This window comes from Haladaptatus marinus, assembly GCF_051194195.1.
Genome location: NZ_JBLZNK010000003.1, coordinates 492,694 through 546,863 on the forward strand (window position 1 = coordinate 492,694; position 54,170 = coordinate 546,863).

Sequence of the window (54,170 nt, forward strand, 5' to 3'; positions counted from 1 at the left end):
CGCGATTTGCGTGTTTCTCTACGCTCGTAGCCAGCAGACGGATTGAAACGGCGGAATCGGCGGCGAAGTATGATGCGGGACGAAGTCACACACCCCCGAAAAACGGGCAGAAATCGGGAAATAAAGCGACCCCACAGTGGCACGACGTGTTGATAAATTATACTTTCGTATCGTGGCACCTCTACACCTGCGTGACCGATACAACGCATCAGGATTCACTCTGCATATTTGACATATGGGGTATTTATTAAAACTCGGCCAATAAAAGTATTAGTGCGAAATCCTGAGAAGTCGTCATGACGGGAACGATTGCCGAGGTGACGTTTCCCGCTGACGAATTCGCCCTGAATCAAACCGTTCAAACGCTCGAGACGATTCAGTTCGACATTGAGCAACTCGTCGCATACGACCGAAACTTGCTGACGCTATTCGTCTGGGTAGCGGCGAGCGACCGTGAGGCGGTCGAGTCCGCGTTCGATACCGACGAAAGCGTGGGCGAGTTCCAATTGATCGGCGACTTCGACACCAGATTTCTCTATCAGTTGGACTGGGTCGCCGACATCGACGCACTGGTTCACATTCTCGTCGAAGAACGAGGAGCGATTCTCGCCGCGACAGGGAGCGAAGAGCGGTGGTACCTCCAAGTTCTGTTCGCCGACCACGACGCCCTTGCACGCACCTACGACTACTGTGAAACGCGAGGAATCGACCTCGAAATCGAGAACATTCACGAGTTTTCGGGTGGGAAGAGTGGCCAGTTCGGGCTAACGCGAAATCAACACCGGACGCTCCGTCTCGCGTACGACCGAGGATACTACTCGGTTCCGCGAGAGACATCGGCGATGTCCCTCGCCGACGAACTCGGTGTGACACATCAATCGATATCGGAGCGACTTCGACGCGGACACGAAAATCTCGTGAAGAAATCGCTCATCATCGAAAACTAAACGAATTCGAAGGCAACGCCTGCGCGTTCCGCCGTCAGTTCGTCCCGAGGCGAGTCGCCGATGAAAACCGCATCGCCATCGACTCCCAGCGCCTGGAGGGTAGCACGCAGGGGTTCTGGATGCGGCTTTCGCGTCGCAACCGAGTCACGCCCGACGACAGCATCGACGTGCGCTGCGAGGTCGTGCGTTTCCAGGCTGACATGGCACGCCGCTTCGCAGTTCAGCGAACAGACGCCCACGGGTACGTCGCGGGAAAGCAGTTCGTCAGCGTGTGGGAGACGAGTCGAACGCCGCGCGCCGTCACATTCGTGTGCGCCGATAACGTCCTCTATCGCGTCGCGAGCGTTCGCCTTGTCAGCCAAATCGAGCATCTCCCAGAGGTCGGCGTCGCTCGCATCGACGCCGTGGGTCGCTAGCTCCGTCGTCACGTCGCGGGCCACCGTCTTCCAGTTCACGAGCAGTTGCACCAGCGTCCCATCGAGGTCGTAGACGACCGCCGAAACGTCATCAGTCACGGTCGTGCGTAGGGAGTTTGGAGGCAAAGGAACTTCGGTCGTCGAGTTAACTGCTCCATAAGTAAATCGGCTGGTGGACAGTATCCGATATGGGTGAACAGGGTCGTCGCTCCAACTGGTGGTATGGCGTGGCTATTCCTGCTGCGCTGGAGTTTGTGGGGTGGGCCGTCCTGAAACTGATGCAATCGTTTGCTGCTGGCCCCAGACAACTGGGAAGGCTCGACGCACTCGTCGCGCTATATGGTGGCGGCATCCCCGTTATACTGGGGTGGCTGTTGCTCCCCGTTTTTTCCGCCTCGCTGTTCATGGATGCTCGGCGACTTCGTGACGGTCAGTTTGGATGGAATCCGAACCCATACCTCTGGGCGAGCGTCGGACTGGTCGTTCCGATTATCGGCTTCGTACTGAACGTGTCGATGCTGAAAGTCCCGATTGCGGTGGCCTATCTGTACCGGAGATGGCGGTACGGAACGTACGTTCCGACAGTTCCGGACGAGTCCGCTGATGGTGACAACTACGGACAGGAGTACACCAACCGAAACGACCACGACGAAAACAATGGCGCAGAGACACCGCCCGCAACCGGTCGAATCACGCGATGATGGTACGCTGTGGCAATCCCGGCCGCAGTCTACCTCACCGGCCTCGTTGCAGTCACGACGATGACTATCCTACATAATAACCAACAAAATTTCGTCGGCACCCTCGCCGATAGTCTGTTGCTGGGTCACCTCTACCTGTTCGTAGGGTTCTACACCGTTTTCAGCCTCCTCTTCCATTTCTTGCTCATCCCGGTGTACTCCTACGGACTCTACAAGGATATGAGCGCAGTTCGGGATGCAAACGTCGAATGGACTCCTAATAGTCGTCTCTGGACGGGCATTGCCATCGTTCACCTGTTGGCGATATTCGTCGTTCCAGTGCTGTTCACCGTACCAGCAGGAATGGTGTACCTCTACAAGCGCCACCGATATCTCGGCACCCCGTAATCACTCGACCGCTTCCTCGACTGCTTCGACGAGCGCCGTCACGTCCGAACCGGGGTCGACGGTGAAAAATAATCCTTCCTCGTCGATGAGAACTCGAACGAGTATCACGTGTTGCATGTACGTTGCGAACGACCGCACCGCACCCGCATCGCGAAACACGTCCTCGAAGAGGTCTTTCTCCATAAAATCGACGTGGACGTAGGAGAGCACCTCTTCGAAATGGTCTACCATCTCTCGCTCACTGGCGTACAAATCGAGCGTCATCTGGTCGGAAAAGAGGGTGTTGAACTCCTCGGTGTCGTACTCCACGCAGAGGTGAACCGAATTGCTCGCTCGGTCTTTGAGAACAGCGACCGCTGCATCGGCGTCGAACGAGACGAGGGATGAATCGTTAGAGATGGTCATCGAATCTCGAAGATGCCTACCGAATCATGCATTCCGGCGATGTAGCATAAAGCTACTGGGGTTACCCGAGCAGGTTCCGGGCGATGACCTTCTTCTGAATCTCCGAGGTACCTTCGTAGATGGTCGTTATCTTCGAATCACGGTAGAGTCGCTCCACGTCGAAATCGGTCGTGTAGCCGTAGCCGCCGTGAATCTGCACGGCTTCGTTCGTGATCTCGACCGCGGACTCGCTGGCGAAATACTTCGCCATGCTCGCCGCCATCGAGTGGTCTTCGCCGGCGTCCGCGAGACGGGCCGCATCCCGAGTCAGCAGGCGTCCGGCTTGCAGTTTCGTCTGCATATCGGCGAACTTGTGCCGGATAGTCTGGATATCGGCGATCGGCTTGCCGAACTGCTCGCGCTCTCCCGCGTAGTCGATGGCTTGGTCGAGCGCCGCCTGCGACAGTCCGACTGCTTGACTGGCGATACCGATTCGGCCACCGGTGAGAATGTGGAAGGCCGCCGAAAGTCCACGACCCTCCTCAGTGAGGCGATACGCCGCTGGAATCCGCACGTTGTCGAAGATGAGGCTGGTCGTGTCGCTCGCACGCAGACCGAGTTTTTCCTCTTTTTTGCCGACTTCGACGCCCGCGTCCTTCGGCACGACGAACTGCGTGACGCTTTGCGGGTCGTCCCGGTCGGTTTTGGCGAACAGGATAATCACGTCGGCGCGCTTGCCGTTTGTAATCCACTGTTTCTTGCCGTTGATGACGTACTCGTCGCCCTCTTTGCGCGCTTCCGTGGACATCTCGGCGGGGTTCGACCCGGCCTCGGGTTCAGAGAGCGCGAACGCACCGACTGGACGACCCTCGGCCATCTCCGGCAGCCAGCGTTCCTTCTGCTCTTCATCGCTGAACTCGGCCAGACACGACGTGGCGAGACAATGCACCGACAGTGCCGTCGCCACCGACAGCGACCCGTAGGAAACCTGCTCGTTGGCGAGGCTGTACGTCATCTTGTCCACGTCGATGCCGCCGTACTTCTCGGGCACCGTCATACCCGTCAAATCGATTTCTGCGAGTCCGTCCCAGACGTCCTCGGGGAATTCCGCGGTCTCGTCACACTCCGCCGCAGTCGGCTGGATTTCCTCGACAGCGAACTCCCGAACCACGTCTCGAATGGCCCGTTGTTCCGGGGAGAGGTTCATACGCCTCCTTCGAGTGCTGGAGGAAAAAGATACCCGTTCCGCGTTTGCATCGTTCCGGATTTCGGAACCATCCCGCGACAGTCCGATAGCCGATTATCCGGTGTGTTGCCGCTTCCCAATATCTATTATCGATCTGTGCGAAATTTTTCATCATGGCAACGGATCCACCGCGAACCGAGAAACGCGACACCGTCGAAACGCTCCACGGCGAGGATATCTCCGACCCATACCGCTGGTTAGAGGGTGACGACGAGGGCGTCAAAGAATGGGTTACCGCACAGAACGAGTTCGCCGATTCTCATCTCAACACTGCGACCCGCGACGAACTTCAGCCCCGGTTCGAATCCCTCGCGAAAACTGCCGTGTATTTTCCGGTCACACCCACGTCCAGTGGCTATTTTCAGCGCGTGCTGTTTCCCGGTGACGACCTCCCAGTTCTGACGGTTCGGGACGAGTTCGACGGCGAGCGCCGCGTGCTCGCCGACCCGAACGATTGGAGCGACGACGGTACGCTGACGATAAACTGGTTCATCCCATCACCCGACGGCTCGCTCGTCGCCTACGGCGTCATGGAAGGTGGCACCGAACAGTACGACGTTCGCGTCATCGACGCCGAAACCGGCGACCTCGTGGACGAAATCCGGAACACGGGACGAACCGGCGAGTTCACAGTTGCGTGGGGCGACGATGGATTCTACTACGGTCGAACCGGGACGTTCGACGAAGGGGGACAACTCGACAAATCGGTGGCGTTCCACCGACTCGGCGATGACGAGAACGACGACCGAGAACTTCCGATCGAACTCGATGACCAGACGTGGGCAAGCCTCTACACCGATGATGACGGCGACCACGTCGTGGCCGCGCTCTTACGCGGGTGGGAACGTTCTGACGTGTACCACGAGCGAAACGGGGAGTTCGAACCGCTCATCGTCGGCGAAGACGCGATGTTCGTCCCCCACATCCACGACGACCGAGTCTTCTTCCGAACGAGTGCGGACGCGCAGAACTACCGTATTGGGGTCGCAAATATCGAGGAAGACGACCTGACCGCGAACGACCTCGAATCAGTCGTCCCGGAGCGAGAGGCCATCTTGAAGGACTTCACCGTCGCGGGCGACCACATCGTGGCGTTGTACGAACGGGATGCTGTCTCCGAACTCTCGGTATTCACACTCGACGGTGAACACGTCGAAGACGTTTCCCTGCCCGGAACCGGTTCGATAGACGGCTTGCGTGGGTCAAACGAAACCGACGATTGTTTCTTTCGCTTCCAGTCGTTCGACCAACCGCCGACAGTATACCGGTACGCGGTCGATGACGGCCTCACCGAAATCGACCGCCCGAAAGTCGCCATCGACGCCGACATCGAAGTCGAACAGGAGTGGTACGAATCGAAGGATGGAACCGAAATTCCGATGTTCGTCGTCCACGCTGGCGTCGAACTGGATGGGGACAATCCGACGGTTCTCTACGGCTACGGCGGGTTCGAAAACAGTCAGACGCCGACGTTCCGGCGCTACGCGATTCCGTTTCTCGAATGGGGTGGCGTCTTCGCCATCGCGAACCTTCGCGGCGGCGGCGAGTTCGGCGAAACGTGGCACCACGCAGCGCGAGAGGGGAACAAACAGAACACCTTCGACGATTTCATCGCGGCCGCGGAATACCTGACAGACCGAGGCTACACCCGACCCGAACGACTCGGAATCGAGGGGCGAAGCAACGGCGGCCTAACGGTCGGAGCGACGCTCACCCAGCGACCCGACCTGTTTTCCGCCTGCCTCTGTATCGTCCCGCTGCTCGATATGCTCCGGTACCACAAATTCCTGCTTGGCGCGTCGTGGACAGCGGAGTACGGGTCGCCTGACGACCCTGACGCGTTCGAGTACATCCACGACTATTCGCCGTATCACAACGTCGAAGCGCGGGAGTATCCCGCCGTCCTGTTCAAAACCGCCAAGGGAGACAGCCGAGTGCATCCGTTCCACGCCCGGAAGATGACCGCGCGAGTGCAGGAGCTGAACACGTCCGACCAGCCCATCCTGCTCCGCGAGGAACGAGACACGGGCCACGGGACGGGCAAGCCGACGGAAATGGTCGTCCGCGAGAAGTTGGACGAATGGACGTTCCTCTTCGACCGGTTAGGCGTCTGATTCGGCGTCGATGGTTCGCTTTTACTCGCGCAGAAACGCGACGATTTCGTCCGGTTCCGCCGATAGCCCACCACCCTGCGCGAAGGACGGACTGCCACCGCCGCCACCGCCGAACTCGGCGGTTACTTCGTCCACCACGTCACCCGCTCCGATTTCGCCATCCGCACCGACGACGAGGAACGTCGCACCGTCTTCGCCGGTGAGAACGACTACATCAGCCACGTCGCCCGCGAGTGTTCGAACACGGTCTGCGAGTTCGTTCGAGCCGATGCCGTCGATGGCACCGACCAACCATTCGGTACCGTTTCGGGACACCGTCTCGTCCGCGAGTTCCTCGATTTTCGCATCGACGACCCGCGATTTCGCATCTTGCAATTCAGATTCGAGAGTATCGAGTTCGTCAGTCAGTCGGGTGATTTCTTCGGACAAGTCCGCGACGCTCGTTCCCGCGACTCGCGCCGCATCGAGTGCGAACCGCTTTTGGTCGGTTTTGTGGCGGAGGGCTGCTGGACCGACTGCGAACTCGACGCGCGTCAGCCCTTCGCCCGGGTTCGAGCGTTCGAGCACGGTAACGGGGCCAATTTCCTGCGTGTTCCTGACGTGGGTTCCGCCACAGGCCGCCACGTCCCAGCCGTCGATTTCTACGACTCGAACCGTGTCCGAGTCGCTCAGCACGCCCTCCTCGGTTTTCGTGTTGAACGCGATATCTGCCCGTTTCATCGCGACTTCCTGTGGAACCTCCTCCCACGAAACGGGAAGCGAGTCCCAGACCGCGCGGTTGGTCAGACGCTCGAGTTCGACCAGCAACGCGTCGTCGATGTCCGTGGATGTCTCGAAATCGACGCGGATTTTCTCCGCACTGATGTCGAATCCGCCGTATCCGAGGTCGTCCAACAGTCGCCTACCTGCGCCGTAGAGGACGTGACTCGCCGTGTGTGCTCGCATGCAGTAGGTTCGGAACTCTTCATCGACGTGGGCGACGACAGCGTCGCCCGCTTCGAAATCCGGATTTGAGTCGGTGGCCGACTCGGCGTCGAGTCGATGAACTACCGCACCGTCACGCTTCTGTACGTCTTCGACACGAAATCCGCCGATGACACCTTTGTCGGCGGGTTGGCCACCACTCTCCGAGTAAAAGAACGTCTCGGAGAGCACCACGTCACGCCCGTCACGTCGTTCGACCGTCGTCTCGAAACTCGTCCGATAGGGTTCTGCAGGTGCGCGAGTCATACCCGTTCTCCGAAACGGGGAGACAAAAACGCTACGCCGATTCCGACAACGTCAGGTTGAGACGGTCTTCCAGCGCCTCGATAACCGACCCGCCGACGCCCGCACGGTTCGCGCGGTTCTGTTCGACAGCGAGGAGGTGTTTTTCCTGAATCCCGAGTTCGTCGGCGAGTTCTCCGCGTTGGAGGCCCGCATCCTGTCGCGCTTCGATCACGCTATCACCGTAGTTGGAGACGAGATATGGAAGTGGGTCGCTGTCGTAGTTCGTCCCTTCCTCTTCCCAGTGTCGTGCGTCGCCTTTGCGAGCGTCGTCCATCCTCGCCGTGCGCTGGGCAGCCCGGCGTTTCCGATCCTGTTCGCTCGGTTCCGTGGACTCGGTTTCAGTGCGCTTTGCCGCATCGTTGTGGCTTGCGCAGTTCCCACACACCTCTAATCGTGCGCCTGCGACGCTGACCTCTGTAAGCGAGTCGGTCGCTTTGCCGCAGAGTTCACAGGAACCGCCACCACCACTGCCGGAGGAGTTCCCGGTCGAGTACTTGGCCATGCACCTGTTAGGGAGGGGAAACATTTCAATATCGCGTTTGTACTCCGGAGCAAAGTGCGCGAACTCTCCGAACACGTCGAACGCCCCGAACGCTTATTCGCGGAGTCGTCGTGTTGCTGTCGGGGGAACTGGGATGCTTAGTGCGCGAAATCGATTGACAGGAGAGGTCGTAGAAGTCGAAACGGGCGACGTTACCGCCGAAGTTACGCTCGACGTAAACGATGAGACGATAACGGCGGTCATCACCCGTGAATCGGTCGAAAACCTCGAAATCGAGGAAGGAATGGAACTGACAGCAGTAATCAAGGCGACGGATGTGATGGTTCGGTCGGACTAGTGCGGTCGAGGGCGAACGCTTTTTTCGGCTCATCGTGTCGTTCCCGTTATGAGTGGTATCGTCTTCTTCGCCAGCGAACCCGTGAACCGACCGTCGAATTCTACACCGACCGCCTCGGTGCGGACGTATGGCTCGAACAGACCGACTGTACGATTCTGCAATACGACAACATGCTCTTCGGGTTTTGTGCGCGCGAGTCGGCGGATACCGACGAAATTCTCACCTTCGTCACCGACGACCGCAATGGTGTCGATTCGTTGTATGACGAACTGGAAGACTGCGCACGCGAGCAACCGGAGGCAAATCCGGCCTACGATATCTACCACTTCTTTGCGGACGACCCCGAGGGGCGAACCGTCGAAGTGCAGACGTTCGGCCACGAGGAGGGATAGGTTCCATCGCAAAAGCCTCACTGACCGTTCGTAACTTCCGGCCCGAATCGACAGACGGATTTATCGGCTTTCGACTACGGATTTTATGGACAATTTCGGCTACACCACCGAAGTCGAAACACGCTACCGCGATTTCGACACGATGGGACACGTCAACAACGCGGTGTACGCGACCTATCTCGAACAGGCGCGACTCAACTACTTTCGGGACGTCATTGGCGTTCAACTGGACGAAATCAGCGGCGTCGTCGCCCATCTCGAAATCGACTACCGGCGGTCGATAACCCCCGATGACGAGGTGACCGTCGCCATGCGCGTCCCGGAACTCGGCGACTCCAGCATCACGATGGAATATGAAATTCGGGCGGGGGACGACGTTGCCGCCACTGCCGAAGTCGTGCAGGTCGCCATCGACCCAGACACGGGCGAACCCACGGCGATCTCTTCAGAACTGCGAGACCGTATCGTAACGCACGAGCGTCTTTGACCGGAATCGCTTTGCCCACTGTATGCGACATTTTCGCATGAAAACCGTTTTCCACGTTTCGACGCCGGAGGTCGCCGAACGCGCCGTCTCGAAAGTCGAAAACCTCCTCGCGGACGAGACGCTCGAAATCGATACCGTCGCCGTCCTTTTCGACGCCGGGAGAGCAATCGCAACCCTCGAACGCGATTCGGATATCGCCGACGACGTTCGGAAACTGCTCGACTGGGGCGTCGAGTACAAGGCGTGCAGCAACGCGATTCGAAGTCCCGCGGTGGACGAATCGAACCTCGTCGCGGGCGTCGAAACCGTCTCATCAGGCGTCGGCGAACTAACTCGCCTCCAGACGCGAGAGTACGCCTACATTCGGCTGTGAAGGCCGTGAACCCAATTTTGGTATGAAAATAACACAGCAATCAGCGATTGCTGTGAGAGCCTGAAACGAGCCAGCCACTGCTGGTGAGTGTTGTTTCAGTAGGATTGTGCGTGGGTGATGTCCTCGAAGGAGATCACCTGCATCGTGTTCGGCGGTTACACCGCCTCACAGTTCGCGGCGAAGCCGCGCATGCGATGCGTGGGACCGGATTTGAACCGGCGGACCCCTACGGGACAGCGCCCTCAACGCTGCGCCGTTGGCCTAGCTTGGCTACCCACGCCCGCTGTGTCTTTCTGCACTCAATCGTAGATGGTGGCCTAATAAAAGGCCTTTCATTTGCATTGCCGACGAGAACAATTCGCACGGAAAGCGTGAAAGGAGCCACTACATTCATGATTACGGGATGCGATACAACGAAAGATGCCCCTCCAACGGCTCATCAACTGGTTTCGAAACACCCGAATCGACTATGTCTGTGCCGACTGCGGGCGAGCGTTCGACCTGCCGCTCGATTCCTGTCCATCCTGTGAGGCGGAACCACTCCATCGAATCGTGAAGTAACTGGTATGCCTCCAGAGTCCTAACGCGAGGATATGGAGTCTACGGTACGAAACAACGTTCCGGCGCTGACCGTGCTGTTGACATTCGTTTCGCTCGCGCTGGTGTTCGCCGCGGTGCTCGGCATCATTCCGAGGGGGTCGATTCCGCGCGCGCCCCATTCGTTTCTGGAAGCGATTCCACGCGTCAACGCCGTCATCAGCCTCATCGCAATCGGCGTCATCGGCACCGCGTGGCACGACATCCGCCGCGGAAACATCGCTCGACACCGCGCCGGAATGCTGACCGGCGTCGTGTTGTTCGTCGCCTTCCTTGGTCTCTATCTCTACCGCGTATCGCTGGAGGGGCCGACCGAGTTCGCAGGCCCGGAAACCGTCTACCAGTTCGTTTACCTGCCGGTGTTGGCGATTCATATGCTGTTGGCCATCGCCTGCATCCCGCTACTCTACTACGTGCTCCTGCTTGCGCTCTCGTATCCAGTCAGCGAACTTCCGAAGACGAACCATCCACGAGTCGGGCGCATCGCGGCGACGCTCTGGCTGATTTCCTTTTCTCTCGGCGTGGTCGTCTACGCTCTTCTCTACATCGTCTACTGAGAACCAAAATTTGATTTTCGCGTGCTACCTAGCCGCATGATATTTGCTTCGACGGCCCTTACGATACGTATGCCAATTCCGGGGTACGACGAGGACGACTTGGACGAGATGCTCGAAGAACGACTGGAAGAACACGATGAGCAGTTCCTAACGCCGAGCCAGCGCGAGGAGTACGAAAACGGCGGCAGCCTCCTCGACATCCTTAGTGAAGACGACATCCACCGACTTCTGGACAAAAAAAAGTGAATTGGGGAGGGAGTGCGAGGGTGGAAACGGCGTGACAGCAAACCGTCTTTCGATTTTTGTCGGAATCTGCGCGAATGACCTGCGGGACTCGGCGGATGAAGGGCGAGAACGGAGCGAGTGAAACGAGCGACGTTCGAGGGCTTCGTTTGAACCAGCTTCAGCCAGCGTCCCTGTAGTCGTGGCAGAATCCGAACCCGCTCCGAACGATACTGACTCGAACGGGATAACCACAATTGCTGGTTCAAACGAAGCCCTCAGTCACCTCGGAAGACTCACTTCGTTCGTCGTCCGTCGGCTCCTTCGCCCTTCATCCGCCGATGGAGTGTGAACGCGAAAATAGTGTTTTCTTGGTTGATTCTCTTGCCTATCGTTTGCGGACGACTCGCCTTCGCTCGTCGTCCTCGCTGTCGTTTCGAAAATCAGCCTTCTCAAAAATCCGTTCGTTTAGTCGCTGGCACCCTCAATAACCGGACGCGACACGTCGCGGTCGGTCTCCTCGTCCTCGATGTCGTAGGGATATTCGCCGGTTACACAGCCCAAACAAAGGTCTCCCTGCTGGACAGCGAGCGACTCCGCGATGGCCTCCTTCGAGAGGTAGGCGAGACTGTCTGCGGCGATGGCGTCCCGAATCTCCTCGACGGATTTGTCGGAGGCGATGAGTTCCTCGCGGGTAGCCATGTTGATGCCCATGTAACACGGCGCGACGATTGGCGGGGCACCGATTCGCATGTGGACTTCTTCCGCTCCACAGTCCTTGAGCAGTTGAACAAGTTGCGTCGAAGTCGTCCCGCGAACGATGCTGTCGTCGATGATGGTCACGGTGCGGCCCTCGACGGTCGATTTGATGGGGTTGAGTTTGAGACGTACCGCGCGCTCCCGTTCGTCCTGCGTCGGCATGATGAACGTCCGCCCGACGTAGCGATTTTTCATCATCCCTTCCGCGAACTCCACGTCCGAGCCGTCCTCCTGTGCCGCCTCAGCATAGCCCGACGCGAAGGCGCGACCCGAGTCCGGTACGGGCATTACGACATCGGATTCGATGCCGCTTTCCTCCCAGAGTTTTCGGCCGAGTTCTCGCCGCACTTCGTAGACGAGATTGCCGTCGATGACGCTGTCCGGCCGGGCGAAGTAGACGTGTTCGAAAAAGCAGTGGGCGGTTTGGTCGCGCTTCACGAGTTGATAGGTGTCGTATCCCTCGCCATCGGCTTGGAGGACGACGAGTTCGCCGGGGCGAACGTCGCGAACGAGTTCACCATCGATGGTGTCGATAGCCGAAGATTCGCTGGCGATGACGTAGCCGTCATCGACTTTGCCGATGACAAGTGGGCGATTACCCTCCGGGTCGCGCACGCCGAGGACTGTGTCGTCGTGCATGATGGCTAACGAGTACGACCCATGGATGCGGTTCATCGTTCGCTTGACCGCACGGATGAGATCTTCTTCCAGTAGGTTGCGCGCTAAATCGTGCGCGATAACTTCGGTGTCGCCGTCGGAGGTAAAGGCGTGACCCTTCCCGGCGAGTTCGTCCCGAATCTTGTCGGAGTTGACGAGGTTGCCGTTGTGCGAGAGCGCGAGCGACCCGCTCTTGAACGAGACGGTAAACGGTTGTGCACAACTCTTATCCACGCTTCCGGCGGTCGGATAGCGGACGTGCCCGATTCCGGCGCTCCCTTTGAGCCCGTTGATATCCTCCTCGTCGAAGGCGTCGCCGACGAGACCCATCGAAACGTGGTCGTGTTGTTGAAATCCGTCGTGCGTGACGATTCCCGCCGACTCCTGCCCGCGGTGTTGGAGGGCGTACAGCGAGTAGTACAGGGGGCGTGCCGCGTCTCGACCTGCGAGTGACGCGCCGACGACGCCGCATTTCTCCGTCGGCCCGCCGAGGTTCCCGTCCCGGCCAGTTGACATAGCTGACCATAGCACGGGCCAGTAGTAAAAACCCCCGTTATCGTGCCGTATTCAGTATCCCGACGGAACCAAATATACATATTTGTGTATATCTTGTGTCGATAGATACACCGACGGCTCACCGGTGAATGAGTAAGAGGAAAAATTCAACAGCAGACGCTTAGTTGTCGCCTGCTCGGCTCTGCCACTCGTAGCTTCGCTGCTTGCTCGACTTACCGAAACCGCACGACGAGCATTCTTTCTTTCGCGAGTGGTACGATTTCTCGCCACAGCGGCGGCACTTTACGTGAGTCGTCTTGTTCTTCTTGCCCTGGCTTGGGGTTCCTGCGCCAGTCATGGATTAATCGAAACGACGTTATCGCCGCGTATAATGGTTGTGTCTTCGTCTTCGATGACGAGATTCATGTGCTGGTCGTAGCCGGTAAGCGTGCCGGTGTACTCCTCGCCACCCTTCAACTGCACAGTCACAACAGAGTTCAGCGACGCTTCGAGAACGTCGAGTGGTCGTCCGCTCATATCAACAAACCCAGTGTTTGTGTTGATAAACGTACCGGAACGCAAGTCCAAACCTTCCGCTCGTACTGAATTTAGAGGTCGACGGAGAAGCCGTCCCGGTCGCTCGCCCGCACAGCGAACTCGGCGAGCAGGTCGGTCGACGCCTCCAAATCGTCGGTGTCGATGACTTCGACGGGGGTATGCATGTAGCGATTCGGCAGGCCGAGATTGAGCGACGGCGTTCCACCACGGGCAGTGAAAAAGGCGTCCGCGTCCGTTCCGGTTCGAATCCCCGCGGCTTGTAGTTGGACGGGGATGTCGGCTTCACGTGCCGCCTCGCGGACTGCAGAGACGACTTCGGGATGGTTCGTACTTCCACGGGCGACGACGGGGCCACCTCCGAGTTCGATATCGATGTCGCCGTATCGTTCTTCGCTGGTCACGTCGGGACTGTCCATCGCGTGCGTCACGTCTACGGCGACGATGGCGTCGGGGTCGAGGTCGAACCCGACCATCTTCGCCCCTTGCAGTCCGACTTCCTCCTGCACCGTGCTGACGGCGTACACCGTCGCATCGGTACCACGTTCCGCTGCGCGCCGAAGCGCCTCCGCGGCGACCCACGTCCCGACGCGGTTGTCGATACCCGGTCCGGCCAATCGTGAACCGTGCAGGTCTTCGATGGTCGGCGAGAAAACGATGGGGTCGCCCACGTCCACGAGTTCGTTGGCTTCGTCTTCTGACGTTGCGCCGATATCGACGTGCTGTTCGGCGATATCCTCGAACTCGTCGTCCGCCGTATCGCGCAGGTGAATCGCTCGTTGGCCGACGACGCCGGTGACGATGCCGTCGTCGGTGTGAATCTCGACGTGCTGGCCCTTCGTCACGGTTCTGTCCGACCCACCGATTTTATCGACGCGGACGAACCCGTCGTCGTCGATGCCAGCAACGATGAGACCGATTTGGTCAGCGTGGCCCGCGAAGGCGATTTCGGGGCCGTCGCCTTCGACAACAGCGACAGCGTTACCGTATTCGTCCGTTCGAACTTCGTCGGCGAATTCGGAAACGTATTCGACCCAGACGCGCTGTCCCGGAACCTCGAATCCCGATGGACTGGGCGTCGTCAGCAGTGTCTGTAAAAACGCACGACGGTCTTCGTTCATACTGATGAACGAGACCCGATGTATCTTCAACCCCTCGAACATCGCCATGAAATGAAATCTAGTGGACAACTATCCCGAACCGATAAGAGCAAGATAACCGAATGGAATGATATGGGGTTTTTCGAACTACACCTACACGAACCGAACCTCACGCTCAACGTGGGCGGCGAAAGGCCGGAACTCGACTGGGGTCGAACTGAAAGTGGACGAGACGAGGGGGGACAGGAACAGCCACCGATTACGGGGAAACTCGGGCCAGTTCTCATCCTTCTCGCAGTCATCGTCCTCGCCGTCGTACGGAATCGACGCCGAGGGTAGAAACGCGCGGACAGAAGGATTTTGTCCGCGCGAACCAAACGTAACCCCGTGAATCTATATCGTAGCGTCCGTGCCGTCACTGGCGCATCCGGAAACGGTCCCATCGACTGGGGTGCGGTTGCTGAAGCGGCGAAGTCAGCGACAGACCCCGGGTCTATCGACCTCTCCGCCGCGGAACAGACAGGATACGCGAGCGACGTTCGTGATGCCCGTGCTCGCGTCCGCGACGTTTCCGGTGTTTCGTTCGACGTGCCGGACACCATCGAAATTCAAAATCGACACCACTGGATAGACGCTAACATCACCACCTTCCGGCGCGTGATGGAACCCATCGAGGAACACGGCCCGGCAGTGCTCCCCGGCGTCGCCCGCGTTGTCAACACGGGAACCATGTCGTTCATGCTCGCTCTTCTCGGCAACAACGTTCTCGGCCAGTACGACCCGCTCTTGCTCGCGGACGGCGATGACGACGACCACGCCCTCTACTTCGTCCACCCGAACATCGAGCGTATCGCAGGGAAGTTAAATGTGGATTTCGACCGATTCCGCCGCTGGATCGCCTTCCACGAAGTGACCCACGCCGCGGAGTTCGGCGCGGCCCCGTGGCTCTCCGACCATCTCGAAGCACGGATGGAATCCGGCGTCGAAGCGCTGGCCCACGGCGAGGTCGACCGTGAAGCGTTCCGCGAACTCGACGCCGCGATGACATCCGTCGAAGGCTACGCCGAACTCCTCATGGACAAAGCGTTCGACGACGAGTACGAGGACTTGCGACGGAAAATCGAAGCCCGACGGAAAGGCATGAATCCCCTGTCGAAACTCGTCCGGCGGATGCTCGGGCTCGGTATGAAACGCAGGCAGTACGAGCGCGGCAAGGAGTTCTTCGAGTACGTCGTCGACGTCGAAAGCATCGAAACCGCGACGCGCGTGTGGGACGCGCCGGAGAACCTGCCGACCGATGACGAACTCGACCAGCCCGAGCAGTGGCTGGCGCGAATCGGAGCGTAATACCGAATATCGACTTTCAGCTTCGTACTAATTCACCGCGTAATCCACGTCAGATACCACGTCAAGAGCACGCCGAGGAGAAGACCACTTACCACGGCGGCCAGCACCCCGACCATATCCGCACCGCTCTGCAGTGCGATGAGGCCGCCGGACGCGCCGACCAACAGGACGATCACGATTTTCAACCGTGACATGGCGGCCGACCGGTCTTCACGAGTCATCGGCCCGACCATCATCGCACCCGATTTTGAGGAGTCGTCGCGGTGCCGAGTCGCTCTGCACGTCGTCTCAACGGTCGGGATAGCGTCTTCGTGTCGCACGCCAGGTTCACTGCTCCCATGCGAGAGAGGGAGAGTGGGAGGTTCTTAAACCCCGGCGAGACGCGCGTGAGTCAAATGCCCGCTCGTGTCCCCTGAGATAATTAGCGATGGGATGGATGTACCGACCGACACGAAATCCACCACCCTATCGACGATTGTTCATCGACGGAAAACGACGATCGTCATATCCGTCAACGGATAACGTTCGGAAAACGGTAGTCGCGTTTCCACTCGTGTTCTGCGTGCCTATCGACGATAACGTTCTGTCTCCTCGAACAACGCTTCGAAGGTCGGATTTTGTTGATATCGTATCATCCCCGTTCGTTCGTCGTAATCGACGAGATGTCCGTTCCGGAGTCGGGGAAGTACGACGTGATACAGCATCGATTCGGACAGCTCCGACACGGGGGGTGCCACCAGTTGCGGTATCGTCAACACTCCGTCTGGTTCGTACATCGCTCGCCGAAGGACGTACCGACACCGTTCGTCGGCCAGTACGTCGAGCCATTCGTCGAGGATTCCGGAGGGAACTGTCGTTTCGAAGGTCGTCGAATCGATTTCGCTAACAGTAGGGTACGTGACGTGTCATTGGAACCCGCGACCGACCTCGTCCTCGTCGATGAGGTCGTCCAGTTCCGAACTCAGCAGTTTTTCGCTCTCCTCGAACGTCTCCGAGAGGCTTCCGACGGATTCGGGGCGGTCGTATCCATCGAAGTCCATCGGGCCGAACGCCGGACTTTCGATCGTCTCCATCACGTCGTCGAAGAGATCAGCGCCCGATGTCGGCGCGTCGGCGTGTGCTTTGAGCACCTCCTCGAGATGTTTTGCACGCGCTTTTGCTTCCTCCTCGTCGGGTTTCTCCTCCGCCGGGTTTCGAACCGCGAACCGACCTGCGCGGGAATCCTTTTCCGGGAGGTAGCTCCCGATTTCATCATCCAGTTTCCGGGCGACTCGCGTGCCGACGCCGCGAACCTGATAGGGATTTTTCGCGTAGGTCTTCAGATGGTAAAGGCCCGCTTTCCGATGGCCGAGATACAAATCCTCGCCGACACCGCCTGCTCGCTTCCCCCCGGCGGCCCGCCAGCCTTCGGGGTCAACGTCGCGGTCGATAACGTCCTGTAGGATTTCCTCCCATTCTCGAACCCGCATGGGTACCCCGTGTCACGCCGAGGAGATTAACGTGTCGCTTCAGGGGGATAGGGTGCTTGGTTGAGTTACTGAAATATTCGTTTTGTTTCTGATTTGCTAGGTAGTGTCGTGGTACCAGTATGAATAACAGACAGTGGTATCGAGTTGCCGCCAGCTATTGCCGTCAACAGCTATCGTCACGATTATAGACACACTTCGTCGCTATAGACCAGTCTCATTTCTCCATCAAACTTGAGTCTCATATCCACGGCCAACCACAACCCTATGCCCAAATCGCCGTCGTAATCGATAGAATTTTTCGGCGAGGGACAATACAAAACCTCGTGAATATACGGGGGACTGTCACCGAACCGGGCGAGGTACGAACCGTGACCACCCGGTACGGCGAGCGCGAACTCGCGGAGGTGGTCGTGAAACCGGACGACGACGTGCCACGGACGGTGACGCTGTGGGGCAAATGGACCGAGAGCGCCGTACTCCTCGATGACGGAATGGATCTCCTAGTGACGGATGTCGAGGAATCCGAGTACGATGGCGAGACGAAATACGCGACGAGCAAGGAGTCTTACGTCGTGGTCGAACCCGACTTCCTCGTGAACGTGACCGACGTTCGCTCGTGGGTGCAGTGCCCCCGCATGTACTATCTGAACAAGCTGTCCGGAATTCCGCTAAACTACCCGGTCATCAAAGGAACCATCGTCCACGAGGTGTTCGGCGACCTGCTCCGGGGGCGCGAGTTGGACGATTCGATAGACGAGCGCGTCGAGGAGGCGGGGTTGGAACTCGGCCTCCTCGGACGCGAGGCGGAGGAAGTCGCAGGCGAGGTGCGCCAGAACGCCCGCGCAATCGAGGGCTGGCTCGAACAGGGCGTGCTGGACGACACCGACGACTGGCGAAGCGAGTATACGCTCATCAGCGAGCGATTCGGCATCAAAGGTCGGTGCGACGCGCTCCGACGTGGGATGCCGGTCGAACTGAAGACCGGGAAAAACACCAATCGCGACCCGCGATTTCAGGACAAAATTCAGGCGGCCTGTTACGCCCTCCTCCTGCAAGAACGCGACGTTCCGGCGGACACCGGAACCCTGCTGTACACGAAAAACTCCGCCTTAGACCGCACCGAGGAGACCGGTGACCTCTCACCCGCCAAGGAGTTCTCGATCGGGAAAGGTCTCCTCGAATTCGTCGTCCGCACTCGCAACGAAATCGCCGCAATGGAGTTCGAGATGGGCGTTCCGACGGGCTACGAGGCGAACGCAAAATGCGAATACTGTTTCGAGAAGGACACCTGTATGGTCGTCTCGGGGCGACTCGGACAGGAGTCGAAAGCCGGGCAGATCGGAACACCGATTCCCGAGGACGAACGCGAGTATTTCGACCGGAAGTATCGCGAAATCGAAGAGGAGCGGCGATCGACCCATCGGGAGTACGCCAAACTGTGGGAGCAGACGGCCGAGGAACGCGCGAACGACGACCGAGCCCTCATCGAGTTGGAACCTGTGGGCCAGCGGCAGATAGACGGCGAGCGCTGGGAACTCCGTGCCCGGCAAACTGACGATGCCGTCTCGAAGATTCGGGAGGGCGACGTGGTGCTCGCCAGCAACGGCCATCCCGTCAGTGGCCACGCGGAGCTGGCGCGAGTGAAGCAACTCGGCGACGAAATCGTCGTCACGACCGACGAACCGGTCGAACTCCGCCGACTCGACGTGTATCCCTCCGAACTGTCCGCGGATAGGATGCTCACCGCCCTGCACGACTGTTTGCTGAAGGGCGACCCGCGCCGGAAATCCGTCCTGTTCGGGCGGCAGAAACCCGAATTTGCGGACGGCCACGAACCGTACATCCCGAACAACGACTCCCAGAATGCAGCGGTCAACCTCGCCGTGAACGCCGAGGATTGCGCCCTCATCCACGGACCGCCCGGTACCGGGAAAACCTACACCATCGCGCGAACGATTCGGGCACTCGTCGAAGACGGCAACCGCGTCCTGCTTTCTGCCTTTACGAATCGCGCGGTGGACAACGCGCTCGAAGCGCTGCGGGAACAGGGCTTCGAAGATATCGTTCGCGTCGGCACCGAAAACGGCGTCCGCGAGGACATGCAGGATATCCGATTGGCGTACGGCGGCGACCCCGGAACACGCGCGGCGGAACTTAAAGGTGCGAGCGTCGTCGCGGCGACGACGGCTACCTGCGGTTCGCGTATCATGCGCGAACAGGCCTTCGATGTGGCGCTCGTGGACGAAGCCTCGCAGTTGACCGAACCCGCCACGCTCGCCGCCATCAATCTCGCGGAGCGGTTCGTTCTCGTCGGCGATCATCATCAACTGCCGCCGGTAGTACGTGCCGAAAACGACCTTGCTGAATCGTTGTTCGAACGGCTCGTGGAACGATATCCCGACGCCTCGGTCATGCTGGAACGCCAGTACCGGATGGCCCAACAGATTCAGGCGTTCTCGTCGCAGGAGTTTTACGACGGTGTGCTTCGGCCTGCAAGCGGCGAAGTCGCTGCCCAGCGACTCGTTGACCTGCCGAGTGTTTCCCCCTCAACGCTTCCATCGAACCTCCAGGAATGGGTTTCGTTCCTCGACTCCAGTGGGAAAACGGTCGGCAACACGAATCCAGCGGAAGCGGAGCGCGTCCGAGAACTCGTCTCACAGTTCACGAATGCGGGCGTCGAACGCGAAGATATCGGCGTCATCGCGCCTTTCCGAGCACAGGTCGCGGAGATTTCACGCCGGGTTGACGAGTCGGTTGCGGTCGATACGGTCGACCGCTTTCAGGGGTCGAGCAAGGAAGTCATCATCGTCTCGTTCGTCGCCACGGGCGATTTGGACAGTCCGATCTTCGACGACTACCGCCGGTTGAACGTCGCGCTGACCCGAGCGAAAAAATCCCTCGTACTCGTCGGCGACGAAACCGCACTCCGGTCGGAGCCGCTCTACGACCGGATGGTCGATTGGGCGATGTAAGCCAAAAACCGACACTCCGTCGCCGAAATCGATTCGTCCGACGTTACCAGAGAACCTGCGGCCAGACGAACTGGAAGAGCAACCAGATGAGTCCGGTGAGGATGACCGTCATCAGCAGGTTCAGAACCACGCCAGCGCGCATCATCTGGCTCTGTTTTAGATACCCGCTTCCGAACACGATGGCGTTCGGCGGCGTGGCCACCGGCAGCGCGAACGCGAAACTCGCCGCAATAGCTCCCGATACGGAGAGAAAGACTGCCGCGGCTACGTCCGTGAGACCGAGCGTAGCGGCGAAGACGCTCCCGATGCTGATGAGGATCGGAATGATTATGGTTGCGGTTGCGGTGTTGCTCGTCATTTCGGTGAGGAAGATGACGAGAAGCACCACCGCACCGACCACGAGCACGATGGGGGCACCCGTGAGCGAGGTAAAGACCGAGTCAGCAATCCACTTCGTCGCCCCGGTGGTCGCCAGCGCATCCGCGAGCGCGATACCACCACCAAACAGGAGGATGGTGCCCCAATCGATATCGACGAGGTCGTCCCATTCCATCGTGTCCGCCAGCACGAGCGACGGAATCGCCAATAATCCGACTACGACGTAGTAAAGTATCCCTTGGTGGCCGTCAATCCCGAAGACGCTCGTTCCGTCCCCACCGAAGAGCGTCACTTCCCACGTCGGTGGGAGGTACGGCCCGAGGAAGTCGCCTAATCCGCCGACGACCCAGAGCAACGCCGTCGCGGTGAAGATCGCAGCGACGCGTTTCCCTCGAGTGCTTAGTTCCCCTTCTTCGGCGAGATACCGGCGGGCCTGTTCCCGCGCGTCACTTACGTCCTCGACTTGTGGTGGATAGAGCACGTAGGTAAGAACGTACCAGACGACGGGGAGCGTGATGGCCACTATCGGAACGCCGATGATCAGCCACTGTGCGAAGCCAATTTCGTAGCCGAGAATTTCGTTGAGTTGGGACGCGAGAACAGCATTTGGCGGCGTTCCGATGAGCGTTCCGACGCCACCGACGCTGGCGGCGTACGCGGTTCCGAGGAGCATCGACACCTGGATGTTCGAGAACTCGTCCGCTGCCGCGATTCCGCCGTCGGTGGCGGTCACATCGGTGTCAGTCGTGGTCTCGCTCGCCGCTTCCACGTTCTCACGTCCGAGAACCTGTGAGAGGACGCCGAGCGCGATTGGCGTCATCATCGCGGCGGTTGCCGTGTTCGACACCCACATCGAGAGAAACGCCGTCGCCAGCATGACGGCGAGGACGAGTCTGCGCGGTGACGACCCCATCACCGACATCATCCAGAGTGCGATACGTCGGTCGATGTCGTACTTCTGGAGCGCGTTCGCTAGCATGAACCCGGCGATGAACAGGAAAATGAGGTGGTCCGCAAAACCGACCAGTGCCTCGTCCAAATCGGCGTAGACGCCGAACACGGTGAGGAGGATTGGTATCGAGAGTGCCGTCACAGCCAGCGGAAACGCTCCCGTGACCCACAATAATCCCGCGAAGAACATCGTCGCAAGCGCGAATTGCCCCCGAGTCGAGAGACCTGACGGACTCGGAGCGCCTGCGATGAGTGCGGTTCCGAACAGTGCGATGACGAAGATGAGGAGGCGACGGCGCGGATTCGATTGCCCTGCCATTGGTAACCACATTCAATTGAATGCGATTGGATTAGTCTTTTGGCCGACCACGGTGAATTTTAAGATGCATAACAACCATACCGCTGGTCGGACTCACGTTTTCGCTTTCAATCCGTTTCGACGCGTTCCTCACCATCTTCGATTTCGTCGAGTACTCGTTCGTGGAACTCCTGTAACACCGCATTTTCGTCCTCGGCGAGAACGATATCGCTCGCCATGAGGGTTGCGAGGCCGAACGCTCGCGGTGTCGGGGATTGCACTCGGTGCTGGACGATATCGATATCGTTCGCTTGCACCGCTTCGAGTACGTCTTCGACCGCCTCCAGTGCGAGTTTGTCCTCGATGATTTCGCGGTAGGTCTCCTCGATGACCGCGAAATCGTCCAACCCGTCGGCGAATCCCAGCAACATCTCGCTGGACACCTGCTGCTCGCTGGCGGATTTTTCGTATCCCTTGTAGCGTTTGAGTATCATCAGCGACCGCGTGGCGTTGATTCGGAAATAGCGCTGGAGAAGATCGGTTCCCGAGAGCGCAGCCCGCAAATCGTCGCGCAGTTCGTCCGGCGAAATATCGCGGAGTATACTCGCAACGTCCACCTTTCGATTCAGCGGCATCGAGACGGTAAATCCGTTGTCCGAGACTGCAACGGAGACGTTGGTGTTGGCCGATTGGGCGCACCGGTAGGCGACGACGCGCGAGAGGCCGTCGTTGAATCGTCGCCCGTAGTTCGAGTGGACGTAGTAGTGGCGCTTGTACTCGTCCCTGTCCATCTCGATTTCTACCGTTAGTCGGTCATCGGTACTGATGCTTTCGGCACCGGCGTATCGAACCTGTTCGTCGAACATCCGGACGACGGCGCGGACGCTGTTTTCGTCCAGCGGAAATTTCCGAAGCCACACGCGAACCGCGGATTTGCCGCGGTCGGTAAGTCGGGAGAGGAGTTCACCCTGAAACGCGGTGATTTCCCGCCCGAGGTCGTACGAAAGCGGCAGGCGTTCGGAAAACCACGAGGGAACCGTCGGACGAGCGTTGGTGCGGTCGACGTACACCTTCGACCCGCGCCGATAGCTGTACTCGAAATGCTGCCCGCCGAGGACGAACACGTCGCCCTTTTCGAGCGTGTCGAGGTAGTTTTCGTCCAAATCCCCGACCCACTCGTTGTCCGCTCGGGTGAACACGTCGCAGGAAAACGAATCGGGAATCGTTCCGATGTTCGTCATGTAAATGACGCGGGCGAGGCGGCCGCGCTTTCCCATCAACGTCTCGCCGACCGGGAACTCAGGATAATGATACTCGCCGTCCGGCGGATCGTTCCCGTCGCGCCACACCTTCGCGTAGACGTTTTTGTCCTCAAGTCCGTCGTAGTCCGCAGTGAGATAGCGCAGGAGCGATTTCCACGCTTCGTCGCCGTAGTTCCGGTAGGGATAGGCGCGCTGGAGCGTCGCTCGGATGTCCGCCTCCCGCCGAACGTCGTTGATCGCCATGCCGTAGACGTGTTGGGCCGCCACGTCCTGTGCCTCCTCAGGGACGAACACGCGGTCCACGAACCCCTCTTCTGCCTTCTTCAGCATTACAGCACACTCTATCAGTTCGTCCCTGTCGAGGGCGATAACCCGCCCGGTGACGGTCTGTCCGAGTTGATGGCCCGCACGTCCGACGCGCTGGAGCAAGGAGGCGACGCTTTTCGGTGAGCCGACCTGCACCACCAAATCCACGTGTGGCATGTCGATTCCGAGTTCGAGACTCGTGGAGGTCGTCACCACGTCCAAATCGCCCTCCTTCAGTCGTCCTTCGATTCGCTGGCGGGCCTCCTTCGAGAGGCTGCCGTGGTGACAACCGGAGTTGTCCTCGTCGTAGCCATCGAACTGTTCACGAAGATTTTGTAGCACGTGCTCCGCCCCGGAGCGTGTGTTCGTGAACACGAGCGTGTTCGTATGGTTTCGAATGAGCTCGTCCAACTGATGATAAAATCGGTGCTGCACCGACTCCCGTGGCGTGTTGATGAGGTCGTCCGTCGGACAGTGGAGTTCGAGGTCGAACTCGCGGACGAACCGCGTATCCACGATTTCATACTCCCGACTCTCCCCGCCGGGTGTCTCCCGGCCGACCAGAAACTCCGCGATGTCGGAAAGCGGTTCGACCGTCGCGGAACAGCCGATTCTCGTCGGCGAGGCGTCCGCGATGTTTTCGAGGCGTTCGAGACTGACCGACAGATGCGTTCCTCGTTTTCCATCCGCGAGGCTGTGGATTTCGTCCACGACGACGTATTCGACGGTACTGAGCTTTTCCTTGAACTTCGGCGAGTTGAGCAGGATGGCGAGCGTTTCCGGCGTCGTATTGAGGATATGCGGCGTCTCTTTCAGCATTTTCTGCCGTGCGGCGGAGTCCGTATCGCCGTGTCGAATCGCGTGTCGAACTTCGCTTACCGAACGTGCGGAATCGGTTGAGTCGGCAGCATCGTCGGCGCACGCCGACGATGCTGCGTCGTGCGGTTCCCCATCCGCCATTCTCTCGCGGATGCCCGACAACGGGACTTCGAGATTTCTGTGGATGTCGTTCGCCAGCGACTTCAGCGGGGAGACGTAGAGACAGTAGACCGAATTTTCGAGCCCCGATTCGCGCTCTCGACGGAACAGTTCGTTCAAAATCGCGGTAAAGGAGGCGAGCGTTTTTCCGCTCCCGGTTGGCGAGGCGATGAGGGCGTTCTCGCGGCCGTGAATCAGTGGTATCGCTTCGCGCTGTGGCGGCGTGAAAAATCCGCCGTTCTCCGGAACGAACTCGCCGAACGCTTCGACCCACCACTCCCTGACCGCCGGTTCGAGGAGGTCTAACACCTCCTCGTCCGCGAGTTCGACTGCATCCGGGTCGAACTCGAACCCTTCGCGGGCCAACAGCGTTCTCCCATCCATTTGTTCCGCGTTGGGAGTCAGCGACAAAGAGGGTTATGCCAGCGGAGTGAAAGTGAAATCGACGAGACTGGGACGTGACGACCATCCGATAGGCAAAACTGGTTCCGTCTTTGCTTATAAACCTTCGTCGGCGAGACGGGCGATTTTGCAGAGGGCGCGCTGGCAAATCGGGACGTATCCCGCCGCGGCGATCGGAAGTTCGAACACGACGCGACTGCCGCTTTGGTCGGTCAACCCCTCGACTCGGTGGCCCGTCGCGGGGATTCCGGCGACGTTCCACGTCCAGCGATAGCCGTCGCAGGAGGTGATTTCGAAGGGCAACCAGATGGCGAGTGGCGTTTTTACTCTGCCAGTCGAACCGGGTCGGATCGTTCCGTCAGCGCACTCGACCGCCTGCACCGATGGCCCCCAGTCTGGCCAATACGTCGTGTCGGTCAGCAGGTTCCAGACGGTTTCCGTCGAAGCGTCGACTTCGCGCGAAACCGCGAGATGGCTTCCGTCGGAACTTCGCTCGACGCGAACGTCGCCCCGCATACCGGAACTGACGATGCGGGGGAGCAAATCGTTGGTGGCGTGATGCCGGTTCCTGTTCGTGCTGGCACTGTTAACTACACCCGGTGTGAATGTCCACGTGACCATGCCACCAGAGGGAATTTTCGGAATACCGCACGGAATCCTGTCCTCGAGCGATGAACGAATCGCCTTCGGCATCGGCCTCGTCGCCCTCGCCGTGGCAGTGTTCTACGATGGCGAACTCGATTTGGCACCCCTCTCCGGTGCGGCCGTCGTCGGAATCACCGTTGCCCTTTTCGGGTCGTTCATCGCCCCACCTGCCATCGCAAACGAATGGCACATTCCCGCATTGGTGGCCTTGCTCGTCATCGGCGGCGTCGTCGCTGTCCACCGGCGGACATGACTCACACTACGGCCACAGTTACCTTCCACCACGGCTGAACCTTTTTCACCCTTCCGCACACCCGTCTATACATGCGAGTCACGTTCCTCGGCACGGGTAGCGCGATGCCGACCGGCGAACGATTTCAGACCGGAATCGTCGTCGAAAACGACGAGAATCGCCTCCTCGTGGACTGTGGCAGTGGCGTTCTTCACCGTCTCCAGCAGTCGGGAATCGGTTACGAAAACATCTCGACGGTCCTGCTCACCCATCACCATCTCGACCACATTTCCGACCTTCTCCCCCTCCTCAAAGCCCGTTGGCTTGCCGGGGAAGAACATCTCGAAGTCGTCGGACCGAAGGGAACCAAAGCCCTCCTCGACGGACTTCTCTCGGTCCACGACTATCTCGATGGAAAAGTCGAACTTCAGATCCGCGAAGTCGGCGAACAGGAGTTCTCCGTGGCTGGGTTCGACGTGGAAGGGTTCGAGACGCGGCACTCGATGCCGTGTCTGGCCTATCGGTTCGGCGATGATTTTACCTTCAGTGGCGACAGCGAGGCGTTTTCGGCACTCGCCAACTTCGCGGATGGCTGTTCCGTCCTCGTTCACGACTGTTCGTTCCCCGACGAAGTGGACGTGGCGAATCACCCGACGCCGACGCAGCTCGGCGAGGCGCTCTCCGGTGCGGATATCGGCCGCGTCTATCTCACACACCTCTACCCCCACACCGACGGGAAACACGAAGCCATGGTCTCCTCCGTTGCGGAACATTACGACGGTGACGTACGGTTCGCAGAAGACCTGTTTTCGGTCACGATTTAGCGCTCGGCCGCGGGTTGACGTTCCGTCTCTTTTTCACTTCCCGAGCCGATATGAACGGACTCCTCGGGGAGGGAGAAACTGGCGACGCCAAGGGGCAGTTCTCGACCGCGAACCGTAAAAATCCGACGCAGACGAAGTTCGCCATCGAGGTGGAGTTCGTCGTCGTCGATGCAGTGTTCGAGTCGGAGTGTTCCCGTTCCCTCGTTCTCTATCTTCGACAGGTCGATGTTTTTTGGAAGCGATTCGAAATCATCCGTCCAGACGAGGTTACAGACGGTCTCGCCGTCCGTCGAGTACCCCAGTCGAACACTCCCCCCGACGATTCGGGCGTCCAGTGTGCTGTCGTTGTCGAACTCGAGTTCGACGGCGACGGAACGGCCGAACCGCTCCCCCCGTGTTTCGACGACCGAAACGTCGTCGACCAGCGGGCCGAACAGTTCGTGTTCGTAGCGGTTGGAGAGTTTCAGACCGACGACCGGGATGAGCCTAACCAGGTAATACACTGCCACGATGGCCAATTTCCCGGCCAGATACAGGAACATCGTACCGAAATTTCGGCCAGGATTCGGTTAAGCGTTCTTGCCATCGGGAAGAAAAGAGGGTGCAACCGAACTGTCGGTCACTACTCCAATCGATAACGAAGCAGGGCAGCGATGCCGCCGAGATTCGACAACTGTTCGCCCGGTGCGAACTCGTGCGAGAACACCGTCACGTCGCCGCCTTTTCGCTCCACGTCGGTGATGACTTCGTTCACGTCGATGTCCCATTCGCCACCCTCCTCGTCCTCACCGAGCGCGCCGCGCTCCTTGCGGAGGCGTTCGTCCAGCACGAGCAGTCGTTCGACCGCCCCGAAGTCGGCGGCTTTCGCCACCTCCTCGATACCGTAGGCAGCCTTTGCTCCCTCGGCCATTCGTCTCGTGAGCTCGTCGATGAGTTCCGCTTCCTGGCCGATTCGTGTTTCCTCCTGAACGTCCGCCACGGCACCGCGTTTCAGCACCTCGTGAACCCCTCTATCGCCGACCGAACTCACGTCCACTTGCGTGATGAGTTCGGTCAGGTCGGGATAGTTGTCGGCGATATGGTCGTACGCGTCCTGCTTCGTGAATCCCGGTCCGGCGAGGATGATGGCGTCCACATCGAGATGACTCAACGCCGAACCCAACAGGTCGAACAGTTCGCTTCGGCCGCTGGCGTACTCGCCCTTTCCGGTCGTTCCGGTAAACGAGGTGTACTCGTCGGCACCGTACTGCGCGACGGTATGGATGTGCGCCGCGCCCTCCTCGACGGTGGCGATGGCAACGTCCGGGTTTTCGGTCGCTTCGACGGCGTCGTCGAGCCGGTCTAACTGGTCGCGCTTCCACTCCTTCTCGATGGAAATCTTGTCGCGTTCTTCGACGTTGAGCGTATGGTGAAGCCCCAACTGGTCTTCCCGTGAACAGTCGGTGATAACGCCGCCGACGCGGACGCGATTGGCGAATCGATGAAACTCCACGTCCTCCACGTCGAGCGTGATATGCATGTGTTCCCGTTCGCCGCCCGTATCGCGCATCTGGTCGTCAGCACGCTGAATTCGTCGCGTCGTATCGCCCGCGACGCTATCACCCGGTTCGAGGAGGTACGTGAGATGCCAGAGGTCGTCCACGCTCTCGGGAACGAGCGTGATTCGCTCGCGGTTCCCGTCGAGGGACGTTCGGTCGTGTATCTGCATGCCCGACACTGTGTCGTCCGGTGCTAAGTGCCCTGCTATTCTGACCGTTCGGCCGCAGTTCGAGGAACTATCAGACAAAATTAAATAACTCGCGTATGAGATGGTAATTGGTATGTTAGAAGACGCATTGTCGTATCCGACGAAAGACGACGACGGTCTCAAACGAATCCTCATCGGTGGCGGATTGTCGTTGCTTTTCATTTTCATCATCCCGATTCTCATGGCGATGGGCTACGTCATCGAGGCATTGGCCGCCGTTTCGCGCGGCGAGGAAGACCTGCCAGAGTTCGATGACTGGGGGAACCTGCTCGTGTTGGGCCTGAAATCGCTGGTCGTTAACATCGTCTACAGTATCGTTCCGGCCGTCATCGTGCTCGTATCCTTCATCATCGGAGTCGGTGGCATGAGTAGCACGGACACGAGCGGATTGGGTGCTGGTGTCGGTTTCGTCGGACTCCTCGGTGTGTTGATCGGAATGATACTCTCGCTGCCGATTGCCTACATCCTCCCTGCGGCCTACACGAACCTCGGGCGGACGGGCAAGATAGGTTCAGCGTTCGACTTCGAGACGATTAAGCCGATAGTGACGTCCAGGAAATACCTCTTCGCCGCTGTGCTGTCCTTTTTCATCGCCATGGCCGGCGGGGTTGCATTCTCCATCATTTCGATAGTCACGTTCGGCCTCGGATACGTGTTCTATCCGTTCTTCATGTTCTGGCTCTACCTCGTCGGGGGCTACATGTTCGGTTCAGCGTTCAACGAAACGACGCAACACCAGCGACCGCAGTCGCCGGAACCCAGCGCATCGACCCTCGACTGACGGTCATTCGTCGCTGTTCGAAAATCGAGACCGACTGTGGCGCTCTCGCCACTCGGCTGATTCTTCACCCCACTCGCTTTCACTGGCAGTGTCGTCCCTGATGGCCCCCCACTCGCCGTCTCGTGTCGTCCGTCGCTCGTCCCCGGTGTGCACTGGCCGGTACTGGTCGCTCACCGTCATCTGTCGGTCGGTCGCAGCGGCGTAGCCGCGATCGAAGCAGTAGGCGGCGGCCACTTGGCAGTAGAAACTGACCGCCGACCAGACGAGGGTGCCGACGACGCGGAGCCCACCGACAAGAACGGAACTACTCCCGCTATCGAGCATCGTTACCACCGCGAGGGTTCCGCCGAAGAGCGCGTACAAGACCTTCCCGATGCCAGCGAGACAGAAACCGACGAACCATCGGCCGAGGTATCGCCGATCGAGTGCGACCGTCCGAATCGTTTTCCAGTTGAAGGCTGCACCGAGTCGCCCCTCGTGGACGAAGTTCGTCATCAGCGCCGGAACGAAAAACCACACCGGCAGGGCCATCGCGACAAGAAAGAGTCCGAGAACGACGAAAAAGAGAATTCCAACGAGGGAACCACCGAAGCCAATGTGGCCGAGTACGAGCGAGAGCACACCGACCACGACCACCGCCGTCGCGCCGATGAAAGCATAACAGAGGACGACCACCGCGGTCATCATCCCACGAACGAACAGGTCGCCCCAATCATCGAACGTCGGAACTGATTCGCCACGCGAGCTCGATTCGAGAACTCGACTCATATACCCCATCACCGGCACTATCGGGAGCAACAACACGCTGAGCGTTCCCAGCACCATTCCGATAGCGACCGTCCTTCGTGGTTCATCGCCGGAAGCCGGATATCGAAGTGCCTCAGCTATCACGACCGATCATCTCTCTCCGAAAAATTCATCTACCAACTAATTAGTTGTTCTGGCTACAACAATTTGGATATCGTCCGTTCGAGCAAAAAGAACGGACGACTAGACTGCGGGTCTGGTGTCGTCCACTTCCGGCCCTTCACGCAGTCGGTGTTCGGTCGCTTCCGCGTACGACCGGGCGTAGATGTACGCCGCCGTCACTTGTGCGTAGAAGCCGAGGAACACCGCCGCGAGCCACCCGATGAGCGGAACGACCGCTATTGCGCTCGTAATCACACCTGCCACGACGAGGATTCCCAACGCCAGGAGCCACCCGGTCGCGTACTCCCGGTCGCGGACGATCGGCACGAGCGATTCGTATTCGAATCCCGACCCCATCGTCCCTTTCTCCGCGAATCTAACGAGCGCGGCAGGGACTACGTACAGGACCGCGAGTCCGACCACGAACGTCAACAGGCTCCCGAGCAGGGCGACGAATCCACCGATGAACGGGGCACGATCCATGAGTGCCACGCCGCCGCCGATGAATACCACCGCGAGGATGGCCGGGAGAAGCGAATAGACAAGCACGATGATGGCGGCTTTCAAGCCATCAATCGTGAGCTTCCCCCAATCGCTGAACACAGGGGCTTCGGTGTCACCGTCCGAAACGCGGCGCAGGACACGGATGGTGTACCCCTGAACGATGAGCGCCGGAATGATGAGGAACCCAAAAATCACAAGGATTCCCCCGATGAGTACCGTCTTCGCGGCGTCGTCACTGTCCTTCAGGTAGTTGATGCTGTCGTTGAACATTTTATCTCCCCCGAGTGCAGGCCCGCGAACTGAGCGCAAGGCCGTGACTCTGCTCTAGAAACGCTCGCTGACAGCTTAACCCTTCTCGGCGAAAATCGGACGTGTCAGTCCAGCATCCGACTCCCGCCCGCGGGGAGGAACTCCTGAATCAGGTCCGCGCTCGCGACTTTCCGTACGAACGACGTGTCTTCGAATCGCTCGCGGAACTCACGATACAGTCGCTTGGCGGCGTCGTTCTGGGCGTACTGTCCGGGTTCGACTTCGATGTACGTCTCCGCCTGTGACTCGATGGCCGACGGCGGGCCGCCGATGACTCGCGTGTTCGGTTCGACGGTGATACCGACCGCGACGCCGACCGGCGTGTCGTTGAAATAGGTTCGGTCGCCGCGGATGGCGAACGCACCTTTTTCCAGATATTCGCCGCTCTCGGGCGTCTTCGACACTTGTTCGGGCGAGACCATGTAGGCGTCTCCGGAAAACCGTCCGTCCTTCCAGACCGACGAGTAAGAGACCGCAAACTGGGCGGCCTCCTCTTTGCTCCGGTCGGGCACATCCACGTCCTTCGAAGGTTCGCTCGGGTCGGACGTTTTCAGGATGGTGATCGGGCCGCCGTGGGCCTGCGAGTGGAAGAACAGGTCGTTTCTGTCCATGTATTTCTTAACGAGTTCCTCGTTCTGGTCGGCGTTACGTCCGCCGATGACGAGGAATCCGTCCGAGGTTCGGAACCAACGGAATCGCTCGTACCATTGCTCTTGGTTCCGAATCGGGATGGATGCCCGCGACAACCAGTCGATGTCCTTCGGTTCGTCGTCGTCCCGTTCCTCCACCGGTTCCGCCTCCCAGTCTTCTTTTCGTTTCTTGACGGCTTCCAACTCTTCGCGGGTGTCCTCGATGGCGGCCTGTGCACCCGCTTTCTTCTCCTCGATGCGCTTCGCTTCCTGATACAGGCGGTCCGCGTTTTTCTCGACGCCGTCTTCTGGAAACAACGTGATTTCGGTGTCGTCGATTTCGACGGTAACGGTTCCTTCGCTTTCGTCGATTCCCTGCACCGCCTCCGCCGCCTCGATGCCGCGTTCCGCGCCTTCCTCGAATCGGGCTTCGATGTCCGCCCACGGGGTGTCTTCGGCACGGGCGTTTTGAACCGTCGAGAGGATTTCATCGACGAACCCGTAGTTGCCGTAGAGCAGTTCGGCCTTCTCGCGCTCGGCTTCCGCTTGCCGTTCGAAGCCTTCGATCGCGTCCTGCTGCTGGTCGATGATGCGCTGTTGTTTCTCGATTTGACCCTGGAAATCCGGCTTCTGCGGTTTCTGGGATTTCGCACTGTCGTCATCACCGCTCAAATCGAGATTGGTGAAGTAATCGTCCAGCGCGGCGTTGAACGAGTCGAACGCCTCTGCATCTCGCTCCTCGTACTCTTCGAGCGGGAATGGCGTCACATCGACGCGAGTATCGTCCTCGTAGTAGACGCGCGGGTCGAAATCACCCGTCTCCAGCGGTTCTTTCAGACGCTCGATGGCGGCGTACAGGCGTTCGTACTCCTCCTCGTCGGCATCGCTGATATCCTTCGCCTTTTCGACGTTCGCGCGGGTACAGACCTCTTCGGCGTACAGCCCACCGAAGTTGAGTTGCGTCGCCAGCGTTCGAACCACGTCGGTGTCCGAGTCGTTCATCCGATACTCGAACTCCTCGTAGTCAATTTCGAGCGGGTTCACCCGCGAACTGGGGAACTCGTACTGCGACCCGGGCGCGACGGTTCTGGATTTGAGTCGAACCGTGTCGAGACTGTCCACGACTTCGTTGTTCTCGTCCAGCACGGCGAGATTGCCCTGCCCGAACAGTTCCGCGACGATGGTGGTATCGCCGTCCTCGCGTTTGAAGTTGAACTGGAGGATGCGGTCGAACTCGAACTGCTCGACGCCCGCGAAGTCCGCCCCCGAAAGCCGATTTCGCAGCATCATGGCGAAGTTCGGCGGTCTGCCGGGCGCGGCCGGGACGTGCTCCGGTGCCGCGGTGTGGGCTCGTTTGGTTTCACCAACTTCGATGAGTAGTTCGAGCCGACCTCGGTCGAAATCCCGCATCTTGAGGCGCAGAAGGTCGTCGCCGTAGAGATACGCTTTGTCGACCTTCGCGCCCTCGTAGCTCGCGAGTTCGCGAACGACGGCGGCGAGGTCGATGCTCGAAAGCTCTCGCTTTCTGTCCATATCCGGCCTTTCTCGGGCGGGAGGAAAGGCGTGTCGTTCGGCAGGCGGTGTCGCCGTTCAGTGGGACACCCACGACACGATTCGTCGAACGCCTGCGCCGACGACGTACACAGGCACGCCGAAGACGAGCGCAACCGCAAGTCCCGTCAGGAGAGTCGTCCCAAGCGACGACGAGGGAGAGACGAGATTGAACAAACCGAGTGGAACAGAAAAACCCGAGTGCGGGGGCTGCGGCGAGCGCGAGGCAAACGAGGAAACCATCGTTCCAGTAGGCGGTTACGAGGGCCGGAACGACGACAAGGGTGGCGAGGACTCGAATGTCGAGTCCGAAAACGAACGTGATCGGAACCACCTCCGGCGGCGTATGTGCGAGAAAGGTTAAGACGAACACAGCGAGCGCGACCCCGAGCAAGCGCTTTGAGAGCGCGAGATTCCGACCGAACATGATGCCGCTGTGTTCGACCTCTGCTGAAGCCATGACTGAAGTAATTCAGTATCAACAATAATTCTTCAGGTCGAATTGGTTTTCGCTCGACCGAATCACACCGACAGTTCCATCCCGTCCCACCCGAACTGCAGATTCAATTCGTCGTATTCAGTTTCCAGTTCGCAGAAATCGTCGTAGCTTCGTTGAAACAGTTCGTCTATCTCGGTGAGGACGGTTCGCTCCGGATGAACGTCCCGCACTTGTTCGACTGTTTCCTCGAACGTGATTTCCAGTTCCGTCTCCGCTTCCCAGAGGTCGTCTCCGAAAATCGGGTTTCCGTCCGAGTCTGTTCGGAACAAACCACACTCTCGAATCCATAGGTCGAGGTCGCTCGGCAGACGGTCGGTGTCGAGGAACTTCGTCTCGTCGGGTGTGACGAGGGTTGTGGCGTCGTCGTCATCGAACTGGAAGCCGAAAATGAGGTTCTCACTGTCAGGTTCCATCTCCCACCCGTGGCAGGTCACTTCGACGCCGTTGCAGTCCATCGTCTCGCCGTCGTCCAGGAATTCGAACTCGGCAAAACCCCAGTCTTCGTAGTCGGCGATGATACCGTGTGCCCGTCGGAGCAGCTCGTAGGTGTTCTCGCTCACGACGATGGTTGGCGGGTCGGTCTTTTCCCACTCGTTCATCGGGAAGCCCTCCCGACAGAGCGCCTGCACGACACGGAGGCCGCGAACGTGGTCGCTGTGGTGATGCGAGACGAAGATGTACTCGACATCCGGAATTTCCTCTCGGTTCAGCATTCTCCAAATGGATTCGGGAGCGTCCACAAGCGCCGTCGCGTCGTGAACGAACGTCGCATTTCCCACCCGAGAATACGGGAGACCTTTTTGCCGGGCTTCGATACAAACCCGACAGTCGCAGGTCGGCATCGGAATCGGAAAGTTGCCTCCGGAACCGAGCAGTGTGACGTCCATACCGAAACGACGATTCGGTGAACGAAAGCAAAACCGGTCGTACAGACCGACCTGTAGTATTACTCTTCGTCGAAGTCCAGCGCAACGCTGTTGATGCAGTAGCGCTGTCCGGTCGGTTTCGGGCCGTCGTCGAAGACGTGGCCCAGATGGCTGCCGCAGTTCGAACAGACGACTTCGGTTCGCAACATTCCGTGGCTCCTGTCCTCTCGCGTCTCGACGTTCCCCTCGGGCACGTCGTAGAAACTCGGCCAGCCGCAGTGTGAATCGTATTTCGTGTCCGAGTCGAACAGTTCCGCGCCGCATCCGGCACAGACGTACGTTCCGTCGTCTTTCCTATCGAGATGTTCACCGGTGCCTGGACGTTCAGTACCTTGCTCGCGCAGGACGTGGTACTCCTCGTCCGAGAGGCGTTCGCGCCATTCGTCTTCGTTCTTGGGGAGGTCGGAACTCTGTTCGTTCATGACTTCATCTAGCGCTCCCCGAAAGATAAACTCCCTGCAAGGTGGGCCAGCAAATTCATGCCGGGAGCAACGAAACGTCCAGACGAGATGAGTTTGACGACCCAGCAGAGCGTCATTGGACGCCTCGAAGGTGAGGATTGTCAGTGGTGCCACGACGGAACGTTAGAACACGGCACCTACAAAGGAAACGACGCGGTCGTCTGTGACACCTGCGAGACGCCCGCCGCACAGCTTTGGTAACGAAACCCCACTGCCCTCCTACTTTTAGCCGAATGCATCCCGCCGACGGACGAACTGTCTCTTCTGACCAGACGATCCGCTGGGCGTCCGCTCCAGAAGTGAGGGAATCGAATTCGTCGCGTTCGGACTGCTGTCCGTCGCAATCGCCGCAAGAATCGTCGTCGTCGTCGGTCGCTCCGAGTTTGGAACGTGGTCGTCCTCGCCGTGTCCGGGTCGATGGTGGGTGTGTTCAGGGTTCTGTTTCTATACCTCGCCTCCGATTACCGAACCTGATTCGTCAATTCGTCGTAAGACCCCGTCTCGCTCGCACGATGAACGTTTTCGGCGACGATGTCTGCGAGTCGGGAGAAGTACTCCGGCGTGTGGCCCGCCATGTGGGGCGTGATGAGCACGTTTTCGAAGTTCCACAGCGGATGGTCTTCCGGCAGGGGTTCCGGGTCGGTCACGTCCAGCACCGCCCCGCGAATCTGATTCCCGCGGATGGCCGAAAGGAGTGCATCGGTCTCCACGACTCGCCCGCGAGCGACGTTCACTAGCACGGCATTCGGCGGGAGCGTATCGAACGCAGTATCGTCGAGCAGGCCTCTCGTCTCGTCAGTCAGGGGACAGGCCAGTACGAGGTACTCGGTTCGAGCGAGTGCGTCGTGCAGGTCGTCGAATCCCAGCACTTCGTCCGTCGGACCGCCCTTTTCGGGCGAGTATCGAACGCCGATAGTTTCGACGCCGAATCCTTCCATTCGCTCGACCACGCTCTCCCCGATCGCACCCAATCCGACGACCGTGACGGTGCTTCCCTGCAACTCTTCCGCCTGATAATGTCGCCATTCCCGACGTGACTGTTGTCGCCGTGCGCGGAGGAAATCGCGGGTGAAGCTCAAAATCGCCCCGAGAACGTGCTCGCCGATGTTCGGCCCGTGAACGCCGGAAGCGTTCGTCACCGCCACTCCGTTCGATTCGAGCGCGTCGAGCGGGAGATGGCCCGTTCCGGCGTAGGCACAGGCGAACAGACGCAGGTTTTCGGCGTGGCTCAGCAGTTCCTCGTCGATGGTCATCCCCGTCACGATGTCGGCGTCGGCGATGTGCTCGCGTTCTTCGTCCGGCGTTCGCGCGTGTCGGATATCGTGGTTCGGAAGACGGTCGCGGAGTTCCCCGACATAGTCGGAGACGGGCATTCCGTGGGTACCTCTACGGAGGACGAGAATCGTAGGCGAGTCGGGGTCTGCGTCGGCTTTGGAATCGGTCATAGTCCGCGAATTTCTCGCGCAACGAAATAGAACTGGCTGTCGCGGAAATCAAGGCGTCGAAACAGGGCTGGTTACGGGGTGGACGACGACTCCAGTTCGGCTCGAACCCTGTCTTTCAGAAAATCTATCGCGGACAGTGACACAGGAACTGAGACACAGAATCCGCCCAACAGCGCCCAATCGCGGAGCGTCAGCGCGACGCCCAGCACCGCCATCGCCATGACGAAGGTCAGCACTGCCCCGGCGACCATCACGACGAACCGTACTGCCCGCCGAAGCCGGAATCGCTTCGTCGGCCGAAAGACCAGATTTTCCGCCGTGACTGCGAGACCGATCCCCTCTACCATCCCGAGGAAGGCGTACAGTGCAACGGGAAGCTCCGGGAGCGGGTTCGGAAGGGCGACGACGCCGACGACGGTGAGAACGCCGAGAATGCCGACAGCCGGATGTTTCAGCACAGCGAGCAGTCGGGCCGTCGGGTAGGTGGTGTCCCGAAATCCGAGGTCGGCAAGGTCGGACGTCATGTGATCGTCTGAGAGGGAGTTCGTTATCAATCTTCTACAGGAGACGTCGGGAACGAACCGATTTCTTAGCTCGACTCAGTGCGTTGAGCACAAACACTGAGACGACTTGTCCGTGCTTTTGTCACCGAAATTTCCAAGACTGTTTCTCAGGGAGTGTTTCCCGAACGCCTCTAACGGGAATTCACCAGGCGTACTCCTCGCGCGGGTCGCGGTCGTCGCGGTCGGAATCGTAGGCGTGGTGGCCGTCCACGAAGACGTGCTGGGCATCGGCGGCGATGTCGAACGGTTGGCCGTCCCACACGACCACGTCGGCGTCGGTTCCCTCTTCCAGCGTCCCGACACGGTCTTCGATACCCAAAATTTCGGCCGGGTTGCGCGTGACAGTTGCCAACGCGACGTCTTTCGGCAATCCCTCTCGAATCGCCAGTCCGACACACACGTCCAGATGCTCCTGCGGAAGCACCGGTGCGTCGGTCTGAATGGCGACTTTCACGCCCGCCTCGTGGAGGATGCCCGCCGTCTCGAAGGTGATGTTCGAGAGTTCGTACTTCGCGCCGGAGTAGAGCGAGGGGCCGACGATGGCAGGCACGTCGCGTTTCACGAACTCGTCGGCGAGGACGTGCCCCTCCGTCGCGTGCTCGATGGAGAGATCCTCGATGCCGAACTCGTCGGCAATTCGGAACACGGTGGCGATGTCGTCCGCACGGTGGGCGTGAACGCGAAGCGGCAGGTCGCCCTCGACCACGCGAGCGAGATTTTCCAGCCCCAAATCGCGGTCAAAGGGGTCGCCCTCTTCGTCGGCCTTGTCGCGCCGGGAGACGTAATCCTCGGCGTCCATGAGAGCCTGCCGGAGGGTTGCGGCGATTCCGGGCCGGGTCGTCGGTTCGCGCCCGTTCTGGTCGCCGTGGACGCGCTTCGGATTTTCGCCCATCGCGGCCTTCATACCGTCCTCCTGAATCAGCATCTCGTCCGCGATGTCGCCGTAGGTTTTCATCGAGCAGATGATTCCGCCGACGACGTTCGCGCTTCCCATTCGGGCGCTGACGGTCGTCACGCCGCCCTGATAGGCGTGTTTCAGTTCTTCGTCGCGGGGGTGAAAGCCGTCGAGCGCGTTGACGTGCGGCGTGACGGGGTCGGTGAGTTCGTTAATATCGCCATCTTCGGGTTCGCCCCACTCGCCCATCCCGGCGTGGCTGTGGGCCTCTACGAGACCGGGCGTGACCGGTTTTCCGCCAGCGTCGATGACTTCGGCATCTTCGGGTACGTCCGTATCCGCGCCGACCGCAACGATTTTCCCGTCCTCGAACAGGACGGTTCCGTTTTCGACTACACCCGCCTTAGAAACCGTGTGAATCTCTCCATTGACAATTGCCTGCATTGCACAACCCTTCGTAAGGAGGAGGATTAGTATTTCGGTTCGAAATGTACTGTGTCGGCGTTGTGAGGTGAATCTATCGACCTTCGAACTCCGGTTCGTCCTCTCCGAAAAAGGCGGCCAATCCACGTTCGTAGTCCCTGGTTTCGGCCATCCGAGCGATGGTGTCGGTTTCGCTCGCCATCTGTGCCGGGAGGTCACGCCCCAATCCGCGAGTGAGCAGGTGTTTCGTTGCCCCGTAGGCACGGGTTGGGCCGTCCGCGAGGTCTGCGGCGAGTTCGGCGAGTCGCGCGTCGAAGTCATCCGCGACTTCCGTGACGAGGCCCATCTCGACTGCTTCCTCGGGTGCAATCGGTTCGTCCAACAGGGCGATTTCTTTCGCCCGCCGCAGTCCGACGAGATGCGGCAGGAAGTATGTCGAACCGCCGTCTCCCGTCAGACCGATTCGTGGATAGGCAAACTCCAGTCGCGCATCGACCGAGAGAACGACGATATCCCCCGAAAGCGCCAGTCCGAACCCGCCGCCCGCCGCGATGCCGTTCACACCGGTCACGACGGGTTTCGGTGTACGAACTAGATTCTCGATTGCTCGGTGGAGGTTCGACGCGATTTTTCGAAGGGTACGAGCGTCGTCCGGGCCACCGGAGAGCACCGACAGGTCGGCACCAGTGTTGAAAATGTCCTCCGTTCCGGTAAGGACGATACAGCGCGAATCGTCGTCGTACAGGTTCATCGTGAGGGTTCGCAGTTCGCTCGCCATCGCGCGATTCATCGAATTGTGTGTTTCGGGCCGGTTCATCGTGATGCGGGCCACGTCTCCGACGCGTTCGACATCGAGATGTTCGAACTCTGCCATACCGACTCCTGCGAGGGGAGGCATGAAAACCGTACCGTCGTGAAAACCCATCGTGAGCGAACGAAAATCCATTCGCCGAACAGAAGGTTAAGAATTTAGTACCCCATGTTGAGTACCGTAGCCGTATGGAGCGATTTGACGTTGCTGTCGTGGGTGGTGGCCCCGCCGGAATGTCGGCCGGCGACCACGCCGCGAAGCACGGTGCGAGCGCCGTCGTCTTGGAACAGGGCGTCCCCCGCGCTGACCGAGAGTTCCTCGGCCCGGATTCCACCGACGCCGCCGGAATGCTCGACTACTGGGTGGACATCATGGACGAGAACTATCGGGAGATTCCCGACCATATCATCCTCCAAGAACTTGACCGCGTGGACTTCTTCGGCCCGAACGAACGTGCAGTTCTCCGACGGACGGGTATCGACGCCTCATACCCGAAGATGGGGTTCACCTTCAATCGAACGCGGATGGATGACTGGCTCAGGGAGCGCGCCGAGGACGCCGGAGCGGAGTATCGCGTTGGCGTCGGCGTCAAGCGCGCCGAAACCGACCTCGACGACGAATACCGACACACCCTCCATCTCGCTGACGGCGAGAATATCGCGGCGAAATATCTGGTTCTCGCCGACGGGCCACAGCGTCGCGTCACGCTTGACGTGTTAGACCAGTTCATGCCCGAAGGACGGTCGGTCAGCGACCACCTCAGCCCGCCGAAAGCGAACCACATCGCCTATCAGGAGTATCGGGAGTTCCCCGAGGAACTGTTCGAAGCCTCCGCACTCAAATTCTGGTGGGGCTACATCCCCGGCGAAACCGCCTATCCGTGGGTGTTCCCGAACGACGGCACGGTGGCCCGCGTCGGCCTCACGATGCCAATCGGGATGAATATCGAAAACGTCGAGAATCCCGAATCGTACGTCCTCCTGAACGAGGACGACGAAAGTCTGCCTCGTGCCGGAGAATACATCCGGAGACTCCTCGAACACGAGTACGGCGACGAGTACGACATCGAATCCGACTTCCCGTTAGTCGAAGACCGCGGAAAAACCGGCGGTACCGAGACTTACCCGATTTCCTCGACCAAACCGATCGAATCGCCCGTCAAGGCCGGAATCGCCGTCGCAGGGGGCGCGATGGGGACGACCAGCGCGTTCCACGAAGGCGGCTACCACGTCGCGGTTCGAACCGGGAAGATCGCCGGAAAACTCGCGGCAACCGATTCCCTCGAATCGTACAACGACGAGTGGAAAGCCGCAATCGGCGACGAACTCCTACGGAACGTCTCGTTTGCCGACATCGTCGCCGACTACGAACCGGATGACTGGGACAAGACCTTCTCGATGGGTGACAAGCTTCTCAAGGATGAGGGGAAAGGGCTCCTCAAATCGAAGTTCGGCTCCGGCGTCCGCGCCGCGCGACTCGCGGCGAAATACAAGAAAACGAAGTTCGGGTACCGTGACGGCGGCTACGTCCAGTTGACGGAATCAGAATACACGATTTGAATTCGGACGAGGAACCACGATTCTATCGTATTCATAATACTGTCTAGTAGAAGACAACCCGAAAGCCCTTATCAGGTTCGTCACCTACCTATTCTGTGCGTACCTCAGTCCCCGCCGGAGTAATCCCACTTCGGGAGCGATGACCGAGCGGAGAACCCAGGTACGCGACAGTTCAGTGAGTTCGGTGATTTCTCCAAAATCACCCTCTGAGCCGGTGGAACCGGCTCGAACGTGGCGGTTCTCAAATCGCCCGCTGGGATAGTAACTGTATCTCGGCGCTTCGTGGTTCATCCACGCGCCCGGCACGAGGGTTTGCCAGCCGACGCGGCACGCCGCCTCGGGATGAGGCTGGAAGTTAGTGTTCCGGGCGACATTCTACGATTCGTGAGTGATACGTCCGTTCCACGAAAGCAACATCAACTGCTTGAAAGACGCCCACGGTAGCGGCTGCCGAGCAATAAACCGGTACCGTGGGACGATATTTACATATTATCCTTTATTATATTTTGTTTGAGATCATTGATACGAAAGGACACCACATGAAACTCGATAGACGAACACTCCTGCAGTCGGTCGGCGGAACGGTCGCAACGACGAGCATCCTCGGAAGCGTGGGAACGGCGACGGCGGCGGGGTCATACACGAATCACTACTACAGCGGGTTCGACTACTGGAAATACGTCCCCGATTCGGCGGGGGCGGGGTCACCACTGGTCGTGATGCTCCACGGCTGCACCCAAGATGCGGACGAGTTCCGCGTCGAGACGGGCATGAACGAAGTCGCAGACGAAGAGGGGTTCGTCGTCATCTATCCCGATCAGTATAACGCACGCAACAGCGAGCAGTGTTGGAACTGGTTCTACGACGCCAATACGACACGCGGAAACGGCGAGGCCGCGGTCATCGCTGGCATGACACAGGAGACGATTGACGCACACAGCCTCGATACGGAACGCGTGTACGTCGCGGGACTTTCGGCGGGTGCGGCTATGGTACCAAACCTGCTCGCCGAGTACGCGGACATCTACGCGGCGGGCGGCATCCACTCGGGGCTGGAGTACGACGTTGCGGACACCGTGAGTTGCGGCACGACGGCGATGAGTTACGGCGGATCGGATCCGTACGCGAAAGGCATCGACGCCTACGACGCGATGGAATACTTCGGCATCACGAGTTTGGTTCCGACCATCGTCTTCCACGGAACGGCAGACGATACGGTTGCGCCGATAAACGGCGACCAAGCGACGGTGCAGGCGATTCAGACCAACGACCTCGCCTCCGACGGTGCGAACGACGACAACGTCGAGACGACGCCGGATTCCGTGACGAACGGCCAATCCGATTCGTTCAGCTACACGGTTTCGGAGTACCATGACGACTCCGAAAATTCGCTCGTGGAGTACTGGGAAGTGGACGGTATGGGGCACGCCTGGTCAGGTGGCACGGCGGGCGGGGAGTACACCGCCCCCGGCGGCCCCGACGCAAGCCAGCACATGTGGGACTTCTTCGCCGCCCATCCTCGTGGCGGTTCCGACGGTGGCGATGGCGACAACGGTACCCCGACCGCATCCGTCAGCGCGACACCGAGTTCCCCTGCAGTCGGCGAATCCATCACGTTCGACGGGAACGGGTCGAGCGATTCCGACGGGTCGATTATGAGTTACGATTGGCAATTCGGCGACGGCGCTACTGGAGCCGGTTCGACCGTGAGCCACAGTTACGGGTCGGCAGGCGAGTACACCGTTACGTTGACCGTTACCGACGACGCCGGAGCGACCGACGCGGATTCCGAGGTCGTAACGGTCGGAAACGGGTTTTCCGGTTACTGCGGTTCGGCTACCAACTTCGACCATGGCACTGCTGACCGGGCGTATCAGGATTCCTCGACCGGGGTCTACTACGCCGTGGGTTCGGACGACTACCTTGGCTTCCCAGCCTACACGAGTACGCTGAAGGAGAACTCCGCAGGGTACTTCGGGAAAGTCAGTTCTTGCTAGTGACTTGCTTTTTTGCGTTTTGTGAATGTCCGTTTGATTTCGGGAGGCTGTGAGAATCGGCACAGAAACCTACGGTCTTCTGCGGTGCTGTTCGCTGCTCCCGTCTCGGGATACCGCGATTTCGACCGAATTTCTGTACAACACGGAATCATCTCGAACCAGTCGATTACGATTACCGACTCCAAACTAACCGCCTCCGCCCACACCCTCCTCAACCGATTGCCAGTCAGACTTCGGCAGTGAACGCCTCGTGTCTGTACCAATTCACGAAATTCGATTTTGCCATGTGGCGCGTGCTGACGAGGCGACGAGGACATCACGTCCGAGACGCCGAGTCGTAGCCGCGCGAGGGATGACCGAAACGAGCGTTAGCGAGTTGAGAGAATCGGTTGGGGAGGATGTGGTCGTCGCGGAGTGGTGGCGGTATGTGTTGTCGTGATTCGCTTCTTCTCCCCAAACAATCCTCAATCACACGGTGGCGGTGTCTGTTGTCGGTGACAGCTAGTACACTACACAGTTCCGATAGCTGATGATGAATTTCACCAACGCCCTCGTCATGCGGATTGAACACACCCTCGCAGTTCGAAAAGCAATCCCAGTCCGAGAGCGCAAACCGTTTTTCACACCCCCACCAACACCACGCCATGAACACGAAGGAAATCGCAGACCTCGGGCCGGACGAGCGCCGCGCGCTATTCGACCGGGACGCCGGAATCGAGAGCGTCCGGAGCGACGTACGCGACATCATCAAGCGAGTTCGCGACGAAGGCGACGTGGCCGTTCGGGAGTTCAGCCGCGAGTTCGACGACGTGGAAGTCGGGAACATCGACATCACCGACAAGGCGGAACGCGCCTACGAGGAAATCGATGCGGACGTGCGCGAGGCAATCGAGGACGCCGCGGAAAACATCCGCGAGTTTCACGAAGCCCAGATGCCGGACGACTGGCGCGAGGACTTCGGCGGGCGCGAACTCGGACGCCGATTCCGACCCATCGAGCGCGTCGGCGTGTACGCGCCCGGCGGCACCGCGGCTTACCCCTCCAGCGCGCTGATGGGCGTCATTCCCGCGAAAGTGGCCGGAGTGGAGCAGGTTTCGGTGGCCACGCCACCGGGCGAACCGCAGAACCCAATCACGCTGGCCGCGATTCACGCTGCGGGTGCGGACAGAGTCTATCGCGTCGGGGGCGCGCAGGCAATCGGCGCGATGGCCTACGGAACCGAACAAATCGACCGCGTACAGAAAGTCGTCGGCCCCGGAAATCGCTGGGTAACGGTGGCGAAAGCCGAGGTGCAAGGCGACGTGGCAATCGACTTCCTCGCCGGACCGAGCGAACTGCTCGTCCTCGCCGACGACTCGGCGAATCCGAAATACGTCGCCAGCGACATGGTCGCACAGGCCGAACACGATGAAAACGCGTCCGTAGTCATGGTGACTGACGACGCCGAGTTCGCCGAGGAAGTCACCGAGGAAATCGACCAGCAGGCGAGCGAGCGAGAACGCGAGGACGTGATTCGGGTCGCACTCGACAACGATGCGAGCGGCGTGTTCGTCGCTCGCTCGATGAGCGAAGGCTTGCTGTTCGCGGAGGAGTACGCCGCGGAACACCTCTCGATTCAAGCGGAAGACGACGAGGAATTGTTGAACCGCATCGACAGTGCCGGAAGCGTCTTTTTAGGTTCGTACACCCCTGTCGCGGCGGGCGATTACGCTTCCGGGACGAACCACGTTCTGCCGACAACTGGATTGGCGAAAATCACGGGCGGCCTGTCGGTCGATACGTTCCTGCGCTCGACGACGGTTCAGCGACTCGACGAGCATGCTCTCGACTCGCTTTCGGGGACGATTAAGACGCTTGCGGAGGCGGAAGGGTTGGAAGCCCACGCCGAAAGCGTGCGGAAACGGTTCGAGTAGCCGAAGCGTGAAACTCGGCGGAAGTGAACGCAATCGTTACGTGCGGTAGCTTTGAGGGACTGGAAGTCAGCGCGGCGGACGAGAAATGTCGAACCGGATGATGTGTGCAATTCCTCATATTTAACGGGGAAGTTTTTACCGATTCAGTCCGTAGTTTGAGAAACCCGAAAAGTGATGAATTTCATAGCAGAGTTCGACATCGACACTCCGATTTTGGCGAAAACGAGACGCGCCGTTACCGGGTTAACCGTCGATATAGAGGATTTGCAACTCCGTTCGGGAAAGTCCTCGGCGCTCGTCTGCTGGGTCGACTGTGACGATTTCGAATCGATCGACAGAACGCTTCCGAGAGACTCGACGGTCGAAGCGTTCGAAGTCCTCGCGGAAAGTAACGGGCGACGACTCTATCGTGTCGCACTCTCGGAGGAAGGAGCGTCGTCGCTCATCTATCCCATCGCGGTGGAACAAGGCATCACGTTCCTCGAAGTGAGGGGAACGGAGAGTGGCACGCAAATCAGCGCCCGAATTCCCAATCGTGAGGTACTAATTTCGTTACACGAACAGTTGGAAGAACGGGACGTTTCGCTCCAACTCAAACACATCTATCGCGCGGACGACTCCGACGATGCCGCCTATGGCGTCACCGACCGGCAACACGAAGTCCTGCTATATGCCCTCGAAGAGGGCTTTTTCAGCGTACCGCGGAAAATAACGCTTCGAGAGATAGCCGACGAGTTCGACATCTCCGATCAAGCCGCCTCGACGCTCTGCCGACGAGGATTGGCCAACCTCCTCTCCCATACGGTCGCGTCGCCGTCGGATACTTAAAGCGTTGAATGACCAACGAAAGGCAATACCCCAGCAGACCCGTTAGCCTGGATGTGTCAAATATCCCCAGAAACAACGACACCGGAAGACCGCGAACAGGAACAGTTTTGCTACCGACGACAGCCGAACGAATCACCGAGTGAGGCGGTTCTAACAGCGGTATCCGCCGTTTCCAACCGAAAAGTCATCCCGAGCGCGTCCGATGACGACGGGAATGATGCTCTCGAACCGCTCTACGATACCATCGACCCGGACGCACTCGATTCGCTTTTCGACCCGATTGGAAACGAACCGAACGGTGGGGGAAGCGTCACGTTCACCTACAGCGGTCACGAAGTAACCGTCAAAAAGACGCGAGAGATACTGGTTCGTGCGCCGTCGGACTCCGACGACCGCCGTCGCTAACGAACGCTTACCGTCCGAGTGCGCCGCTCGTCGCCGACAACCCAGCCTCCACGTCCACGTCGGCACCCTGTTTTCGCAAGGCATCACCGAGCGCACTCACAAGATAGGATACCGTTTCCGGGCGTGCGGAATAACCCATACAGCCAATTCGGAAGATTTCGCCGTCCAAATCACCTAAACCGGTAGCGATTTCCAGGTCGTACTGCTCTAGCAAGTAGTCCGTCACGTCGGTGTCCGTGACACCAGCAGGGACGCGAACCGCGTTGAGACTCGGCAGCCAGTAGTCGTCGGGTGCGTTCATCTCGACGCCCATCGCTTCGACGCCCGCCTTGAGCGCGCCGGCCATGTTTCGGTGCCGTTCCCACCGTGCTTCGATGCCTTCCTCGGCGACCAATCGAAGGGCTTCACGGAGCGCGTAAACGTTCGTAATCGGTGCGGTGTGGTGGTACGCGCGCTCGTCACCCCAGTAGCCTTCGAGCAAACTAAGGTCGAGATACCACGATCGGGCGGGTTCCTCGCGCGAGAGCACTTTTTCCATCGCACGGTCGTTGAGCGTCAGCGGACTCGCACCCGGCGGACAGGAGAGACATTTCTGCGGCCCGGAGTATGCCACGTCGATATCCCAGTCGTCGACTCGCAGTTCGACGCCGCCGAGGGAGGTCACGCAGTCCGCGATGACGTAGGCATCGTGGTCGTGCGCGATGCTGGTGAGTTCGGAAACGTTCGGTTGAAGCACGCCGGTACTCGTCTCGGCGTGGACGAATCCGAACACGTCGGGGTCGTGTTCTTCGAACGCCGCTTCCACATCCACTGGGTCGAGGGGTTCGCCCCAGGGGGCATCGACGTGAACGACCTCGCCTCCCGCCCGAGTCGCCATCGATTCCATCCGACCACCGAAGTAACCGTTCGTCGGAACCAGCATCGTGTCGCCGGGTTCGACGAGGTTTCCAATCGCGGCTTCCATCGACGCCGACCCGGTGCCGGACACCGGAATTGTCCACTTATTCTCGGTTCGGAAGGTGTACCGGAGCAAGTCTTGCACGTCGTTCATTACCTCGATAAACGACGGGTCTAAATGACCGACCAACGGCGTGCTCATCGCTCTGAGCACGCGGGGATGTACTTCGCTCGGGCCGGGACCCATCAGCGTTCTGTCCGGTGGTGTCAACTCATCTACCGTGGGTGGTTCCATGCGTCACAGTATCACTCGGGGTCACAAAAATCCCGCCCTCCCGGCATGCAACGTCCAATGCGTCGTTGAATCGGGCAACGTGGCGTTTCTCCGGGCGAACCGTTTCCAAACGGTGGAAACGGTCTCCCCGGTTTATCGGGGTTATCGGTGTAGGCAGGGGTATCCCAGTACGTAGCTGGGTGGGAAAACAATGGCACATCAGAGACACATGCAGCACTCACAGGGACAGATCGGACAACAGTACGGCCAGGGTCAGCAGTACGGTCAACCCCAACAGCAGCGGTATCGCCAGCCACAACAGCAGTTTGGCCAACCGCAGCAACAGCAGTACGGCCCACAGCAACAGCAAGTCGGGCAACCGCAGCAGCAGGGACAACCACGGATGCCCGGGAGAACGATGGATGACCCAGGTGATGGTTTGGAAGACCGAATCGCCTATGAGGCACAGGGCGGCCGAACCGATTACCAGGGCGGTCAGCAGGGGATGGGCCAGCAAATGACACAACAGGTTGGCCAGTTCGAAGACCAGCTGCCGGGCGAGATGCGCGTCGCACTCGATGACTTCGAGAAGGCCGCGAAGGTGTGTGATTGGTGTGCCGACCAGTCCATCGACAAAGGGCCGCAGATGGCCGACTGTATCCGTCTCTGTCGCGATGTAGCAGACCTCGGGACGCTGAACGCGAAGCTTATCGCGCGCGATTCGGTCTTCGGACCGGAACTCGCGGAAGTGTTCGCACATGCTGCCGAGGAATGCGCCGACGAGTGTATGCGACACCAGAACGCACACTGTCAGGAGTGTGCGTCCGTGCTATCCCGAGCCGTCGATTCGACCTACCGACTGCTCGATGAACTCCAGAGTGGTCAGATGGGAACGCCCACTCAACAGCAGCCCGTTCAACAGCAGTCGGAGTTCTAAGGTCACCTTCCTTTTTCGGAGAGAAGTTTATGCTTGCTGAACGCGAAGATGAATATCCATGATGGTCGGCCACGCCCTGTTAGCCTTCGCGCTAGCGGCACTCATTGCCAACCGATACTGGCCCGCCGAGCGCGCGCTCGCATTCGGCGTAGTCGCGGGTGTGTTTGCGGCAACACCTGACGTGGACATGACCTATGCACTGATCGGACTCGCACAGGCCGGACTCGGCGGCGTCTGGAAAATGACCGCCGCGTTCTGGGGCAGTTCGCAGCTCGTCCATCGAGCAGTGACACATTCACTCGTCGTCGCTTGTATCGCCGCACCCGGATTCGTCTTGATTACCGGGAGTCGCTCCAGGCGGGCGATTGGCGCACTCGTTCTCTCGGCACTGGTCTGGATAGCGTTCGTCAAGAGCGGCATGCTCGGCGCGGGCGTCATGCTTGTCTTCGTGCTGGCTGGAGCAGTAGTCGCACTCGTCGCGGAATGGCGAACCACGCTTCGGCCGCGAGACCTGTTCGTCGCGGCGGTGTTCGGCCTGCTGTCACACCCGTTTGGCGACCTGTTCACTGGCGAACCGCCCCAATTCCTCTACCCGTTCGACATGATGGTGTTCCACTCTCGGGTTGCCCTCCTCTCCGACCCGACGCTGAATCTGCTCGCCATCTTCGGATTGGAACTGGCAACCGGATGGCTCGCCATCTACGCGTACTTCCGCCTGCGAGACGACCATCGCCACGACGAACGGTTGCTCAGCCACATTCACGGCCGGGCGACCCTCGGTGCAGGATACGCGCTATCTGTGCTGTTCCTTCCCGCACCGACGCTCGACGTGTCCTATCATTTCGTCTTCTCGGTGCTCGCGGTCGGGGCCGTCGGCGTCGGTCCGAAGCTGTATCCACTTCGTTCGTTCCACGTCGAGCGCGACCCCCGAACGTGGCTCTGTACCGGCATGGCCGCAGTTACGTTCGCGGTACTGGCGTATGCTGGGGCGTACATCACGGCCTAACCTTTCTTACCGACGGCACTCCTATCGGGCAATATGTCACAGCGAATTAGTCGGCTAGACGCACTCGTCGAAGACGAGCGCGTCAACGCCGGAATAGGGTGGGTTCTCATCGGATTTTTACTGGTTGTCGCCGCCGTGAGTCTCCTCCGGTCGGATTTTTTGTGGGCTCTGTTCGCCGGATTCGTCTTCATACTGGCGACAATCCCGCCGCTCGCCTTCCGAAGTGCGGAAGCCATGCTCCCGTGGGAGGTGCTGATACTCGCCGCACTGCCGGTTCTCGGGCGCGCGCTCGCGACGCTCGCGCTCACCACGAGGGTGGCCACGTATCTCTCGGTGGCCGCGCTCGCGCTCATCGTCGCCGTCGAACTGCATGTTTTCACGCCGGTTCGGATGACACACTGGTTCGCCATCCTCTTCGTCGTCATCGTGACGATCGCGACTGCGGGCGTCTGGGCAGTCATCGAATGGCTGTCCGACGTATATCTGGGCACAGCGTTCATCGAGAGTGAGCACATGCTCATGTGGGATTTCGTCTACGCGACTGCAATCGGCGTCGTGGCCGGTCTCGTTTTCGAACTGTACTTCCGGCGGGTCGCCCCGGCGCAAGCGCGACTTCCGACCGACTTGCAGGAGCAAGTAAAATGAGGGTTCGCGAGCGACTCGGCATCTCGAATCGCAGACAGCGACAGTTGACCCGTGCGATGGAGTTGAGCCTCGTCGGCATCTTTTTCATCGGACTGGACAGGGGCAACCTCGGAATCATGATCAATGCCGGAATGGCGTTCGCCATCACACTCGTCCCGGCAATCCTCGAACGGGATTACCAGATTCCGATGGATGCTGGACTGACGCTATGGATTACGACCGCCGTCTTCCTGCACGCGGTCGGCACCCTCGGCCCGTATCAGAACGTCTGGTGGTGGGATCACGTCACGCACGGCTTGTCCGCCTCGCTCGTCGCCGCGGTCGGCTACGCCACGGTTCGAGCGTTGGACGCCCACTACGACGATGTCTACCTCCCACCGCGATTTATGTTCATTTTTATCCTCATGTTCGTCGTCGCGTTCGGCGTCATCTGGGAGGTCATCGAATTCGGCGTGAGTGGATTGGCCGTCGTCTTCGGCGGGCGGGCGGTGTTGACGCAGTATGGACTCGACGACACGATGCTCGACCTCATGTTCGACACGGTTGGGGGCCTCATCACGGCGATTTGGGGTACCGCGTACCTCTCCGACGTGGTCGGGGCGCTCACGGAACGCCTCGATAATCGAATGCGAGGCGCGGAGTACGGGCGACGAGACGATTGAGCGGAGCAGAGTCACCGAGTCGAGGTGACGCGATATGTGGACGAACGGCCAATGCGACTTTTACCGGCGACGGGAAAACAGAACATGCCATGGTGTTCAAGAAAATCACACTTATCGGAACGAGCGACGAGAGTTTCGACGCCGCCGCCGACGACGCCATCGACCGAGCGGAAAAGACGCTCGACAACGTCAAATGGGTGGAAGTAGACCACCTCGGCGTCGAAATCGCCTCCGTCGAAGGCCGGGAGTATCAAGCCGAAGTGACGGTTGCCTTCGAACTGGAAGAGTAAAGGGAGAAATCACGCACCGCAGTAATTTTTTAGCGAAACAGTCGAAAAGCCGGGATGCCACTGCTGTTGGAAGAACAAACGAGCAGTAAAATCACGACGCCATTCCCGATTTCGGGCTCCTGCGCGGATGGTGGTTTTCGAGGGTAGTTACGTCCGGAAGCTTTCGCCACAGCCGCATTCGCTCACGACGTTCGGGTTGTCCACGTGGAAGCCAGCGCCCTGAAGACCGGTTTCGTAATCGACGATGCTCCCCTCGATGTAGTTCATGCTCGCCGGGTCGACGAACACCCGCAGGTCGTGATGGTTGAACACCGTGTCGTCGGATTCCGGTTCGTCGTCGAACCGCATCCCGTATGAGAGTCCGGCACAGCCACCCTGCTGGACGAACAGGCGCAGTCCGGCCACCGTCGGGTCGAGACCCTCGCTCTCCAACAGATCGAGTGCCTGTTCGGCGGCCGTTTCCGTCACCTCGATTTGCGGGGTTTCCCCACTTTGCGCGGAGTCAGTACTCATAGGTGATGTTTGTCGGTCAGGCCTCATTAACGTTCGCCCCTAGCAAGGATTTGGTAGCGAGGACGTTGTGAACTAGTTTGGTCGATGAGTGGTAATTCTGCAAAAATGTCGTTGGCAGGTTGATTTTCGGAATTCGCGCTAGGTAATCACGGCAACAAATACCGCCACTGCACCGCTTGCTCGCGGCTTCGCCGCTCGCTTTCGCGAGTTCTCCGAAATCTCGCAGTCCTCGAAACCTCACCAGCGCGCGCCACATCGCTTGATTGCTCAGCCACATGGTTGCGCCAGCGCACTCGCACGAGCGACGAACGCCAGTAAGGCACGGGTGCAATTCCGCGCTGGCGGGGAGAAGTGGAGAGACTGCGGTTGCGGTGCGGAGGCGGTTTCATTGGAGTCGGCAGCAGCTAGCGACAAAGAACAATCGACGACCAAAAATCAAATCTGCACAAAACTCACGAAGATGTCACTATCGAACTACTCTTCACCTGAGAAATTTTTGCGAGAGCCTGTTTGTTGGCCCTTATGAGGTTTTTGCGAGGGAAGAGCGCTCCGATGCGGTCTTCCTGCACTCTGTTATGAGTGCGAGGGAAGGGATTTGAACCCTTGGACCTCTACAGGAGCGGATCTTGAGTCCGCCGCCGTTGGCCGAGCTTGGCTACCCTCGCACGCATCTCCTATTCTGTAGCGGGTAAGTTAAAACGTTCCGAATCTGAAAACGACACTCCTTTTCCATCTCACCGCACCTGTCGAAGCATGACCAACGGACGACTCGAACTCGCCGAGCGCGCGGCGAAGGCGGGAAGCGAAGTCGCAGCCAACGGGTTTCGAAACAACCTCGTAGTGGAGACGAAATCGAACAAAACCGACGTGGTGACGGAGGCCGACCGCCGGAGCCAACGCCGGATTATCGAGGTCATTTACGAGACGTTTCCCGACGACGCAATCGTCGGCGAAGAGGAGGATGCACTGAAGGAGGTTCCAGCGGACGGAGATGTCTGGATAATCGACCCCATCGACGGCACGAACAACTTCGTCCGCGGGATTCCGATCTGGGCGACCAGCGTCGCCGCAGTCCGCGACGGTGAGACGGTCGCCGCCGCGAACGTCTGTCCCGCGCTCGGGGATATCTACACCGCGGACACGGATGGTGCGTATCTGAACGGCGAGCGGATTTCGGTCAGTGACCGCACCGACCCGGAGACGTTCACCGTCTGTCCGACCATCTGGTGGGACTTCGACCGCCGGGACGAATACAGCGCAACGGTACGAGGCATCCTCGAACGGTTCGGCGACATGCGTCGATTCGGCTGTGCGCAAATCGTCCTCGGCATGGTCGCGAGCGGCGCGCTGGATGGCACCGTGACGAACGTCGTTCCGAACCCGTGGGACACCGTCGCGGGCGTCTCCATGGTTCGGCAAGCAGGCGGGGAAGTGACCGACATCCATGGCGAACCGTGGACGACCGAAAGCAGGGGACTGGTCGCATCCAATGGGGAGGCCCACGAGGAGGTGCTCGCGGCGGCGCGCGAGGCCGAAGCATAATTGTGGAAAATAGGACGACAGTCATTTATAATTCGGAATACTGCAATCACACTCCGGCGAGTGGTACAAATATTTATTAGTGGGGCATTTCGGTAGCGATATGAAGCTGGATGACACGGACCGCGCTATCCTCCAAGCACTCCAAAAAGACGCCAGGACACCGTTCAGCGAAATCGCCCGCCAGATCGATATGTCCAGCGCGACAGTTCACGACCGAGTCAACCGTATGGAAGAAGCCGGAGTTATCACGGGATATCACGCGAACGTCGACCCCAAAAAGGTCTCACTCGGTATCTCCGCTTTCGTCGGTCTCCGCGTAGAGCAGGGTCGAGAGAAGGATACGCTCAAGAAACTGGAAACCATCGACGGGATTCAGGAAGTCCATCTCACCACCGGTTCGTGGGATGTGATGGTACGGGTGTACGCCGAAGACGCGGATAGCCTCCGCGAGTTGATGTTCGACACGGTAGCGCAGATGGACGGCTTCGCCCGTTCACAGACGATGGTCGTTCTCGGGTCGCCGTTCGAGAGTGAGGAACTCCCGCTCGCTATCGACGACCAATAACGAGGCCGGAACCTTAAGCCAGACCGGAACTGTAAAACGCGCTCGCTCCGGTTCGTGCGATATGGACACCGCAAGCGAGGGAATCGACAACGAACGGACGTGGGCGGGAGCCGTCGCCGTTGCCGTCGTCGCACTCGTCGGCGGGGCACTCGCGTTCCCGAAACAAGTGTACGACGGCTTTATTTGGCACTACTTCTGGGGGCCGGTCGCTGCCGACGCGAAAGGCGCACAGTGTGCGATTCGCGAAGGAGGGACGCCGAGGTACATCTACGACGCTGGAGCCTGTGCGGGATTTCCGGAACCGGTCGCGGAACCGGGCTACACGCTCGTGTCGGAAATCGGCTACGCGGTGACGCTCATCGTCGCGCTGGTGGGACTCGTTTTCCTCCTCCGCCGCCTCGATGTCGGACAAGATAGGAGCCTCTTTTACGCCCTGTTTCCCTTCATGCTGTTCGGCGGGGCACTCCGGGTCGTTGAAGACGCCGACAACGCGCTTCAAGCGGTCGGAAACGGCGCGATTCCGTTCCCGTGGAACACCCTCATCATCAGCCCAATCATCTACTTTACCGTCTTCGCCATCACGCTTTTCGCCCTCGTCGTGAGCGTCGCGCTGGCCCGCAGGGGAGTCGTCGATGAGTACGAGTACCCGCTCGCCGGAATCGGGACGATTGTGCTAGCCGTCACGGTTGGCTATCTGCTCGTGCTAGCCGTCACGACCCAAGAAGTCGGTTTCTACCCGCAAATCCTCGTAGTCGTCCTCGGTGGCGCAACGCTGGTCACCGCGATCACATGGGCGGCGGTAAAACGGTACGCACCCGAAATCAACGCCGGAACCGCGGGTATCGGCGCGGTCATCATCTGGGGGCACGCGGTCGACGGCGTCGCCAACGTCGCCGTCCTCGATTGGGCGCTGGCGTTAGGGCTCGAAGGTCAATACACCGCGAAGCATCCCGTCAATCAAGCTATCGTCGATATCACCTCCTCCGTCCTCCCGGCGTCGGTAACGTCCGTCATCGGTTCCGCGTGGCCGTTCTTACTCGTTAAAATCGCGGCGGCACTCGCCGTCGTCTGGGTGTTCGACGAGCAGATTTTCGAAGAAAGCCCGCGCTATGCAATTCTCCTG

The 54,170-nt window shown here is 59.5% G+C and carries 60 protein-coding genes, 2 tRNA genes and 1 pseudogene (2 of these 63 only partly in view); 33 read left to right on the forward strand and 30 right to left on the reverse strand.

Annotated features, from left to right (window positions below; genetic code table 11):
- Both ACN2TU_RS08355 and ACN2TU_RS08360 read left to right on the forward strand, forming a co-directional pair.
- Positions 1-46 carry the final stretch of a DUF5822 domain-containing protein gene (locus tag ACN2TU_RS08355; RefSeq protein WP_435154602.1) on the forward strand. It extends 197 nt beyond the left edge of the window, so the window shows 46 of its 243 coding nt (coding positions 198-243); its start codon lies off the left edge, out of view; it ends in the stop codon at positions 44-46.
- A gap of 250 nt (positions 47-296) precedes the next feature.
- A complete protein-coding gene (locus tag ACN2TU_RS08360) occupies positions 297-947 on the forward strand; it encodes a helix-turn-helix domain-containing protein (RefSeq protein WP_435154603.1) in 651 nt (216 codons plus the stop codon).
- On the opposite strand, the gene ACN2TU_RS08365 is transcribed toward ACN2TU_RS08360, so the two are convergent.
- The gene (locus ACN2TU_RS08365; RefSeq protein WP_435154604.1) at positions 944-1,462 is read right to left on the reverse strand and encodes an HAD family hydrolase; all 519 of its coding nucleotides are present in this window, start codon (positions 1,460-1,462) and stop codon (positions 944-946) included. The two genes, ACN2TU_RS08360 and ACN2TU_RS08365, sit on opposite strands and share 4 nt — an antisense overlap.
- A gap of 89 nt (positions 1,463-1,551) precedes the next feature.
- Here ACN2TU_RS08365 and ACN2TU_RS08370 point away from each other — a divergent pair, with 89 nt between their 5' ends.
- Both ACN2TU_RS08370 and ACN2TU_RS08375 read left to right on the forward strand, forming a co-directional pair.
- Positions 1,552-2,064 (forward strand): hypothetical protein, encoded by a 513-nt coding sequence (locus ACN2TU_RS08370; protein ID WP_435154606.1) that lies wholly within the window; start codon positions 1,552-1,554, stop codon positions 2,062-2,064.
- A gap of 9 nt (positions 2,065-2,073) precedes the next feature.
- Positions 2,074-2,451, forward strand: coding sequence for a hypothetical protein (locus tag ACN2TU_RS08375; protein WP_435154607.1), 378 nt, complete (start codon positions 2,074-2,076; stop codon positions 2,449-2,451).
- Here ACN2TU_RS08375 and ACN2TU_RS08380 read toward each other — a convergent pair whose 3' ends face one another.
- Together ACN2TU_RS08380 and ACN2TU_RS08385 are read right to left on the reverse strand one after the other, a co-directional pair.
- Positions 2,452-2,856 carry a hypothetical protein gene (locus ACN2TU_RS08380; protein ID WP_435154609.1) on the reverse strand — a complete coding sequence of 135 codons (405 nt, stop codon included), beginning with the start codon at positions 2,854-2,856 and terminating at the stop codon, positions 2,452-2,454. It lies immediately after the preceding gene.
- A 61-nt stretch (positions 2,857-2,917) separates the two neighbouring features.
- Entirely contained in the window at positions 2,918-4,042 is a 1,125-nt protein-coding gene (locus ACN2TU_RS08385) for an acyl-CoA dehydrogenase family protein (protein ID WP_435154610.1), read from the reverse strand.
- A 152-nt stretch (positions 4,043-4,194) separates the two neighbouring features.
- Between ACN2TU_RS08385 and ACN2TU_RS08390 the strand changes: the two genes are divergently transcribed.
- Positions 4,195-6,195 (forward strand): prolyl oligopeptidase family serine peptidase, encoded by a 2,001-nt coding sequence (locus ACN2TU_RS08390; RefSeq protein WP_435154611.1) that lies wholly within the window; start codon positions 4,195-4,197, stop codon positions 6,193-6,195.
- A 21-nt stretch (positions 6,196-6,216) separates the two neighbouring features.
- Here ACN2TU_RS08390 and ACN2TU_RS08395 read toward each other — a convergent pair whose 3' ends face one another.
- A complete protein-coding gene (locus ACN2TU_RS08395) occupies positions 6,217-7,425 on the reverse strand; it encodes an alanyl-tRNA editing protein (protein ID WP_435154613.1) in 1,209 nt (402 codons plus the stop codon).
- Positions 7,426-7,456: 31 nt separating this feature from the next.
- A complete protein-coding gene (locus tag ACN2TU_RS08400; RefSeq protein ID WP_435154615.1) occupies positions 7,457-7,966 on the reverse strand; it encodes a helix-turn-helix domain-containing protein in 510 nt (169 codons plus the stop codon).
- Between the two features lie 133 nt (positions 7,967-8,099).
- Here ACN2TU_RS08400 and ACN2TU_RS08405 point away from each other — a divergent pair, with 133 nt between their 5' ends.
- The 4 genes and pseudogenes from ACN2TU_RS08405 (at position 8,100) to ACN2TU_RS08420 (ending at position 9,555) form a co-directional block, all read left to right on the forward strand.
- The gene (locus ACN2TU_RS08405) at positions 8,100-8,303 is read left to right on the forward strand and encodes a TOBE domain-containing protein (RefSeq protein WP_435154617.1); all 204 of its coding nucleotides are present in this window, start codon (positions 8,100-8,102) and stop codon (positions 8,301-8,303) included.
- A gap of 48 nt (positions 8,304-8,351) precedes the next feature.
- A pseudogene (locus tag ACN2TU_RS08410) lies at positions 8,352-8,695 on the forward strand (VOC family protein).
- Positions 8,696-8,780: 85 nt separating this feature from the next.
- The gene (locus ACN2TU_RS08415; RefSeq protein WP_435154618.1) at positions 8,781-9,182 is read left to right on the forward strand and encodes an acyl-CoA thioesterase; all 402 of its coding nucleotides are present in this window, start codon (positions 8,781-8,783) and stop codon (positions 9,180-9,182) included.
- 22 nt (positions 9,183-9,204) lie between these two features.
- Positions 9,205-9,555: a DsrE family protein gene (locus tag ACN2TU_RS08420; RefSeq protein WP_435154620.1), complete on the forward strand. Its 351-nt coding sequence runs from the start codon at positions 9,205-9,207 to the stop codon at positions 9,553-9,555.
- Positions 9,556-9,750: 195 nt separating this feature from the next.
- Here ACN2TU_RS08420 and ACN2TU_RS08425 read toward each other — a convergent pair.
- Positions 9,751-9,835 (reverse strand) — tRNA-Leu (locus tag ACN2TU_RS08425).
- A 140-nt stretch (positions 9,836-9,975) separates the two neighbouring features.
- On the opposite strand from ACN2TU_RS08425, the gene ACN2TU_RS08430 reads away from it, so the two are divergent.
- The 3 genes from ACN2TU_RS08430 (at position 9,976) to ACN2TU_RS08440 (ending at position 10,955) form a co-directional block, all read left to right on the forward strand.
- On the forward strand, positions 9,976-10,116 hold the full coding sequence (locus tag ACN2TU_RS08430) for an FmdB family zinc ribbon protein (protein ID WP_435154621.1): 141 nt from the start codon (positions 9,976-9,978) through the stop codon (positions 10,114-10,116).
- Positions 10,117-10,148: 32 nt separating this feature from the next.
- Positions 10,149-10,709, forward strand: coding sequence for a DUF420 domain-containing protein (locus ACN2TU_RS08435; RefSeq protein ID WP_435154623.1), 561 nt, complete (start codon positions 10,149-10,151; stop codon positions 10,707-10,709).
- A 69-nt stretch (positions 10,710-10,778) separates the two neighbouring features.
- Complete coding sequence (locus tag ACN2TU_RS08440) at positions 10,779-10,955, forward strand: DUF8027 family protein (protein WP_435154625.1); 177 nt, start codon at positions 10,779-10,781, stop codon at positions 10,953-10,955.
- 444 nt (positions 10,956-11,399) lie between these two features.
- Here the strand turns inward: ACN2TU_RS08440 and purF are convergent, their stop codons facing one another.
- The 4 genes from purF to ACN2TU_RS08460 form a co-directional block, all read right to left on the reverse strand.
- Positions 11,400-12,863, reverse strand: a complete 1,464-nt coding sequence (gene purF, locus ACN2TU_RS08445; RefSeq protein ID WP_435154626.1) for an amidophosphoribosyltransferase — start codon at positions 12,861-12,863, stop codon at positions 11,400-11,402.
- Between the two features lie 160 nt (positions 12,864-13,023).
- On the reverse strand, positions 13,024-13,200 hold the full coding sequence (locus ACN2TU_RS08450) for a 50S ribosomal protein L37e (RefSeq protein WP_227775825.1): 177 nt from the start codon (positions 13,198-13,200) through the stop codon (positions 13,024-13,026).
- Entirely contained in the window at positions 13,197-13,379 is a 183-nt protein-coding gene (locus ACN2TU_RS08455) for an LSM domain-containing protein (protein WP_049970133.1), read from the reverse strand. Before ACN2TU_RS08455 ends, ACN2TU_RS08450 begins: the two co-directional genes overlap by 4 nt.
- A 71-nt stretch (positions 13,380-13,450) precedes the next feature.
- Complete coding sequence (locus ACN2TU_RS08460; RefSeq protein WP_435154629.1) at positions 13,451-14,518, reverse strand: M20/M25/M40 family metallo-hydrolase; 1,068 nt, start codon at positions 14,516-14,518, stop codon at positions 13,451-13,453.
- 111 nt (positions 14,519-14,629) lie between these two features.
- Between ACN2TU_RS08460 and ACN2TU_RS08465 the strand changes: the two genes are divergently transcribed.
- Together ACN2TU_RS08465 and ACN2TU_RS08470 are read left to right on the forward strand one after the other, a co-directional pair.
- Positions 14,630-14,836 carry a hypothetical protein gene (locus ACN2TU_RS08465; protein ID WP_435154630.1) on the forward strand — a complete coding sequence of 69 codons (207 nt, stop codon included), beginning with the start codon at positions 14,630-14,632 and terminating at the stop codon, positions 14,834-14,836.
- A gap of 48 nt (positions 14,837-14,884) precedes the next feature.
- Entirely contained in the window at positions 14,885-15,844 is a 960-nt protein-coding gene (locus ACN2TU_RS08470; protein ID WP_435154631.1) for a zinc-dependent metalloprotease, read from the forward strand.
- A 32-nt stretch (positions 15,845-15,876) separates the two neighbouring features.
- On the opposite strand, the gene ACN2TU_RS08475 is transcribed toward ACN2TU_RS08470, so the two are convergent.
- From ACN2TU_RS08475 to ACN2TU_RS08485, 3 genes are all read right to left on the reverse strand, one after another.
- The gene (locus ACN2TU_RS08475; RefSeq protein ID WP_435154633.1) at positions 15,877-16,164 is read right to left on the reverse strand and encodes a hypothetical protein; all 288 of its coding nucleotides are present in this window, start codon (positions 16,162-16,164) and stop codon (positions 15,877-15,879) included.
- Positions 16,165-16,410: 246 nt separating this feature from the next.
- Positions 16,411-16,620 (reverse strand): hypothetical protein, encoded by a 210-nt coding sequence (locus ACN2TU_RS08480; protein ID WP_435154634.1) that lies wholly within the window; start codon positions 16,618-16,620, stop codon positions 16,411-16,413.
- Positions 16,621-16,749: 129 nt separating this feature from the next.
- Positions 16,750-17,313 (reverse strand): hypothetical protein, encoded by a 564-nt coding sequence (locus ACN2TU_RS08485; RefSeq protein WP_435154636.1) that lies wholly within the window; start codon positions 17,311-17,313, stop codon positions 16,750-16,752.
- A 323-nt stretch (positions 17,314-17,636) separates the two neighbouring features.
- Here ACN2TU_RS08485 and ACN2TU_RS08490 point away from each other — a divergent pair, with 323 nt between their 5' ends.
- Positions 17,637-20,285, forward strand: a complete 2,649-nt coding sequence (locus ACN2TU_RS08490; RefSeq protein WP_435154637.1) for an AAA domain-containing protein — start codon at positions 17,637-17,639, stop codon at positions 20,283-20,285.
- Positions 20,286-20,328: 43 nt separating this feature from the next.
- Here ACN2TU_RS08490 and ACN2TU_RS08495 read toward each other — a convergent pair whose 3' ends face one another.
- From ACN2TU_RS08495 to ACN2TU_RS08505, 3 genes are all read right to left on the reverse strand, one after another.
- Positions 20,329-21,933 carry an SLC13 family permease gene (locus ACN2TU_RS08495; protein ID WP_435154638.1) on the reverse strand — a complete coding sequence of 535 codons (1,605 nt, stop codon included), beginning with the start codon at positions 21,931-21,933 and terminating at the stop codon, positions 20,329-20,331.
- A 107-nt stretch (positions 21,934-22,040) separates the two neighbouring features.
- Positions 22,041-24,842: an ATP-dependent helicase gene (locus tag ACN2TU_RS08500; RefSeq protein ID WP_435154639.1), complete on the reverse strand. Its 2,802-nt coding sequence runs from the start codon at positions 24,840-24,842 to the stop codon at positions 22,041-22,043.
- 114 nt (positions 24,843-24,956) lie between these two features.
- On the reverse strand, positions 24,957-25,376 hold the full coding sequence (locus ACN2TU_RS08505; protein ID WP_435154641.1) for an SRPBCC family protein: 420 nt from the start codon (positions 25,374-25,376) through the stop codon (positions 24,957-24,959).
- 97 nt (positions 25,377-25,473) lie between these two features.
- Here ACN2TU_RS08505 and ACN2TU_RS08510 point away from each other — a divergent pair, with 97 nt between their 5' ends.
- Positions 25,474-25,758, forward strand: coding sequence for a hypothetical protein (locus tag ACN2TU_RS08510; RefSeq protein ID WP_435154642.1), 285 nt, complete (start codon positions 25,474-25,476; stop codon positions 25,756-25,758).
- Between the two features lie 71 nt (positions 25,759-25,829).
- Complete coding sequence (locus ACN2TU_RS08515; RefSeq protein WP_435154643.1) at positions 25,830-26,561, forward strand: MBL fold metallo-hydrolase; 732 nt, start codon at positions 25,830-25,832, stop codon at positions 26,559-26,561.
- Here ACN2TU_RS08515 and ACN2TU_RS08520 read toward each other — a convergent pair.
- Both ACN2TU_RS08520 and ACN2TU_RS08525 read right to left on the reverse strand, forming a co-directional pair.
- Positions 26,558-27,103, reverse strand: a complete 546-nt coding sequence (locus ACN2TU_RS08520; RefSeq protein ID WP_435154645.1) for a hypothetical protein — start codon at positions 27,101-27,103, stop codon at positions 26,558-26,560. The genes ACN2TU_RS08515 and ACN2TU_RS08520 overlap by 4 nt on opposite strands.
- Positions 27,104-27,183: 80 nt before the next feature.
- Positions 27,184-28,269, reverse strand: a complete 1,086-nt coding sequence (locus ACN2TU_RS08525; RefSeq protein WP_435154646.1) for an mRNA surveillance protein pelota — start codon at positions 28,267-28,269, stop codon at positions 27,184-27,186.
- A gap of 112 nt (positions 28,270-28,381) precedes the next feature.
- Between ACN2TU_RS08525 and ACN2TU_RS08530 the strand changes: the two genes are divergently transcribed.
- The gene (locus ACN2TU_RS08530) at positions 28,382-29,089 is read left to right on the forward strand and encodes a DUF4013 domain-containing protein (protein WP_435154647.1); all 708 of its coding nucleotides are present in this window, start codon (positions 28,382-28,384) and stop codon (positions 29,087-29,089) included.
- A 3-nt stretch (positions 29,090-29,092) separates the two neighbouring features.
- Here ACN2TU_RS08530 and ACN2TU_RS08535 read toward each other — a convergent pair whose 3' ends face one another.
- From ACN2TU_RS08535 to rqcH, 3 genes are all read right to left on the reverse strand, one after another.
- A complete protein-coding gene (locus ACN2TU_RS08535) occupies positions 29,093-29,980 on the reverse strand; it encodes a DUF4013 domain-containing protein (RefSeq protein WP_435154648.1) in 888 nt (295 codons plus the stop codon).
- A 99-nt stretch (positions 29,981-30,079) separates the two neighbouring features.
- Complete coding sequence (locus ACN2TU_RS08540) at positions 30,080-30,772, reverse strand: DUF4013 domain-containing protein (protein ID WP_435154649.1); 693 nt, start codon at positions 30,770-30,772, stop codon at positions 30,080-30,082.
- 104 nt (positions 30,773-30,876) lie between these two features.
- Positions 30,877-32,973 (reverse strand): ribosome rescue protein RqcH, encoded by a 2,097-nt coding sequence (gene rqcH / locus ACN2TU_RS08545; RefSeq protein ID WP_435154651.1) that lies wholly within the window; start codon positions 32,971-32,973, stop codon positions 30,877-30,879.
- Between rqcH and ACN2TU_RS08550 the strand changes: the two genes are divergently transcribed.
- On the forward strand, positions 32,945-33,355 hold the full coding sequence (locus tag ACN2TU_RS08550; protein ID WP_435154653.1) for a hypothetical protein: 411 nt from the start codon (positions 32,945-32,947) through the stop codon (positions 33,353-33,355). The two genes, rqcH and ACN2TU_RS08550, sit on opposite strands and share 29 nt — an antisense overlap.
- Positions 33,356-33,513: 158 nt before the next feature.
- On the opposite strand, the gene ACN2TU_RS08555 is transcribed toward ACN2TU_RS08550, so the two are convergent.
- Together ACN2TU_RS08555 and msrB are read right to left on the reverse strand one after the other, a co-directional pair.
- Positions 33,514-34,377: an MBL fold metallo-hydrolase gene (locus ACN2TU_RS08555; RefSeq protein WP_435154655.1), complete on the reverse strand. Its 864-nt coding sequence runs from the start codon at positions 34,375-34,377 to the stop codon at positions 33,514-33,516.
- A gap of 59 nt (positions 34,378-34,436) precedes the next feature.
- The gene (gene msrB, locus ACN2TU_RS08560) at positions 34,437-34,838 is read right to left on the reverse strand and encodes a peptide-methionine (R)-S-oxide reductase MsrB (RefSeq protein ID WP_435154656.1); all 402 of its coding nucleotides are present in this window, start codon (positions 34,836-34,838) and stop codon (positions 34,437-34,439) included.
- Positions 34,839-34,895: 57 nt separating this feature from the next.
- Between msrB and ACN2TU_RS08565 the strand changes: the two genes are divergently transcribed.
- Positions 34,896-35,078, forward strand: coding sequence for an HVO_A0556 family zinc finger protein (locus tag ACN2TU_RS08565; protein WP_435154658.1), 183 nt, complete (start codon positions 34,896-34,898; stop codon positions 35,076-35,078).
- A 260-nt stretch (positions 35,079-35,338) separates the two neighbouring features.
- Here the strand turns inward: ACN2TU_RS08565 and ACN2TU_RS08570 are convergent, their stop codons facing one another.
- The 4 genes from ACN2TU_RS08570 to ACN2TU_RS08585 all read right to left on the reverse strand — a co-directional run bounded on the left by ACN2TU_RS08570 (position 35,339) and on the right by ACN2TU_RS08585 (position 39,077).
- Positions 35,339-36,322, reverse strand: coding sequence for a D-2-hydroxyacid dehydrogenase (locus ACN2TU_RS08570; RefSeq protein ID WP_435154660.1), 984 nt, complete (start codon positions 36,320-36,322; stop codon positions 35,339-35,341).
- 71 nt (positions 36,323-36,393) lie between these two features.
- Positions 36,394-36,846, reverse strand: coding sequence for a hypothetical protein (locus ACN2TU_RS08575; RefSeq protein ID WP_435154662.1), 453 nt, complete (start codon positions 36,844-36,846; stop codon positions 36,394-36,396).
- Between the two features lie 181 nt (positions 36,847-37,027).
- Complete coding sequence (locus ACN2TU_RS08580; RefSeq protein WP_435154663.1) at positions 37,028-38,224, reverse strand: amidohydrolase; 1,197 nt, start codon at positions 38,222-38,224, stop codon at positions 37,028-37,030.
- Positions 38,225-38,297: 73 nt separating this feature from the next.
- Entirely contained in the window at positions 38,298-39,077 is a 780-nt protein-coding gene (locus ACN2TU_RS08585) for an enoyl-CoA hydratase/isomerase family protein (RefSeq protein WP_435154664.1), read from the reverse strand.
- A gap of 125 nt (positions 39,078-39,202) precedes the next feature.
- On the opposite strand from ACN2TU_RS08585, the gene ACN2TU_RS08590 reads away from it, so the two are divergent.
- The 5 genes from ACN2TU_RS08590 to ACN2TU_RS08610 all read left to right on the forward strand — a co-directional run bounded on the left by ACN2TU_RS08590 (position 39,203) and on the right by ACN2TU_RS08610 (position 45,716).
- Positions 39,203-40,573, forward strand: a complete 1,371-nt coding sequence (locus ACN2TU_RS08590; RefSeq protein ID WP_435154666.1) for an NAD(P)/FAD-dependent oxidoreductase — start codon at positions 39,203-39,205, stop codon at positions 40,571-40,573.
- Between the two features lie 539 nt (positions 40,574-41,112).
- Positions 41,113-42,570 (forward strand): extracellular catalytic domain type 1 short-chain-length polyhydroxyalkanoate depolymerase, encoded by a 1,458-nt coding sequence (locus ACN2TU_RS08595; RefSeq protein WP_435154667.1) that lies wholly within the window; start codon positions 41,113-41,115, stop codon positions 42,568-42,570.
- A gap of 644 nt (positions 42,571-43,214) precedes the next feature.
- Positions 43,215-44,483, forward strand: a complete 1,269-nt coding sequence (hisD, locus tag ACN2TU_RS08600; protein WP_435154669.1) for a histidinol dehydrogenase — start codon at positions 43,215-43,217, stop codon at positions 44,481-44,483.
- A gap of 174 nt (positions 44,484-44,657) precedes the next feature.
- Entirely contained in the window at positions 44,658-45,311 is a 654-nt protein-coding gene (locus ACN2TU_RS08605; RefSeq protein WP_435154670.1) for a helix-turn-helix domain-containing protein, read from the forward strand.
- A 51-nt stretch (positions 45,312-45,362) separates the two neighbouring features.
- Entirely contained in the window at positions 45,363-45,716 is a 354-nt protein-coding gene (locus tag ACN2TU_RS08610; protein ID WP_435154672.1) for a HalOD1 output domain-containing protein, read from the forward strand.
- Positions 45,717-45,723: 7 nt separating this feature from the next.
- Here the strand turns inward: ACN2TU_RS08610 and ACN2TU_RS08615 are convergent, their stop codons facing one another.
- A complete protein-coding gene (locus ACN2TU_RS08615) occupies positions 45,724-46,908 on the reverse strand; it encodes a pyridoxal-phosphate-dependent aminotransferase family protein (protein WP_435154674.1) in 1,185 nt (394 codons plus the stop codon).
- A 190-nt stretch (positions 46,909-47,098) separates the two neighbouring features.
- Between ACN2TU_RS08615 and ACN2TU_RS08620 the strand changes: the two genes are divergently transcribed.
- The 5 genes from ACN2TU_RS08620 (at position 47,099) to ACN2TU_RS08640 (ending at position 50,427) form a co-directional block, all read left to right on the forward strand.
- A complete protein-coding gene (locus ACN2TU_RS08620; protein WP_435154675.1) occupies positions 47,099-47,824 on the forward strand; it encodes a four-helix bundle copper-binding protein in 726 nt (241 codons plus the stop codon).
- Between the two features lie 58 nt (positions 47,825-47,882).
- Positions 47,883-48,830: a metal-dependent hydrolase gene (locus ACN2TU_RS08625; protein ID WP_435154677.1), complete on the forward strand. Its 948-nt coding sequence runs from the start codon at positions 47,883-47,885 to the stop codon at positions 48,828-48,830.
- 33 nt (positions 48,831-48,863) lie between these two features.
- Positions 48,864-49,475, forward strand: a complete 612-nt coding sequence (locus ACN2TU_RS08630) for a hypothetical protein (RefSeq protein WP_435154679.1) — start codon at positions 48,864-48,866, stop codon at positions 49,473-49,475.
- On the forward strand, positions 49,472-50,137 hold the full coding sequence (locus ACN2TU_RS08635) for a DUF2238 domain-containing protein (RefSeq protein ID WP_435154680.1): 666 nt from the start codon (positions 49,472-49,474) through the stop codon (positions 50,135-50,137). Before ACN2TU_RS08630 ends, ACN2TU_RS08635 begins: the two co-directional genes overlap by 4 nt.
- A gap of 89 nt (positions 50,138-50,226) precedes the next feature.
- Entirely contained in the window at positions 50,227-50,427 is a 201-nt protein-coding gene (locus ACN2TU_RS08640; RefSeq protein ID WP_435154681.1) for a dodecin, read from the forward strand.
- A 147-nt stretch (positions 50,428-50,574) separates the two neighbouring features.
- On the opposite strand, the gene ACN2TU_RS08645 is transcribed toward ACN2TU_RS08640, so the two are convergent.
- Complete coding sequence (locus ACN2TU_RS08645) at positions 50,575-50,940, reverse strand: HesB/IscA family protein (RefSeq protein ID WP_435154683.1); 366 nt, start codon at positions 50,938-50,940, stop codon at positions 50,575-50,577.
- Positions 50,941-51,520: 580 nt separating this feature from the next.
- Positions 51,521-51,605 (reverse strand) — tRNA-Leu (locus ACN2TU_RS08650).
- Between the two features lie 88 nt (positions 51,606-51,693).
- On the opposite strand from ACN2TU_RS08650, the gene ACN2TU_RS08655 reads away from it, so the two are divergent.
- From ACN2TU_RS08655 to ACN2TU_RS08665, 3 genes are all read left to right on the forward strand, one after another.
- Positions 51,694-52,482 carry an inositol monophosphatase family protein gene (locus ACN2TU_RS08655; protein WP_435154685.1) on the forward strand — a complete coding sequence of 263 codons (789 nt, stop codon included), beginning with the start codon at positions 51,694-51,696 and terminating at the stop codon, positions 52,480-52,482.
- Positions 52,483-52,582: 100 nt separating this feature from the next.
- Entirely contained in the window at positions 52,583-53,047 is a 465-nt protein-coding gene (locus ACN2TU_RS08660; RefSeq protein WP_435154687.1) for an Lrp/AsnC family transcriptional regulator, read from the forward strand.
- 61 nt (positions 53,048-53,108) lie between these two features.
- Positions 53,109-54,170 carry the 5' portion of a DUF63 family protein gene (locus ACN2TU_RS08665; protein WP_435154688.1) on the forward strand. The gene runs 72 nt beyond the window's last position, so 1,062 of the gene's 1,134 nt are visible here — the first part of the coding sequence; the start codon lies at positions 53,109-53,111; its stop codon lies off the right edge, out of view.

Coding starts and splice junctions, on each gene's coding strand:
- ACN2TU_RS08430 (WP_435154621.1), top strand. CDS start 9,976: ATGCCCCTCCAACGGCTCATCAACTGGTTTCGAAACACCCGAATCGAC.
- ACN2TU_RS08405 (WP_435154617.1), top strand. CDS start 8,100: ATGCTTAGTGCGCGAAATCGATTGACAGGAGAGGTCGTAGAAGTCGAA.
- ACN2TU_RS08590 (WP_435154666.1), top strand. CDS start 39,203: ATGGAGCGATTTGACGTTGCTGTCGTGGGTGGTGGCCCCGCCGGAATG.
- ACN2TU_RS08505 (WP_435154641.1), bottom strand. CDS start 25,376: ATGCGGGGCGACGTTCGCGTCGAGCGAAGTTCCGACGGAAGCCATCTC.
- ACN2TU_RS08465 (WP_435154630.1), top strand. CDS start 14,630: ATGGGGTTTTTCGAACTACACCTACACGAACCGAACCTCACGCTCAAC.
- ACN2TU_RS08595 (WP_435154667.1), top strand. CDS start 41,113: ATGAAACTCGATAGACGAACACTCCTGCAGTCGGTCGGCGGAACGGTC.
- ACN2TU_RS08450 (WP_227775825.1), bottom strand. CDS start 13,200: ATGACTGGCGCAGGAACCCCAAGCCAGGGCAAGAAGAACAAGACGACT.
- ACN2TU_RS08370 (WP_435154606.1), top strand. CDS start 1,552: ATGGGTGAACAGGGTCGTCGCTCCAACTGGTGGTATGGCGTGGCTATT.
- ACN2TU_RS08625 (WP_435154677.1), top strand. CDS start 47,883: ATGATGGTCGGCCACGCCCTGTTAGCCTTCGCGCTAGCGGCACTCATT.
- ACN2TU_RS08460 (WP_435154629.1), bottom strand. CDS start 14,518: ATGAACGAAGACCGTCGTGCGTTTTTACAGACACTGCTGACGACGCCC.
- ACN2TU_RS08645 (WP_435154683.1), bottom strand. CDS start 50,940: ATGAGTACTGACTCCGCGCAAAGTGGGGAAACCCCGCAAATCGAGGTG.
- purF (WP_435154626.1), bottom strand. CDS start 12,863: ATGTCAACTGGCCGGGACGGGAACCTCGGCGGGCCGACGGAGAAATGC.
- ACN2TU_RS08620 (WP_435154675.1), top strand. CDS start 47,099: ATGGCACATCAGAGACACATGCAGCACTCACAGGGACAGATCGGACAA.
- ACN2TU_RS08420 (WP_435154620.1), top strand. CDS start 9,205: ATGCGACATTTTCGCATGAAAACCGTTTTCCACGTTTCGACGCCGGAG.
- ACN2TU_RS08555 (WP_435154655.1), bottom strand. CDS start 34,377: ATGGACGTCACACTGCTCGGTTCCGGAGGCAACTTTCCGATTCCGATG.
- ACN2TU_RS08440 (WP_435154625.1), top strand. CDS start 10,779: ATGCCAATTCCGGGGTACGACGAGGACGACTTGGACGAGATGCTCGAA.
- ACN2TU_RS08380 (WP_435154609.1), bottom strand. CDS start 2,856: ATGACCATCTCTAACGATTCATCCCTCGTCTCGTTCGACGCCGATGCA.
- ACN2TU_RS08415 (WP_435154618.1), top strand. CDS start 8,781: ATGGACAATTTCGGCTACACCACCGAAGTCGAAACACGCTACCGCGAT.
- ACN2TU_RS08500 (WP_435154639.1), bottom strand. CDS start 24,842: ATGGATGGGAGAACGCTGTTGGCCCGCGAAGGGTTCGAGTTCGACCCG.
- ACN2TU_RS08525 (WP_435154646.1), bottom strand. CDS start 28,269: ATGCAGATACACGACCGAACGTCCCTCGACGGGAACCGCGAGCGAATC.
- ACN2TU_RS08390 (WP_435154611.1), top strand. CDS start 4,195: ATGGCAACGGATCCACCGCGAACCGAGAAACGCGACACCGTCGAAACG.
- ACN2TU_RS08435 (WP_435154623.1), top strand. CDS start 10,149: ATGGAGTCTACGGTACGAAACAACGTTCCGGCGCTGACCGTGCTGTTG.
- ACN2TU_RS08655 (WP_435154685.1), top strand. CDS start 51,694: ATGACCAACGGACGACTCGAACTCGCCGAGCGCGCGGCGAAGGCGGGA.
- hisD (WP_435154669.1), top strand. CDS start 43,215: ATGAACACGAAGGAAATCGCAGACCTCGGGCCGGACGAGCGCCGCGCG.
- ACN2TU_RS08565 (WP_435154658.1), top strand. CDS start 34,896: ATGCCGGGAGCAACGAAACGTCCAGACGAGATGAGTTTGACGACCCAG.
- ACN2TU_RS08540 (WP_435154649.1), bottom strand. CDS start 30,772: ATGTTCAACGACAGCATCAACTACCTGAAGGACAGTGACGACGCCGCG.
- ACN2TU_RS08570 (WP_435154660.1), bottom strand. CDS start 36,322: ATGACCGATTCCAAAGCCGACGCAGACCCCGACTCGCCTACGATTCTC.
- ACN2TU_RS08520 (WP_435154645.1), bottom strand. CDS start 27,103: ATGTTCCTGTATCTGGCCGGGAAATTGGCCATCGTGGCAGTGTATTAC.
- ACN2TU_RS08480 (WP_435154634.1), bottom strand. CDS start 16,620: ATGTACGAACCAGACGGAGTGTTGACGATACCGCAACTGGTGGCACCC.
- ACN2TU_RS08550 (WP_435154653.1), top strand. CDS start 32,945: ATGCTCGAAAGCTCTCGCTTTCTGTCCATATCCGGCCTTTCTCGGGCG.
- ACN2TU_RS08455 (WP_049970133.1), bottom strand. CDS start 13,379: ATGAGCGGACGACCACTCGACGTTCTCGAAGCGTCGCTGAACTCTGTT.
- ACN2TU_RS08605 (WP_435154670.1), top strand. CDS start 44,658: ATGAATTTCATAGCAGAGTTCGACATCGACACTCCGATTTTGGCGAAA.
- ACN2TU_RS08515 (WP_435154643.1), top strand. CDS start 25,830: ATGCGAGTCACGTTCCTCGGCACGGGTAGCGCGATGCCGACCGGCGAA.
- ACN2TU_RS08610 (WP_435154672.1), top strand. CDS start 45,363: ATGTGTCAAATATCCCCAGAAACAACGACACCGGAAGACCGCGAACAG.
- ACN2TU_RS08640 (WP_435154681.1), top strand. CDS start 50,227: ATGGTGTTCAAGAAAATCACACTTATCGGAACGAGCGACGAGAGTTTC.
- ACN2TU_RS08400 (WP_435154615.1), bottom strand. CDS start 7,966: ATGGCCAAGTACTCGACCGGGAACTCCTCCGGCAGTGGTGGTGGCGGT.
- ACN2TU_RS08580 (WP_435154663.1), bottom strand. CDS start 38,224: ATGCAGGCAATTGTCAATGGAGAGATTCACACGGTTTCTAAGGCGGGT.
- rqcH (WP_435154651.1), bottom strand. CDS start 32,973: ATGGACAGAAAGCGAGAGCTTTCGAGCATCGACCTCGCCGCCGTCGTT.
- ACN2TU_RS08660 (WP_435154687.1), top strand. CDS start 52,583: ATGAAGCTGGATGACACGGACCGCGCTATCCTCCAAGCACTCCAAAAA.
- ACN2TU_RS08630 (WP_435154679.1), top strand. CDS start 48,864: ATGTCACAGCGAATTAGTCGGCTAGACGCACTCGTCGAAGACGAGCGC.
- ACN2TU_RS08635 (WP_435154680.1), top strand. CDS start 49,472: ATGAGGGTTCGCGAGCGACTCGGCATCTCGAATCGCAGACAGCGACAG.
- ACN2TU_RS08585 (WP_435154664.1), bottom strand. CDS start 39,077: ATGGCAGAGTTCGAACATCTCGATGTCGAACGCGTCGGAGACGTGGCC.
- ACN2TU_RS08485 (WP_435154636.1), bottom strand. CDS start 17,313: ATGCGGGTTCGAGAATGGGAGGAAATCCTACAGGACGTTATCGACCGC.
- ACN2TU_RS08530 (WP_435154647.1), top strand. CDS start 28,382: ATGTTAGAAGACGCATTGTCGTATCCGACGAAAGACGACGACGGTCTC.
- msrB (WP_435154656.1), bottom strand. CDS start 34,838: ATGAACGAACAGAGTTCCGACCTCCCCAAGAACGAAGACGAATGGCGC.
- ACN2TU_RS08575 (WP_435154662.1), bottom strand. CDS start 36,846: ATGACGTCCGACCTTGCCGACCTCGGATTTCGGGACACCACCTACCCG.
- ACN2TU_RS08615 (WP_435154674.1), bottom strand. CDS start 46,908: ATGGAACCACCCACGGTAGATGAGTTGACACCACCGGACAGAACGCTG.
- ACN2TU_RS08360 (WP_435154603.1), top strand. CDS start 297: ATGACGGGAACGATTGCCGAGGTGACGTTTCCCGCTGACGAATTCGCC.
- ACN2TU_RS08385 (WP_435154610.1), bottom strand. CDS start 4,042: ATGAACCTCTCCCCGGAACAACGGGCCATTCGAGACGTGGTTCGGGAG.
- ACN2TU_RS08495 (WP_435154638.1), bottom strand. CDS start 21,933: ATGGCAGGGCAATCGAATCCGCGCCGTCGCCTCCTCATCTTCGTCATC.
- ACN2TU_RS08395 (WP_435154613.1), bottom strand. CDS start 7,425: ATGACTCGCGCACCTGCAGAACCCTATCGGACGAGTTTCGAGACGACG.